Raw genomic sequence first — 57,671 nt, 5'->3', positions numbered from 1 at the left:
TGTGTCACCGACCCGCCTTCATCCGCGCCGAGCCCAGCAGTGTGCCCGTCTGCAGTGTGCCCGTCTGCAGTGTGCCTGTCAGCTGGGTGCCTGTCGGCCGGGTGCCCGCCTGCACTGTGCGCCTGTGCCCTGCCACGCTCGTCACTGCCTCTCGTTCGTCGTCATTGTCGCCGGTGTGCTCCGCCGCGGGCTCACGCGGGATTGTCCTGCCGCCAGATCCCGGCCAGCTCGGCGACTCCCGCATCCGAACCCGCCACCAGGATCACGTCGCCCGGCCCCGGACGCCATGCGACGTCGGTTGTCAGGAGTTCGCGCGCCTCGGCGGCCGTATCGACCTGACGCACCTCGTCTCCCCACGAGCCTTCCATGACTGCGCCCTGATGCAACGCGCGCACCGAGCGGGAATCGCCGACGCACAGCGTCTTGTCGACGGCCAACCGTACTGCCTGACGGCCGACGCGATCATGCTCGACGACACCGTCGTTCTCCGACATGTCGGCGGCGACGGTCAAATCCCCGAGGATTGCCCAGGTACGCACATCAGGGTCTGCGCCGCGGGTGGCCGCCGCGGTCGCGACCAGTTCGCGCAGCAACGTCTTGGCGGCGTCGACATCGGCCGGTACCGGCGCCACCAGCACCGTGGCCGTCATGGCCGGTCCTGTTCGAGCGGTTTGGTCGTGGCTTCGAGGGCCCGGGCATCGAGGGCATGGGCGGCCACCTCGCGATCGTCGAACGGGTGCTTGACGCCGTGGATCTCCTGCCCCGTCTCATGGCCCTTGCCGGCGATCAGCACCGTGTCGCCCGGCTGCGCCCAGCGGGCCGCTGCGGCGATCGCCTCTGCCCGATCACCGATCTCACGGACTTCGCCTGACTCGCTGGGGTCGACCGATCGCGCCCCGGCCAGCACCTCCGACCGGATCGCCGCCGGCTCCTCGGTGCGCGGATTGTCGTCGGTGATGATCGCGAGATCGGCTCCACGCGCAGCGATTTCGCCCATCATCGGACGCTTTCCGGTGTCCCGGTCGCCGCCCGCGCCGACGACCACCGCGACTCGGCCGCGGGTCTGCGCGCGCAGTGTCGCGATGACCGCGTCCAGCGCGGCGGGCTTGTGGGCGTAGTCGACGACGACGAGGAAGTCCTGCCCCCGATCGATCCGCTCGAGACGGCCGGGCACCGAGGTCCCGGCGATCGCCTCGACCGCGACACCGGCCGGCACACCCGCGCCCACCGCGATCGCCAGCGCCATCGACGCGTTGGCGATGTTGTAGCGGCCGGGCAGCGGGACGGTCAGTTCGTGCTGCGTACCGCCGGGTGCGGTCACCTCGGCATGCTGCACCCCGTCGGCGTCGACGGTCGACGGGCCGGCTTGCCACTGCGCGGGTACCGCGCCGGTGGACACGGTGACCAGGGCGGCCTGACGGTCGGCCGAGCGACGATCGCCGCGCGCGACCTCCACCATGCGCCGGCCCCAGTCGTCGTCGACGCAGATCACCGACCGGACCGCGCTCGTCGATGCCGCCGGCGCGAACAATTGCGCCTTGGCCTCGAAGTAGGCACGCATCGTGCGATGGAAGTCCAGATGGTCCTGCGACAGGTTGGTGAACGCGCCGATCGCGAAATGCGCACCGTCCACACGACCGAGCGCGAGGGCGTGACTGGACACCTCCATCACGACCGCGTCGACGCCCTTCTCCAGCATCATCGCCAGCAGCGCCTGCAGGGTGGGCGCCTCCGGCGTGGTCAGCGTGCTCGGCTGGGCCACCCCGTCGATGCGGGTCTGCACGGTGCCGATGAGCCCGACGGAATGCCCGGCGGCGAGCAGGGCGGCCTCGACCATGTAGGCCGTGGTGGTTTTGCCCGAGGTGCCGGTGATCCCGATCAGCTTCATCCGGCGTGACGGGTGTCCGTAGATCCGGGCACTGACCTGGCCGAGGACGTCACGCGGCTTCGGATGCACGAGGACCGCGACCGCCGCGTCGGGGGGCAGGACCCGTGACAACTCCGCCCGGCCGGCCGGATCGGTCAGGATCGCGGTCGCACCCGCCGCCACGGCCTGATCGGCGTACTGGGCACCATGGGTGCGGTCGCCGGGCAACGCGGCGAACAGGTCGCCGGGCATCACGTCCTGTCCGCGCAGGGTAGCGCCGGTGACCTCCACGTCGGTTGCCACCGAGCCGACCAGGTCGACACGGGCCCCGGTGGATGCCGACAACACGGACACGGGGGTCGGGGTCACGCTGGTCGGCCGAAGCATCACCGCGGCGACCTTCGAGCGCTTACGGCGAGTCGACGCCATCTGGTTGCTCCCGCCTCCTTGCTGCTCAACCCGGTCGGCCCGGGCCGGGCCGTCGGAGAACTCACTCACGATACCGTCAGCCGGCCGACCGTCGCGTACCGGCGAGACCCGTCGTCGCGCGAGCGCCGGCGACCCGGGTGACGCCTGTGGTCAGCGCGCCTCGAGGGTCAGCCGCGGTTGCGGTTTGGCCGACAGCGGCACCCGGTCGCGCTGCATGAGCCAGGAGGCGATGGTCCCGAACATCGGCGCGGCCGACTGGCCGCCCGAGCCGTCGGAACTGCGCCTCGGGTTGTCGAGCATGATCCCGATCACGTAGCGCGGATCGTCGGCCGGCGCGATTCCGGCGAAGGTGATGTTGTAGCGGGAGTTCGAATAGCAACCGCATTCCGGGTCGACCTGCTGAGCTGTGCCGGTCTTGCCCGACATCTGGTAGCCGGCGACCGCCCCGGAGGAGCCGGTCCCCTGCTGCACGCCCATCGGATCGTCCTGGAGCACCGAACGGAACATGTTGCGCACCGTCGTCGCGGTCTCGGGGCTGACCACGCGTACCCCGGCGGGCCGGGCCAGTTCATCGGCCGCCTGCCCATCGCGCTGCTCGGACATCATGATGCGGGGCGGGACCCGCACGCCGTCGTTGGCGATCGCCTGGTACATCGCGGTCATCTGGAGCAGCGACATCGACAGACCCTGCCCGATCGGGAGGTTCGCGAACGATCCACCCGACCATTGGCTCAGCGCGGGCACCTCGCCGGCGCTCTCGGCGGGGAGGCCGACGCCGGTGCGCTGGCCGAGCCCGAATCGATCGACCATGTCCGCGAAGCGTTCCTCGCCGACCTTCCGGGCGAGCATGAGTGTTCCGACGTTCGACGACTTCCCGAAGATGCCGGTCGTCGTGTAGGGCTCCACGCCGTGCGCCCATGCGTCTTTCACGGTGACACCGGCCATCTGGATGCTGCCCGGAACCCGGTGGACCTCGGTCGGGCTGGTCACCCCGTACTCGATGGCGGCGGCCGCGGTGATGATCTTGTTGACCGAGCCGGGCTCGAACGGCGAGGTGACCGCCCGGTTGCCGAGGTCGGCGTCCTTCTGCTCCTCGAGGGGTTCCGCCGCATTGAATGTGTTGTCGTTGGCCATGGCGACGACCTCGCCGGTGTGCGCGTCGAGCACCACCGCCGACGCGTTCCTGGCTCCCGACGCCGCCTTGGCGGCCGACACCTGACTCTGCACGAACCACTGCACGTCGGAGTCGATGGTCAGTCGTACCGCGGCGCCGTTGATCGCCGGATGGACGTTGCGGGTGCTGCCCGGGATGACAGCGCCGTCGGAGCCGCGGTCATAGGTCCTGGAGCCGTCGGTGCCCGCGAGCGTCGAATCCAGCGACGCCTCGAGGCCGATCAGTCCGTTGCCGTCGTAGTTGACGTCCCCGATGATGTTCGCGCCGAGGGAACCGCCCGGGTACAGGCGGATGGCCTGCGGGTCTGCGCCCACCTCCGGGAACTCCTCGGTGATCTTGCCGGCGACCTCGGGGCTGACCGAGCGCGCCAGGTAGACGAAGGTGTCGTCGCTGCGCAGCTTGTCGAGGAGATCCTGTTCCTCGATCGATCCGCCGAGCGCCGACGACACGCCTCGCGCGATCTCGCCCAGCCGTTCGTCGACGCCGGGCAGCGCGTCGTCTTTCTGATGTGCCTCCTCGATCGATGTGCGAACCGCCTTCGGCAGGAACGTCAGGGCCCGCGCCTCGTCGGTGTAGGCCAGCGGGCGGCCGTTGCGATCGAGGATCGCGCCCCGCTTGGCCGTCATGATCTCGGTGTACTCGCGCTGCTGTGCGGCCTCGGCGGAGATCGACGACGCCTCGATCGTGTGGACGACGACCATGCGGACCGCGACCGCCACCACGGCGAGGATCACGATGATGCCGGCGATCCGGCTCCGGCCCAGGAACGAGTCCGGCCGTCGGGGACCGCGGCCCGACGATGCCGAGTTGCGGCCACTCCCACCGCCTCGCCCGCCACCGGATCCACTCGCGTCGAAGCGTTGGAAGACGGCACGTGTCATGGTTGCCAATTGTCCGCCCCGTTACCGCGACTCCGCCGAATTTGAGCTCGGCGCGTTGCCGTTCGGCGGCAGGACATTCGGCGCGGGAGCAACCGCCGGCGGCGTCGGACGGGTCGACCCGGGGGCCGGATTCGCCTGTCCCTGTCCCCCGTTCGCCTGCGCCGGGCCGGGTGCGGCGTCGGGTGTCTGCGCATCGTCCGGTTCGGTGGTCTCGGCCGCCCCGCCGGTGTCGGTCGCCCGGCCGGAATCGTCTGCACCGTCGGAATCGTCGGAATCGGTTGCGGTGCCGGGCAACCCCTGAGAGTCGTCGACCTTCTCCGGGTCGATGGTCTCGACCGGATCCGGCTGTGTCGGCGGGTTGATCGATCGCAGCGCCCTGCCCTGTGCGGGTTCCGGTTCGCCGATGATCCTCGGCTTACCCGGGCCGTCCACGACCATCCGCGCCGGGTTCTGCGCCGGGATCATGCCGAGCTGAGAAGCCTTGTCCGACAATTCGGGTGCGGAGTTCCCAGACTCGTAGGTCCGCTTGAGCGAGTCGCGGCGATCCACGAGGGCCTGGTTCTCCTGTCGTTCCACGCCCAGCTTGTAGGAATCGGCAGCGGCTTTGGTCGAGAGCCACAGACTGAGTCCGAGACCCACCACCAGCAACGCGATTACCGGGACCACGAACGGGACGCCGGTGATCCGGGCACGAAGCGGGACAGACGGCCGCGGGCGGGTCGTCGATCGCGCCTCGGTGCGTTCGGCCACCCGGTTCACCCGTGCCTCGCGCTCGCGACGCTTCTCCCGTCGCGCGATGGCCCGTTGCGCCGCACGCGATCTGGTGGTCCGCGCCTTCGTCCCATCGGTCGAACGCTCACGCCCACTGGTGTCCGGTTGTTCGTCGTCGACGGCGATGTCGTGCGTGAGGGTCATGAGCGGTCCTTTTCCTCGACACGTTCGATCACACGGACCCGGACCGGGGCCGAGCGCGGGTTGCGGGCACGTTCGTCGTCGTCGGCGCGCTCGGCGCCCCGGGTGACGAGCCGGAAGTCCGGTGCCGAGCCGGGCAACTCCACCGGCAGGCCCTTCGGCGACGTCGAGGTGGTCCGGGCGACGAACTCCCGCTTCACGATCCGGTCCTCGAGCGATTGGTAGCTCATGACCGCAACGCGTCCCCCGACCCGCAGCACCGACAGCGCAGCGGGCAGGGCACGCGACAGCGCGTCCAGTTCGTGATTGACCTCGATCCGCAGGGCCTGGAACGTCCGCTTGGCGGGGTGTCCACCGGTGCGGCGGGTGGCCGCCGGGATCGTCGCGTAGAGCAGTTCGACCAGGCGCGCGCTGTCGCGGAACGGCTCGCGCTCACGTTCGCGCACGATCGCCGACGCGATGCGGCCGGCGAAACGCTCCTCACCGTATTCCGACAGGATGCGTGCCAGATCGCCGTGCGAGTAGGTGTTGAGAATGTCTGCGGCCGTGGTGGTGTCGCCCGCGTTCATCCGCATGTCGAGGGGCGCGTCGACGGCGTAGGCGAATCCGCGGTCGGGCCGGTCGAGCTGCATCGATGACACGCCGAGGTCGAACAGCGCACCGTCGATCAGATCGATGCCGAGATCGGCGAGGACAGCCGGGATCTCGTCGAAACGTGCCTGGCGCAGAATCAATCGATCACCGTGTCCGGCGAGCCGATTGCCGGCGATGTCGAGTGCGGAACGATCCCGGTCGATCCCGATGACCCGGACGCGGGGGTTGGCGGCCAGCAGCAGTTCGGTGTGGCCTCCGGCCCCCAGTGTCGCGTCGACGACGACCGGGTCGGCACCGCCGAGGGCCGGGGTGAGGAGTTCGATCATCCGATCGGCCAGGACGGGGAGATGGCCGTGTTCGCCGGAGCGGTCGGCCTGGCCGCCGTGGCCCTTCGGCTCGTCCTCGCGTGCGTCCACCGACCCTCTCCTCGGACTGTGCGGTTCGACGTGAATACAGGTAGGGCCGGCACGCCTCGGTTCGGCACCGAGCGCACCGGCGTGTCCGATGGGGCGGGGTCTCGACCCGATCACGCACCTGGCGTTGGGGAAGTACGCCAGGGTCGCACCGGGCCGAGGCCTCGACCCACCCGATTCGCTGTTCACTTGTCCGACTGCCCCATCGAGCTTGCTCAGAGCAAGGCGTCCAATGCGGCAGAGCCTGCGGCCGAGAAGTCCTCCTCGTGGGCGCTCTGGTAGTCGCGCCATGCCTGCGCGTCCCAGATCTCGAGGTGGTCGAACCCACCGATCACCACACAGTCCTTCGACAGGCCCGCATAGCTTCGATGCTCGGATGACAGGGTGATCCGGCCCTGCCCGTCGGGTCGCTGCTCATCGGTACTCGCGAAGAAGTACCGCTGGAACGCCCGCGCCTCGGGGTTGTTGCGCGACGCCGCCATCGTCTGCTCGGCGATCGCGTCGAACTCCTCGGCTCGATACACCGACAGGCTGCGGTCCTGGCCTCGTGTGACCATCACCCCTCCTGCCAATGCATCGCGAAACTTGGCGGGCAACGTCAGTCGCCCTTTGTCGTCGAGCCTGGGCGTGTAGGTGCCGACAAATCGCACGGACATGTCGCCACCTCCTGCCCCACCGAGTTCGACGTCCGGTCCGTCTCACCCAGTGCTGCCACAGTACCCCACTTTCCACCACTTTCCACCCCCAACACACCACTCGCGCCCCACACCAAAGCGAATGACCAGTTCAACGGCATGTTTTACGAAGGGGTGGACACGACGCGCCCGGCGTGTGGCCCGACCTCCCGGTGGGATCGATGAGGTCAAATGGTGTCAACGATGCTGGTGAGGCGACGGACTGACCACCTCTAGAGCACGGTGGGGCGAAGTGGGGAGACCAGGTGGGGCGCTGTGGGGAATCCGGGTGGGGCGCTGTGGGGAGACCGGGTGGGGAGTCCGGCGCGGGCCGCAGCGGGGACGCCGGACGGGCCCGAGAACGACGAAGGCCGCACACCGATGAGGTGTGCGGCCTGACGCCGAGATCGCGAACCGACAGGTCGAGCTGGAGCTACTCCTGCTCGAACCGGCGGTTGAAGCGATCTTCCATGCGTTCGGAGAACTTGCGTTTCTGCCCGCCGGCCTTCGCCTTCTTGGTTGCCGTCGTTCCGGACCCCTGGTCGCCACCCGAGGATCGGCCTTCGCCGCCCCAGAGAGCCATCAGACCCGCCCCGAACATGATCAGGAAGCCGATGAGGCTGATGATCGGGAACCCACCGACACGAACTTCGACGACGAGTCCGCCCACGAGCAGAACCAGGCCGATGACGAAGACCGCCACCGCCTGCAGACGACGCCGACCACTGGACGACCTTCCGAGGCGGCGACGCTTGACGCTCGACGCGAACTTCGGGTCTTCGGCATACAGAGCGCTTTCAATCTGTTCGAGCATGCGCTGCTCGTGCTCCGAGAGAGGCACCGACCCTCCTTATCCCAACTCCAACCGACCCCGCCGCGATCCGTCCTGGTACCGCGGTCGTCGTCGACGCCCATAGAGCCGCTTGTACGGCTTCAAACCTCATGATACGAGCAGAATCTTCCGGCGACCACCATTACCTCTGGTTGCGTCGGATCCACAGGTTCACGCAGACCGATCCGGGGCGACGTCCGAGTCGACCGACTTGCCCTGTTCGTAGGCGATGAGGACCTCTTCGACATCGTCGAGCAGGCCGATCACCCGCGAACGGGTCTGCGCGACGACGCGGTCGTCGACCATGCGCACCAGGCCGGACTCGATGTCGAGGCGGAGGTGGGACAGGGCCGCGAAGAAGTCGGCATACTCGGCGAGGGCCGGAATCACGATGGGCAGGCGGTTCCATGCGCTGCGCGAATGCCTCCGTCGCGCGGGCCGCGTCGAGGGCTCGTGGATCTCGAGGACCGCGCCCGCGGCCCGGAGGGCGGTGAGATAGTACTGGCGAAATCGTTCGGCCGAATCCGTCACACCGTCGGCGTTGTCGAACAGGATCTGGGCGCGATCGAACAGGTCGCGGCTGCGCCGGACGACGATCGGGTCGACGTCCGCCGTCGACCGGGGCGAACGGATCGAGCTCGGCATCGTCACCTCCCTGGTTCGTCGCCGGTGTGTCTGGTACTGCCTTGTTACAACGCCGGCCCGACAGCAAACGCTTCCCTCGTTCGCCGCCGGAGCCGACGCCGCGTGTCGTCGGGCGATCAGAACAGCTTGCGGATGCTGATTCATCGAACACCCGTTCGACATATTCAATATAGCTAGCGGGTAGGACACGTTCAAGACGGCCGCCGACCCGGATGCCGAGAGTTCGACGAGAGGACAGACGTTCGTTGACGATCCGCCTCGTTGATCTGACCGGCCAGGATGCCCACGTGTGGCTCGACCCGGCGCTGGACATCTATGTGACCGCGATGAACTATCCGCGCGGGACGGAGATCCATCGCGCGGCCCTCTGGCGCGACCACATCACCCGGCCCGGCTGGCGCGCCGTGGGTGCCGTCGCGACCACGGCCCCCACCGGGATCCGGTCGTCCGAGGTCGCCCGCCGCCGCCTCGGACGTCCCGTCGCCGACCCACACGACGAGATCCTCGTCGGCATCGCCTACGGCTACCGCGGCGCTCCGGACCAGTGGTGGAACCAGCAGCTGCGCGTCGGACTACGCCATGCCGGCCACAGCACCGACGTCGTCGACGAAATCACCCGCGACTACTTCGAGCTCACCGAGATCCACGTCCATCCCACCGCACAGGGCCAGGGAATCGGCCAGTGGCTGCTCGGTCGCCTCCTGGAGAACCGACCTGAGAGCACGGTGTTGCTGTCGACGCCGGAGATCCCCGCGGAGGACAACCGGGCCTGGTCGCTCTACCGGCGCCTGGGATTCACCGACGTGCTCCGCAACTTCACCTTCACCGGCGACCCGCGCCCGTTCGCCTTTCTCGGCAGGTCGCTGCCCCTGTTCCCGCGCGGAAACCTGCCCGACGACGCGCACCGTCCCCGATGACCGGCCTACGCCGCCTCCGACGGACGCCCGAATCGTCCGGCGGTCATCCGCTGCTCGACGCCGTCGTGGTCGGCGCCGGTCACAACGGATTGGTGGCGGCGGCATACCTCGCGCAGGCAGGCAGATCGGTGGTCGTGCTCGAACGGGACGTGATTCCCGGCGGCGCGGTCTCGACGGTCGAGCGGTTCCCCGGCTATCGGGTCGATCGCGGTTCCTCGGCGCATCTGATGATCCGGCATTCTCCCATCCCGGATGAACTGGATCTGGCCGGCCACGGTCTGCGCTATGTCGACTGCGATCCGTGGGCGTTCGCACCGGGCACCGCATCGTCACCGCCCATCGTCTTCCGAACCGACCTCGACGCGACGTGCGCGTCCATCGCGCAGTCGGTCGGCACCGCCGATGCCGATGCCTACCGGCGATTCGTCGAGGTGTGGCGGCCGCGGGCTCAGGCGGTGATGCGGTCGTTCTATTCCGCCGCCGGACCGGGACGGTTCGCGACCGCGTTCGCCGGACTCGGGGCCACGGCCACCACCGCCCGGTCCGGGCCGGTCGGGCGGCGCACCGGCAGCATGCTCTCGCTCACCCAGGAACTGATGTCCTCTGGTGACGCCCTGCTGGACCGATGGTTCACCGCCGAGCCGCTCAAGGCCGCGCTGGCCTGGTTCGGTGCGCAGTCCGGGCCGCCCATGAACGCACCCGGGACCGCACCGATGATCGGTTTCGCCGCGCTCCAGCACGACATCCCGCCCGGCCGGGCCATCGGCGGCAGCGGCGCCCTCACCGAGGCCCTGCTGCGCCGGATCGCCACGGACGGCGGCGAGGTGGCCACCGGCCGGCCCGCCGCGGCCATCTCGCGCTGCCGCGACCACTGGCGGGTCGACACCGCGGACGGGGACGGCCGGTGCGCCAGAACGGTCGTCGCCGCCTGCCATGTGCTGAGCACCCTGGATCTACTCGCCGCCGGAGGTTACGACCGCGAGGTCGTCGATCGGTGGCGATCACAGATCATCGTCGGGGACGGGATCGGGATGGCCGTTCGCCTGGGCACCGACGCGCTCCCCGACTACCCGGACCTCCCCACCGACCTCCCGCCCCACGGGGTGGGATCGGCACTGGGACTGCTGGTCACCGACCGCGCGCATCTGCGACGGGCGCAGGTCGCGGCGGGCGTCGGCACCCTGCCCGAGCGTCCCGCCGTGGTCGCCATGGCCTATTCGGCCGTCGACCCGACCATCGCCCCTCCGGGTGAGCACCTGATCAACCTCTGGGCGCAGTGGCATCCCCGGCATCTCGCCGACGGCACGCCATGGCAGCAGGCCGCACCGCAGGCCGCGGCAGCCGTGGTCGCCGAACTCGACCGCCACGCACCCGGGATCGTCGACCACATCCGACACACCCACATCCAGTCCCCGGAGGATCTCGAGCAGGAACTCGGCCTCATCGGCGGCAACATCATGCACGTCGAGATGAGCATCGACCAGATGTTCTTCTGGCGTCCGCATCCCGACCTGTCCGGCCACCGGGTCCCCGGCGCCGACGGCGTGTTCCTGGCCGGGGCGTCGACGCACCCCGGCGGAGGGGTGACCGGCGCCAGCGGGCGCATCGCCGCGCACCTGGCCCTGCACCGCCGCTGATCCCAGCCCGCGCTGATCGGCGAACCACCGCGACGATGTGGCCGGGTGCGTCGACCACGTGGCGAGGCGGTCGTCTGGCACGATGACACCGTGCGTTCGTCTCCCCGTTGGCCAGCGATCCTGCTGCTGTTGTCGCTTGTGGTCGCCACTCCCGCGCTCAGTGGCTGTCTCGAGCGTTCGACCACGGTCGGCGACCGGTTCTCCGGCACCGTCATCGTGGCGACCTCCCCGGACAACCCGCGCGGCGTGCCGCAGCTCGATGTACCGGAGTCGATGGCATCGCGGGTGACGATGTCGGAGTACTCCACGGTGCCCGATCCGGAGGAGGACGAACCCGAGGACGAATCCTCCGCCGAGGACGGTCAGGAGCCCGAACCGCCCTATCTGGGCACCCGCGCGGTCTTCACCGACCTGACCAGTGGGCAGTTCGGACAGCTCGGCGACATCGTCGCGGCGGCCTATGGCGACGCGGCGATGAGCATGGATCTCAGCGCGCAGCGCAGCGGTGACGTCGTCCGTTTCCGCGGCAACGCTGATCTCACCAACCTCACCGCCGGGCGCGACCTGGTGGAGCTGACCATCGTGTTCGGCGGTCCGGTCACCGCGACCAACGGCGAGCAGGTAGGCGAACGGACCGTCCGGTGGTCCCCGCAGGCCGGCGAACCCGCGGACTTCAGCGCGGACTCCACCTATCCCGACCCGGCGACGGCGGCCGTCAGCAGCTGGTCGTGGTTCCTCGCGTTGATCTGCCTGGTCGTCGTGCTGCTGGTGGCGCGGCTGGCGTTCGCGAACCGCGATCGCAGCCCCCGCCCCGGTCGCCCGCGCCGTCCGCAGGCTCGGACGGGCGACAAGGGCGGAGCGACACGCAAGAACCCGACAGCGCAGAACCCGACGGGGCAGAACCGCACAGGGGACACCTCGTCGCGGGCCACCGCAGGCGAACCGGCGGACTCCCGAACGCGTCCCTGACGTCAGGTCAGTGCGAGGCGGCGGGCATCGCCGATCGGGCGTCGACGCCGAGACGCTCGAGTACCTCACTTGTCGCCTTCGCGAAATTGAGGCTGCAGAAGTGCAGGCACGGGACGCCCTCGGCGATCAGCCGTTGAGCCATCTCCGTGGCGAAATCGATGCCGACGGCCCGCACCGCCTCCCGGTTCTCCTCCGCCCCGTCGCCGGCGGCAGCAGCGAACCGTTCCTGCACGTCGTCCGGGATCACCGAACCCGACAGCTCGGTCATGCGCCGCACGGTCGCCAGCGAGGTGATCGGCATGATCCCCGGGATCAGCGGCTTGGCCCCCTGTTCGGGGTCGGCGCGGTGGACGCGGTCACGCAGCCGCAGGAAGTCGTCGACGTCGAAGAACATCTGGGTGATCGAGTACTCGGCTCCGGCGCGGAGTTTGCCGACCAGTGTCCGGGTGTCGTGATCGAGGTCGATCGCCCGGTGATGGCCCTCCGGGAACGAGGCGACGCCCACGTGGAAGTCGCCCAGGTCGGCGATGAGTCGCACCAACTCCTCGGCGTACTCGACCCCCTCGGGATGTTTGGTCCATTCGCCGAGCGGGTCGCCGGGCGGGTCGCCGCGCAAGGCCAGGATGTTGGTGATGCCCTTGTCGGCGTAGGCGCCCACGAGGGCACGCAATTCGTCGACGCTGTGGTTCACGGCCGTGAGGTGTGCCACCGGCAGCAGCGTGGTCTGTGTGGCCAGATCGCCTGCGATACGCACGGTACGGTCGCGGGTGGTGCCGCCCGCACCGTAGGTCAGCGACACGAACGCCGGTCCGAGTCGCTCGAAGGTCCGAACCGCGCGCCACAGCCGCGCCTCTGCCTCCGCGTCCCGAGGCGGGAAGAACTCCACCGAGAACGGGACCGGACCGCGATGAGGTACCGAGAGTCGATCGACGATCGACGGTGCTGGGATGGCGGTTGAGGTCATCTGGTTAGTGTACGGATCGGCCCTCGAGCATCGGTCGGGCCGGTCGTCCGGCGGCGGGCCGTCGACACACCTCGGTCCCGCACTAGTGCCCCGCGACACTAGCCTGTCAGGGTGACCTCCGCACTCCCGATCCCGTCCGGGCTCGACGACGTCCCCGCGGCCGTCGAATCCACCCTCGGAGAATTCTTCGACCGCGCGGTGCCGGTCGCGGCCCGGATCGATCGGCGGGTCGGGACAGCCGGTGAGGTTCTCCGCGAGTTCGTCCTGTCCGGCGGCAAACGGGTCCGGCCGGTCTTCGCCTACGCCGGCTGGTTGGCCGGGCGGTCGTCCGCGGACTCGGTTGTCTCCCCGGACGACCCACATGCCCCCGATGACTCCGACGCCCTACGTGTCGCCGCCGCCCTCGAGCTCGTCCAGGCGTGCGCCCTGATCCACGACGACATCATCGACCGCTCCGACACCCGCCGCGGACGGGCGACCGTCCACCGCGAGTTCGAGCGTCGCCACCGCACCGACGGGTGGACCGGCGACGCCGCCCATCACGGTGAGGCCGCCGCGATCCTGATGGGCGATCTGGCGCTGTCGTGGGCCGACGACATGGTGCACGGCCACCACCCCGACGCCCCGTCCGCCCAGACACCACGGGCCCTGCCGGCTTCCGTCGGACGGGTCTGGTCGTCGATGCGCACCGAGGTGCTCGCGGGCCAATACCTCGACATCGTCAACGAGGCCGCCGGCGACGAGTCGATGGACTCCGCATATCGCGTGATGGAGTTCAAGACGGCCGCCTACACCGTTGCGCGCCCGCTCGAACTCGGCGCCACGCTGGCCGGCGCGCCGGACGCACTCATCGCCGACCTGCGTTCGGTCGGACACGATCTCGGTATCGCGTTCCAGATGCGCGACGACCTGTTGGGGGTGTTCGGTGATCCGGCCCAGACCGGCAAGCCGTCCGGCGACGACCTCGCCGCCGGCAAGCGCACCGCCCTGCTGGCCGTGGGCATCTCGAACGCCACCCGGCGAGACCCGGCTCTCGCCGCGACGTTGCGTGACCACCTCGGACGTCCCCTCTCCGACGACGAGATCAGTACGGCCCGCGGCATTCTCGTCGATGTCGGCGCCGTCGACGAGATCGAGCGTCAGATATCGTCGCTCCTGACCGCCGCACTCGACACCCTCGCCACCGCATCCCTGTCCGATGTGGTCCGGGCCGAACTCGTCGCATTCGCCGGCCGGATCGCGCACCGCACGACGTGACCGGGATGACCACACCCACCACACCGTCGGCCCATCCCGGCGCTCCGCCACAGCAGTCGCGGTGGCGCCGCATGCGTGCCACACCCGCCTCGGGCGATCTACTCCTCGGTGTCATCGGGGCCGTTGCCGTCTGCATCGGCAGCTTCGGCATCGGTGACATCGCCCGCAACAACACCGTCGCGCAGGATCTGGGCCTGTCGATGATCACCTACGGGCACGGGAAGACCTTGTTCGGCACGGTGTTCTGGTTCGGGGTCGCGGCCATGGTGATCGCCTGGGTTCGGCTCGGGCGCGGGATCGCCGACGGCACCGCGGTCCCGTCGGTGCGTGCCCTACGCGTCGGGGTGCTGGCGTGGGCCGCGCCGTTGCTGATCGCCGTCCCCGTCTACAGCCGGGATGTGTACGCCTACCTCGCCCAGGGCGCGGTGTTCCGTGAGGGATTCAACCCGTATGCCGACGGCCCCGCCCACTACCCCGGGCCGCTGCTGGACAGCATGGCCCAGGTCTGGGCCACAACGACCGCACCTTACGGCCCCTTCTTCGTCGGGGTGACGCGTGTCGTCACCGAGATCACCGGCGATCACGTGATCGTCGGCGTCTACGCCATGCGTCTCGCCCTCCTGCCCGGACTGCTACTGGCCCTGTGGGCGATTCCCCGTCTGGCCGTGCATTTCTCGGCATCACCCCAGGCAGGCCTGTGGCTCGCGGTCGCCAACCCGATGGTGCTCATCCACCTCGTCGCGGGCACCCATGTCGAGCTGCTGCTGATGGGCGTCCTGGTCGCCGGGGTCACGTTGGTCGTCACCGGACGTCACGTGACCGGCCTGGTGGTGTTGGGTCTCGCGGTGTCGATCAAGATCACCGCGGGCATCGCGATCCCGTTCGTCGTGTGGATCTGGTTGGCACACATCCGCGCCCGCCGACCGGTGCGACCCGCCGACGCCGGCCGTGTCTTCGCTGCCGTCGTCGGGGTGACCGTCGCGGTGTTCGCCGCGTGCACCGTCGCCGTCCGGCTCGGGTTGGGGTGGCTGACCGGTCTGGGCTGGGCCGACCGGATCATCAACTGGTTCTCCGTACCCACCCTCATGGGTCATCTGGTGACTCTCGTCGCCGCCCCGTTCACCGCGCTGAACCTGCAACCCGTGCTCACGGTCACGCGAGCGATCGGCGCGGTCGTGTTGGCGACCGTGCTCGTCGCGTTGTGGTGGTGGGGCCGCCGCGACGAACGCACCGCGATGGCCGCGATGGTGTGGGCGATGTTGGCGGTGCTGCTTCTCGAACCGTCGACCCTGCCCTGGTATTACACCTGGCTGCTGTGCCTCGCGGTGGCGTTCACCCTGCCGGATCGGGTCCGGGCCCTGGTCGTGTTCGTGTCCACGTTCATGCTGATCGTGTTCCAGCCCGACGACTCGATCGTCTTCTACAAGCTGCCGGAAACCCTACTGGCCGCGGCCCTGTCGGCGTTGGCCGCCGTGTCGTTGCTCCACCGCGACCCACTGCGGCTGGGCCGGGTGGTCGACTGGTTCACCGCTCCGGTCGACGACGCGGTGCCGCACAACGACTCTCGCGACGATCTCAAAAGGCCTGGGCCTGCGCACGGCGGATGACCTCGCGTGCCGAGTGCGTGTGCAACGCCTCCGCCGGATGGATACCGAGGTCGTCCTGGACGGTGAACAGCCATCGCATCGCCTCGTCGCGGGAGAACCCGCCGTCGAGCAGCACCTCGACGAGTCCGGTGAAATGCTTGACGATGCCCAGGTCGTCGAAGAAGACCGCGGGGATGGCCGGTTGACCGTTTCGGGACTCCGCCAAGAGTTGGTGATCCCGGATCAGGGTGCGCACCCGGTTGGGCGAGACTCGCAGCCGCCCGGCCACCTCGTCGACGGTGAGCGTGGCGATGTCGGACGGGAGACTGTCCTGCGACAGCGGTAGTGAACCCACGATCCGAAGCCTACCGGCTCGCCGACCGGTTCGGTCCCCGGTCACCGTGGCGGCGCCCGGTAGATTCGGCCCCGTGACACATCCCGCCGACCCCCTCCTGGGCTCCACCCTGGAGGCGCGCTATCGCGTCGACGCGCCCATCGCGCGCGGCGGGATGTCGGCGGTGTACGTCGGGGTCGACCTGCGTCTGGGCCGGTCGGTGGCGATCAAGGTGATGGACGAACGCTACAGCGGAGACCCGTTGTTCCTGCGCCGGTTCGAGTTCGAGGCACGTGCCGTCGCCGGACTGAAACACCCCGGGCTCGTCGCTGTCTACGACCAGGGGATCGACAACGGCGTCGTCTTCCTGGTGATGGAGCTGGTCGAAGGCGGCAGTCTGCGCGAACTCTTGCGGGAGCGGGGACCGATGCCCCCGCACGCCGTCACGGCCGTGGCCGACCCCGTCCTCGGCGGGCTCGGCACGGCGCATGCCGCGGGCCTCGTGCACCGCGACGTCAAGCCCGAGAACGTCCTCATCTCCGATCAGGGCGAGGTGAAGGTCGCCGACTTCGGCCTGGTCCGCGCGGTCGCCGAGGCCGGCGTCACCTCCGCCAGCGTCATCCTGGGGACCGCCGCGTACCTGTCGCCCGAGCAGGTCGACTCCGGGGACGCGGACGCCCGCAGCGACGTGTACTCGATGGGCGTGATGATGTTCGAACTACTCACCGGCCGAACACCGTTCCGCGGCGACACACCTCTCGCCCTCGCCTATCAACGGCTCAGCTACGACGTCCCCGCCCCGGGTGACGTCGTCGACGGCGTGCCCGAGGAGTTCGACGAGATCGTGTTGCGCGCCACCGAACGCAATCCCGCCGACCGGTACGCCGACGGATTCGACATGCAGCGCGCTCTGATCGCCGCCGCCGACGAACTCGAACTGCCGACCTTCACCGTGCCCGCGCCACACCGGTCCGCGGAGCGCGAGACCATGGCACGGGTGCGCGCCGGAGTGCCGCCCGCCGCCGCTCCCGCGGCGCCGCCCCCACCACGGCACACGAAGATGGAGTCCCGGCCCGGTCCCCCGTCGGCGCCGGAGCAGAGTCGGCCGGCCCGGACGCAGAGCACCCGCGCGGTTGGTGACCTGAACCTGCCGCCGGAGCAGGACGATCGGGGCGCCCTGCGCGCCGCGATCTGGATCGGGCTCGTCCTGGTCCTCGCGGTCGCCGTCGCGGCGGTCGGCTGGTGGGTCGGCCAGACCTACCTCATCTGATCAGATTCCGATGGGCAGTTTTCGATGGGCAGATTCCGAGTTGGGCTCAGCCGCGCAACATCTCGGCGACCAGGAAGGCGAGCTCCAGTGACTGCTGGGTGTTGAGCCGCGGGTCGCAGGCGGTCTCGTAGCGGCCGCCGAGGTCGAGATCGGAGATGTCCTGCGCACCACCGAGACACTCGGTGACGTCCTCGCCGGTGAGTTCGATGTGCACGCCGCCCGGATGAGTGCCCAGCGCATGGTGGACCTCGAAGAAGCCCTGCACCTCGTCGACGACGCGGTCGAAGTGACGGGTCTTGAAGCCGGTGGACGACTCGTGGGTGTTGCCGTGCATCGGATCGCACTGCCAGATCACCTTGTGTCCGGTCGCCTCCACCGCGGACACGATCGCCGGCAGGACGTCGCGCACCTTGCCGTTGCCCATCCGCGACACCAGCGTGAGCCGACCCGGCCGGTTGTGCGGATCGAGGCGTTGCACGTACTCGACGGCCTGCTCCGGCGTCGTCGTCGGTCCGATCTTCACGCCGATCGGGTTGCTGATGAGCTCCGCTAGTGCGATGTGGGCACCGTCGAGCTGACGGGTGCGCTCCCCGATCCACAGGAAGTGCGCCGACAGGTCGTAGAGCACCTTCTCGTCCGGGTTGTCCGGGTCGTCGGCCAGCCGCAGCATGGCGCGTTCGTAGTCGACGACGAGCGCCTCATGGGACGCGAAGATGGACGCGGAGTCGAGATTCGAGTCGGTCACCCCGCAGGCGTCCATGAACCGCAGACCACGGTCGATCTCCGAGGCGAGCGCCTCATACCGGGCCCCGGCCGGCGACGTGCGGACGAACTCGCGATTCCAGAGGTGCACGCGACGCAGATCCGCCTCCGAACCCGTCAGGGCGCGAACCAGATTCATCGCCGCGGCGGCGTTCGCGTAGGCGCGGACCAGCCGGGACGGGTCGTGCACACGGGCCGTCTCCTCGGCCAGGAATCCGTTGATCATGTCGCCGCGGTAGGACAGCAGACCCAGCGCGTCGGTGTTCGCCGATCGCGGCTTGGCGTACTGCCCGGCGATGCGGGCGACCTTCACCACCGGCATGCTGGCGCCGTAGGTGAGCACCACGGCCATCTGCAGCAGCGTCCGGATGTTGCCCTTGATGTGCGGCTCGGTGTTGTCGACGAAGGTCTCCGCGCAATCGCCGCCCTGGAGCAGGAACGCGCGCCCCTCGGCGACCTCGGCGAGTTGCGCAGACAGCGCCTGCACCTCGATCGGCATGCAGATCGGCGGCACGCTCTCGAGGACGGTGCGCATCTTGCGCGCCTCCTCGGCGGGCCAGCTCGGCTGTTGCAACGCCGGCCGGGAGATCGCGTCGTCGAAGCGGGTCTGCAGGTCACCGGGCAACGGCGGGAGTTCCGGAAGGTCCTCGATCGGAACGTCTACGGTCCAGTTGGTCACCACGAATACAGGGTAGTCGAGCGCGTCGGCCGACTCCCCGAGGGGCCGCTGCCCTGGGCCGACGACTATCGGCGCCGGGATTCCTCGATGACCTGCCAGCGGCGAAAGTTGTGCCGCGCGTCGGTGAGCGCGTCGTGCGCGTTTCGTGGTGACGGCGGCAACGCCGGACGGCCGGCGGCCTCCCAGTGCTGGCGCAGCTCCCGCGTGAACCGGGGTATCGCGCGCGGCAACGCCGTCATGGGCCCCCACAACTGGCACAGCACCACGTGGTCGTAGGCGCCGACCCACGCCCACAGTTCCACCTCGTCGTCGGCCTCGGTGAGGAATGCGAGCAGGTCATCGCGGATCTGCCGACGGCTGCGCCAGGACGGCGACGCCGGGGACGGCAACTTCGGCAGCACGTTGGCTCGCACCCAGTCGCCCGCTCGTGCAGGATCGAACTCGGTGGACACCGCGTAGTATTCGCGACCGTCCTCGGCGACGACACCGATGGAGATGAGCTCGATCGTCGTGCCGTCCTCGATAAACTCCGAGTCGTAGAAGAACCGCATACCCCACAGTATTCACACACCATGTGAGCGGAGAATCGTCGAGACCATGAGTGTTCTGCCCGAGACCGATCTGTCCGGGGTCGAGACCCGGCTACGACGATGGGTGCCGTCGACCCGCGCCCGCGTCGTGATCGCCGCGACCTTTGCCGTGTCGGTGATCCTGCAGATCGTCGGCGTCCCGTTCACGTCGAGCTTCGGCACCCGCACCCGGATCGACCTCGACGTCTACCGCCTCGGTGCGCAGATCTGGCAGCAGGGCCAGAGTCTGTACGCCGACGGGTCGATGCCGTTCACCAGCGACGGGATCTGGCTTCCGTTCACCTATCCCCCGTTCGCGGCCATCGGGTTCGTGCCGCTGGGTCTGCTCGGACTCGGCATAGCGGGGCTGCTGATGTCGGTGCTGACCGCCGCACTCGTCGTCGTGATCGTGCACATCGTCCTCGGGGTGTCGTCGGTGGGCGCACCGGCCAATCGGTGGTGGATCGCATTGCTGGTCGGTTCGGTTGCCCTGTGGTCGAATCCGTTGTGGATGACGTTGGGCTTCGGGCAGATCAACATCATCCTGATGACGCTGATCGTCGTCGACCTGTTCGTCGTGGGCCGGGGACGGGCCCGTGCGGCCGGTCCGGCGCGCGGGGTGCTCACCGGACTCGCGGGCGCGGTGAAACTGACGCCGATGGTGTTCGTCACCGTGTTCCTCACGGCTCGGCAATGGCGGTCGGCCCTGACCGCGGTGGGCACCTTCCTCGGCGCCGGTCTCCTCGCCTGGATCTGGCTGCCCGCCGACTCGCTGACCTACTGGACGCACACGCTCTTCCACACGACGCGGATCGGCGACCCGGCGGGACGGATCAACCAGAACCTGAATGCGATGTGGATTCGTCTGGTGCCCCACGAGGAGACGACCGAACAATTGCTGTGGGTGGCGAGTTCGCTGGTGGTCACCGCCCTCGCGTTCGCCGCGGTCCGGGCATGCCGTCCGGTGTCGGCGTTCGCGGCGCTGCGTGATCCGCAGGAGAACGCCTCCGCCGGCGTGGTGGCGGTGTTGGTCGCCTGCGTCGCCGCGGTGTGGGGACTGCTGGTGTCGCCGACATCGTGGGCGCACCACTGGGTCTGGGCGGTACCGACGATCCTGGCCGCCACGGTGATCGCGGTGCGCGCTGCCGACCGGAGGCTCCGATTCGCGTACGGCGGTGTGGCCCTTGCCGGTGTCGTCGTCTTCGCGCTCGGGCCGTTCCAGTTCCTGTCGGCGGCGGTGCGACAGTGGTCGGTCGTCGACCATATCGTCGGCAACGCCTACACGCTGTGGGGTCTGGGCCTGCTACTCGTCGTCGTGCTGCTGCCACCCCAATGGACCGGCGACGACTCGACGCAGGCCCGGCCGGCGCTCGCCGACGTCACCGCGAAATAGTCGGCGGCCTCGGCCTCGCACCTCAGGGAGCGGGGGCCGACTCCCGACTCAGGCGGCTGCGGGTGTCGACGGCTCCGCGGGCTTGTTCTTGAGCGACGCGGCATAGATGTCGACGTACTGCTGACCACCCAGCTGCATCAGTTCGTACATGATCTCGTCGGTGACGGCACGCTCGATGAACCGGTTGCCCTGCATGCCCTCGTACCGGGCGAAATCGAGCGGCTTACCGATCTTCACGACGATGCGCGCCGGACGCGGGATGACCGTTCCGGGCGGATTGAGCTTTTCGGTGTTGATCATCGCGACCGGGATCACCGGCACCCCGGTGTCGAGGGCGACCCGGGCCAGACCTGTCTTGCCCTTGTACAGGCGCCCATCGGGCGATCGCGTGCCCTCCGGATACATACCCATGAGGTGCCCGGCCTCGAGCTGCCGGCGCGCCGCCGTGAGGGCTCCTTCGGCGGCCTCCGCCCCCGACCGGTCGATCGGGATCTGGCCGACTGCCGAGAAGAACCACCGCTGGAATGCGCCCTTGGCGCCGGTGCCGGTGAAGTACTCGCTCTTGGCCAGGAAGTAGATGCGGCGGCGCACCATCAACGGTAGGTAGAAGCTGTCCATGACGGCCAGATGATTGCTGGCGAGGATGGCCGGCCCGCGGTCGGGAATGTTCTCCAGCCCCTCGATCCTGGGACGGCCGAGCACTCGCAGAATCGGCCCGAGCAACACGAATTTGAACGTGTAGTACCACATCGAAGACTCCGAACTTCGTCGATCGCCGCCGCCTCAGACACTACCTGCCGAGACTTGTCGCACCGGGCCGAATCCGACCGGCCCCGCAGAAACGATACACATCCTCATCTTCGGCCGCGCACCGCCGCGAGTTCCGCGTTGATCGCTTGGCGCGCAACTTCTGCCGCACCGATCACGCCCGCGCTCTCGCCGAGCTGCGTACCGCGGATACGGGCGAGTTGCCGGTGGCCGGCCCCGGTCACGAGCCGCGCGTAGTGCTCGCGCGCCTCGTCGAGGAACAACCCGGACGCCGCACCGACCCCGCCCGCCAGCACGATGAGGTCGGGATCGAAGATGTCGGCGATCATCGCGAGGCCCTGCCCGAGCGAGGCGGCGAACTGTGCGAATGCGGCCAATGCGACGGCGTCGCCGTCGGCGGCGGCGCCGGCCACGCGCCGGCCGGTCAGCGCGCCGGGGTCCATGGCGACGTCGGCGGCGAGTTGACTGCGGCCCCAGTCGCCGTCGGCCAGCAGTTCGAGCACTGTGTCGACCAGTGCTGTTCCGCTGCAATACCTTTCCCAGCAGCCGAGCTTCCCGCACGAACACTGGCGGCCATCGGGCACCACGGTGAGGTGACCGAGTTCCGGCGCCACCCCGAAGCTGCCGCGGTAGATCTCGCCGTCCAGTAACAGGCCGGCACCGATCCCGGTCCCGATCGCCAGGACGAGTGAGTTGCGGCCGCGGGAGGCGGCACCGAAACGCTGCTCGGCGACGGCGGCGGCGTTGGCGTCGTGCTCGGCGAAGACCGGGATGCCGATGCGGGCGGACATGTCCTCGGCGACGGTGGCCTCACGCCACGGCAGGTGCGGGGCGAACCGGATCATCCGCCGGTCCGGTGTGAGGAACCCGGCGATGGCCAGTCCGACGGCTTTCGCCGCCCACCGCGAGGTCAGTTCGCCGACCAATCGGTCCAGACAGTGCTCGAGCGCCTGCGCGGTCGGTGGGGTCGCGGCCCGCAGTGTGTCGAGCATCGACCCACGATCGTCGACCACCGACGCACGTACGCTCGTGCCGCCGATGTCAATACCGATGGTCAAGTCCCCCATCAGCTCTCGCTCTCTCCGTGCGGGCGGCGGGCACCGTCGCGCCCGCCCAGGTCGATGCGAACCGAGATCGGCTGGTATGCCGGATCTTCGTTTCCGGCCATCGGCGGGGTTGAGCGCAGGGCACTCGCGATCGCCTCGAGCACCGCGATCAACGCGGCGATGAGCCGCGCGAGGAGATCACCGAGTTCGCTGAGCAACGAGGTGATCTCGCCGGACAGGTCGGCCAGGTTGGCGGCGTCGGCCGACGCCGAATCCGCGCGGGGACCGGTCGCCGCGGGGCGGCGTGGCCCGGTGCCCCCGAACACGGCGGCGAGCTGATCGATCTGGCCGGCCAGACCGAGCAGGAAGTCCCGCAACGGGTCACCGGAGGAACCGCGGGAGTGGCCTGCGGCGTCGTCGCCGCCACGTCCGGTCGTGTCGTCCGAGGTCATCTGGGCAGTTCTCCTGTCCGGCTCGGCAGTAGTGTACGTGACGTCGGGTGGGCCCAAGCCCCGGGCGACGAGTCGGCGTCAGCGCCCTCGCGGCCACACGGCGGGGTCCGGGACGAAGGTGATCGCGATCTCGGTGCCGTCCCAGGCCGCATCGACGACCACACAGCGTCGCAGCACCGACGGTAGCCGGACCGGATGCCGGAACCCGCCGACCGTCACCAGCAGATCGTCGCCCGAGCGACCCAATTGCAGGCTCGCCGGGTCGGGAAGCCTTTGTCGCCAGCGGAGTTCGAACATCCGGTTGGCGCCCGCCGGCTTCGGCGCATCGTCGAGCTCGGCCACCTTCGCGGCGCCGCACCCGCACCGGCGGCCGTTCGGTGTCGACAACCCGACGCCGAGCTTGCGCAGTCGCGCCGCCCGGTCGATCGGTCCGTCCACCCGCGGCACGTCGAGGCAGTCGATCGCGGCACCCTCGTCCACCACCGACCGTAAACGCGCGATGCGGTCGTCACAACCGTCGCCGATACCGCGGTTGAGGATGACCGACCGCAGCGCCAGTCCCATGACGTCGACGGTGGCGAGGTAGTCGGGCAGCAGTCGCTCGCCGCGGTCATCTGCACCGACCACCAGGTGGACGGCGACGCTGTGGGCGTCGGTCGTCAGCTCGGTGATGTCGACGCAATCCCGGTCGATGGCATCCACCGCTGCCGTGAGCTGGGCGAGAACCGGACGTTCGGCGGCTGCGGCAAGGCGGCGGTGCCTGGGCCACAGGCGATTCAGGGTTTGACTCAGCACCGCCGCGGATCGCAGGAACGCGAACGGGTCACCGATCCCGGATGCGTCGACGACGATCCGACGCCACGTACCGCTGACGGCCTCGTCCCGGATTCTGCGCAGGACGAGGAAATCCTCGACTCCCGGCAACGCGGTCAGTTCCGCGGCCGAGATCTCCGACAGCACGCCGACTCCCGGCAGGCTCACGCGCGATCTCGTGAGGGTCTCGGAGAGGACGGCCGTGAAATCCGACCATGCGCGCTCCACCAGCGCCAGTCGATCCAGTGACAGCACGTGCAGCCGCGACGAGGCCGCCACCGGTTCGTCGGACGTGCGGAAGACGCCGAAGATCGACGCCGACGGGGAGAACCGGTCGACGGTGATCAGGAGGGTGTCGTGCTCGGGGACCAGCGTGGTGCCCGCGCCGGCGCCGGTGGCCGACGAGGTGTGCGCCCGGCCGCGGGACCTGCCCAGGGCGCCGGAGGCCGCGGTCACCGAGACGCCGGCCCCACCCGGCCCGATCACCACATGGATGGGCGTGAGATCGATCAGCCTTCGACCCTCTTCTTCAAATCGTTCAGTGCGGCTTCGGTGATCGCCTTCTCGGCACGCCGCTTGAGCTGCCCGATCATGGGTACCAGCAGATCGACCATCAGTTCGTAGGTGACCTTGGTCGAGCCCGGAACCTGCTGCGACAGAACATATCGCCCACGCTGGTCGCGTTGCAGGTCACTGCTGACGAGGGCCCACGACACCTCCCGGCCGTCGGCGGCCCAGTCATATCGCAGCACGTAGGTGTCCTGCAGGACACCGGCGTCGAGGACGAAACGCACGACGTGTGGGCGGCCGTCGTCACCGGTCTCGGTGACCTCGACCTCCCGCGCCGCCGACACCCAGTCCGGGTAGTGGTCGAAATCGGCGATCACCGCCATGATGTCGGCGGCATCGGCACTGATCACGATGGAGCGCTCGGTGCGGTCGGCCATCAGCGCGCCACCCTCTCGTCGGCGTTCCCGGCGTCCGCGGCCGGATCGGTGACCGCCGGTCCGCCCACCCCGCGTCCGGCCTCGAGCCGATCCTTCACCTCGAACGACATCACCTTGCCGGCGGCCCGGCGATCCCGGTTCGCGTCCGCCAGGGCGGTGCCCCGCGCACGCGGGTCGTCGGGGAGGGAGTCATGCGGCTCGGCGTGCAGGAAGTAATGCAGCACGAAACCGTCCAGGACCGGCTCACACCAGATCTCCATGCTGCCCACGAGCGGTCCGCCGACCTTCCAGCGCACGCCCGCCGCACCGCGATCCTCGGTCACCGTGAGACGCAGATCGGGCCACCACCGTCGCCAGTTCCCCCGGTCGCCGACCATCTCGGTCGCCAACGACGGAGCCGCCGCGACGAAGGTCTCGTCGGCCACCTGAATGCTCGTCACGATCACTAGCTTCACATACTCCGGGCGGCCCGGAACAGCAGACCTCGCGGGACGCGCGTACGGTTTGCGCGGCGACGGGACTACCATCGCTGCAGAGAACCGAAGGTGAGAGGTGGCCCGATGAGTCAGTTCAGCGTGCCGGCGGAGTTCTCCATCGCGGAGAGCGAGGACTGCACCGACATCGTCTTCCGGATCGCCGAGCGCGAGCCGGACAAGGTGATGTTCCGGCGCAAGGCGGCTCAGGAGTGGCTACCGGTGACGGCGTCGGACGCCGCGGCCCAGATCACCGCGATCGCCAAGGGGCTGATCGCCGCGGGCGTCGCACCCGGCGACCGTGTCGCCCTCCTGTCCCGCACGCGCCTCGAGTGGAATCTCATCGATTTCGCGATCTGGGCGGCGGGCGCGATCACGGTACCGATCTACGATTCGTCGTCCGGGCCGCAGATCGAGTGGATCATGCGTGACTCCGGCGCCACCACCATCGTCGTCGAGGACGACGGTCATCGTGAGATCGTCGACGGCATCGACGGTCTCGGCCCGGTCAGCGTGCTCCAGATCGACGTGACTGACGGTGAGGGGGCGATCGCGCACCTGACGAAGACGGGCGCGGAGATCCACGACGACGAGGTCGTCAAGCGCCGCGCCGCCGTCCGCTCCGCCGACGCCGCGACCCTCATCTACACCTCGGGCACCACCGGACGTCCCAAGGGCTGCGAGCTCACCCACGCCAACCTGCTGTCCGAGGTACGCGGTGTCCTGGCGAGCTCGATGAGCTCACTGCTGGGGCCGGACAAGCGGCTGCTGATGTTCCTTCCGCTCGCGCACGTGCTCGCCCGCGCCATCACCCTCGTCGCCATCGAGGCCGGTGTGGAGGTGGGCCATCACGCCGACACCCGCACCCTCGTCGGCGAGTTCGCGTCGTTCCGACCGTCCGTGATCCTGTCGGTGCCGCGCGTGTTCGAGAAGGTCTACAACACCGCCCGGCAGTCGGCTCACGACGACGGCAAGGGAAAGATCTTCGACGCCGCCGCGAATGTCGCCATCGACTACTCGGCCGCCGAGGAACGCGGTTCGGTGGGCCTGGTGCTCAAGGTGAAGCACGCGCTGTTCGATCGTCTCGTCTACGGGAAGCTGCGGGCCGCGCTCGGCGGGCAGTGTGAGGCTGCCATCTCCGGTGGCGCCCCGCTCGGGTCGCGGCTCGGGCATTTCTTCCGCGGCATCGGCGTCCCGGTGTTCGAGGGCTACGGGCTGACCGAGACCACCGCCGCGTTCAGCGTCAACACCCCCGGCGCGGTCAAGGTCGGTTCGGTCGGTAAACCGTTGCCGGGCAACAGTGTCCGGATCGCCGACGACGGCGAGGTGATGTTGTCCGGCGGCGTGGTGTTCGGTGAGTACTGGCAGAACCCCGACGCGACCGCGGCCGCCGTCGAGGACGGCTGGTTCCACACCGGCGATCTCGGCACGCTGGATTCCGACGGCTTCCTCACCATCACCGGACGCAAGAAGGAACTGATCGTCACCGCCGGCGGCAAGAACGTGTCACCGGCCGGACTCGAGGACGTGATCCGCGCGAACGCGCTCGTCTCGCAGGCCGTGGTCATCGGGGACGCGAAACCGTTCATCGCAGCACTGGTCACCATCGATCCCGAGGCGTTCCCCGCGTGGAAGGAGCGCAACGGCAAACCGGCCGATGCGACGGTCGGCGATCTCGCCGACGACGCGGACCTGCGCGCCGAGGTCGCCTCCGCGGTCGAGTCGGCCAACCAGACGGTGTCGCATGCGGAGGCGATCAAGAAGTTCCGCATCCTCGCCGACGACTTCACCGAGGAAACCGGGGAGATGACGCCGACGCTGAAGGTCAAGCGCAATGTCGTGGTGGACAAGTTCTCCGGCGACATCGACGCGATCTACGCGAAATAGCGTTTCGCCCAACGGCGTCGACGTTTCGGTCGGCGGTCGGGTGTCTCAGAGGAGCTGCCGCAGACGCGCGGCGATGGCACGCCACTGCCAGGTCTCGAGGACGTGCTCACGGCCTCGCGCACCCATCTCGGCAGCCGCTGCCGGGTCGCGCAGGATCGCGGTGATCGCCAGTGCGACGGCGTCGATGTCGGTTCCGTCGACGACGGTCCCGGTGACCCCCTCCACCACCGTCTCCGGAGCCCCGCCGGATTGTCCGGCGACGACGGGCACACCGGTCGCCGACGCCTCCAGATAGACGATGCCGAGCCCTTCGACGTCGAGGCCGCCACCGCGTGTGCGTGCCGGCATCGCGAACACGTCGGCCACGTTGTGGTAGCCGGGCAGGTCGGTCGACGGCACCGAGCCCGTGAACACGACATGGTCCGCGACGGCATTCTCGTGCGCGAGTTTCCGCAGCGAATCGGCGTACGGACCGCCGCCGACGATCACCAGACACACGTCCCCGACCTCGCGGCGGATCAGTGGCAGCGCCCGGATCAGTACGTCCTGACCCTTGCGCGGCACCAGTCGCGACAGACACAGGACGGTTGGCCGATCCCTCAGTCCGAGCTGCTCGCGTAGCCGTTGGCGTGCTCGCGGATCGGGGGCGAACCGATCGGTGTCGACGCCCGGCGGCAGATACTCCAGCGCGGCATCTGCACCGAACGCCGCCGCGAAACGGCCACGGGTGTAACGACTCACGAACGTCACCGCGTCCGCGTGACCGCCGATGTAGGTCAGTACCTGCCGGGCAACCGGCAGCATCGACCAGCCGACCTCGTGGCCGTGGGTGCTCGCGACGACACGTCGTGCCCCCGCGCGGCGCATGGCCGGCGCGAGGGTCGCCAGCGGGGCGGCCGCACCGAACCACACCGTTGAGATGTCATGGCTCCGAATGATCTTCGCGGCACGTCGGGCCACCGCCGGCGTCGGCAGCATGAGCGTCGTCGGATGACGCACCACCGTATACGGCTGCGCGGCATCGAACTCCTCGTGCCCACGCCATCGCGGCGCATACACCACGATGTCGTCGGGCGGCAGCAGGTCGACGAGGTTCTGCAGATACGACTGGATTCCACCTGGTCGAGGCGGAAAGTCGTTGGTGATCAACAGGGTCCGATTCATCGGCGCACCTGGGTGGACAGCCATCGTTGCCAATCGGCGACGAAGTCGGTGCGCGACACCCCGAGTGCGTCGGAGATCGCCTGGTCACTCCGACGAGGATCGGCATCGGCCGCGACACCGGTGTAGAGGGTGCGCAACTCGTCCTCGCCGAAACGGTCGGCGACGAACGCCGCCACCGACCAGGCGGACTGATAGGCTACGACGGCTTCTTCGGAATCGACCGCGAAGTCGCGGTCGGCCGGGAGGTCGGCGGGCAGGTCACCGGCCCGGATCTGCGCGGCGAGATCCGGCGCCGCGTCATCGAACCTGCCGTAGGTGCCCTTGCGCCCCACGTACTCCGACACTCCCTCGGTGATCCACAGCGGCGCTCCCGCCGCCGTGACGACCCGAGTGGCGACGTGCGTCAACTCGTGACGCAACACCACCCCCAGCGCGGCGTCGGAGAGTTGGTCGGCACCCGGGGTGAGGATCACCCGCTGCCCCACCGCGACGTCATCGTCGGTGTCGACGCGGCTGTGGACGGTGGCGGCGGCCGCCCCGGTCACATCGGTGCCGGCGCTGCGCGCCAGTGCCCGGAACTCCGCCGGTCGATCGGTGGCGACGACGGCCGCCCGGCGCGGCCAGTCCTCGCCCCAGAACTCGTCGACGGCGACCACCGCTCCAGGCAGCAGGCCACGGACCCGGTCGACCGTCTCCGCGGTGCCGGGATACGACGCGATCACCGACGTTCCGCCGTCGGTGGCGACGTCGGTGGCCGCGAGGCCCGGCAGGTCCCAGAGTTGTGCCGGGGCGGCGGTGCCCCCGATGGCGGTCGCGTCCCCGACCACCTTCCAGTCGTCGCCGTAGCGCGCCATCACCAGTTGCATGTTCAGGGTCACGTCGGGTTCGTCGAGGCCGGGCGTAGCCGCACCGCCGAGCGCATATCGCAGATCCACCGGCGCCACCCAGGAGTCCGAGCTGCCCTGGGCGTCGAGGCGTTGCTGTAGGCCTGCAGGGACGAGCACCTCCGCCTCGGTACTGGGGACGACCTCGTACCGGAATTCCTTCAGCCGCAACGCGGTTCCGCGCGGTGGGATCGTCGGCACCGGGGCCGGGGACGACGGGGACGACGTCGGAGATCTGGGCTCGTCGGTCGAACGCGGCGGGGATGACTCGGCGGAGATCGACCCGCCGGGCACGGACTCTGAGGCCATGGACTCCGGGGCCACCGGGTGACCGCCCAGGTTGGTTGCGATCACCTGCAGGTGCCTGCGGAACTCGGGCGCGGCCGCGGCGTCGACGACGGTGTCGACCCGGTTCGGGTCGCCGCTGCGCAGTGCATCGCCGAGAACGTCGAGGGCGGCCTGGACCCCGGCGGTCCGCTGTTGCTCGTACACGTTGGCCGACGTCGTCGTGCTCGGCGCGCTGCTCGACGGGGAGACCGGTGGTGCTGTGGTGCCGCAGCCCGCGATCAGCGCGACCGCCAGGCCGACGAGGCCGGTGGCAGAGGCACATCGTGCGAGGGACACGTCAGTGCCGATCACCGGACGGCGTCCACGGAGGTCTGCGCTCAGTACCGGCGAGCGGAGTTGAACGGTCCCGCCTCGTCGACGGGCACGACCTTCACGGGCACACCGAACGTCGAGGCGTGGATGACGTAGCCGTCGCCGACGTACATGCCGACGTGATGGGCGTCCGGGTAGTAGATGATCAGATCGCCCGGCCGCAGGTTCTGCCGGTCGACCGACTGACCGGCACCGCCCTGAGCCTGACTCGACCGTGGCAGCGTCTTGCCGGCCTGCTGGTACGCCCAGACCATGAGGCCCGAACAGTCGAACGAGCTCGGGCCCGTCGCGCCCCACACGTACGGGTCACCGATCCGGGTCAATGCCGCCTGCACGGCGACCAGCGCGGTCGACGTCCCCTTCGGCACGACGCGGGGGTCGAAATCGAACTTCGGCCCCTGCAGGGCGGCGAGTTGCCGACCGGTCATCGATTCGTAGACGGCCCGGATCTGCACGGCCTGCAACTGCAGGTTCGCCTGCTTCGCCTGCAGTTCGCCACGGGTCTTCTCGGCCGCGGCAACGGCAGCGGTCGCCTCGGCTGCCGTCTCGTCGGCCTCGGTCTTGGCCGCCTGCGTGTTGCGCCGCGCGTCCTTGAGGCCCTGGAGGTCGGCCGCCGACTGGCGGGAGATCAGTTCGAGGCCGGACATCTGGTCGAGCAGGGACTGCGGCGAGTCGCTCACCAGCACGGCGTAGAGGCGGTTGACGCGGGCACCCTTGTAGCTGGCCCGCACCACCGAGTCGACGCGCGTCTGGTACTGCGCCAGGCGCTCCTGCGTGGACGCCAGGGAGCGCTCCGCCGCGGTCGAGGCCTTCCGCGCGTCGGCGACGATCCGACGCTGCTTGTCGTACTCGATCTGGGCGTTGTGCATCGCCTCGGCCGACTTCTCGGCGTCGTCACTGAGCTTCTTGTATTCGGCGAGGAGCTGATCGGGTGTGCGTACCGGCGCTGCGGCGGCTTCTGGGGCGCCGATGGCCGGGCCCAGCTGCCCCAGTGACACCACCGAGGCGAGGAGCAGCGCCACCAGCATCGCCGGCGCCGATCGCCGACGTGTCACCGATCGATTTCGTGTCACCGATCGTCCGGAAACCACGCCTGTCACCAGTCCTCCACCACTTCCCCGTGATCACCCGCGGTCGACGTCCGAACGGAACATCGTGCCCTGCAGGTGATTCGGGTGGGCGGATCACGCGCTCACGTGATCCGCCCACCCATCAAGCTCACATCTGTCGCCTTCGGCGCTCAGTAGCGCCGGATGCCGGTCAGATCCCAGCTGTTGACGTTGTCCTTCTGCACCGGGGTTCCGTAGGTCGACGAGTGGACGAACTTGCCGTTGCCCGCGTAGATGCCGGCGTGGCCGCCACCGTTGAAGATCAGGACGTCGCCGGGCTTGGCCGCCGCGATCGAGGCGACGGGAGTGCCGCCGCCGAGCTGGCCGTAGCTGTCGCGCGGGATGGTCTTGCCGGCCTTCTTGTAGGACCAGTAGACGAGACCGGAGCAGTCGAAGGCGTTCGGGCCGGCTGCGCCGTAGGAGTACGGCGAACCGATCTTGCTCTCGGCGTTGCTCACGGCCTTCTGGGCCACGGTGGGCTGCACGCCGAGGAATCCGCCGCCACCCTTGGGCTTGAACTCCTGCGGGATCTGGTCGTCGTTCAGACCGGGAACGGTGAAGGTGCCGATGTTCGGGATCTCGACGCTCGCTCCGGGCGACTTGGCCACCGGCGCAGCCTGCGGCGCAGCCGGCTTCGGCTCCTGGAATTGCTGGGGGACCTGCTGGCTGTCGACCCCGGGAAGTTCAAAAGTGCCGATGTTCGGCACGTGCACAGGTGCGGCGAGTGCCGGGCCTGCGGCTACGGCCAGCGAGCCGACGGTGATCGATCCTGCAACCACCGCGCGCTTGGCCACCTTGCTGCCACGGTTGGGCTGCTCCAAACGATGTTTCGCCACGAAGCGACTTCTCCTTGTTCTCCCTTCGACCGCCGACCGGGTTAGCTGTCGGATTCGGGCCGGAAGACTGGCCCTACACACGAGTCGATGACACCCTTGGCGTCGTCGGGCACGCGCGATTCACCCCAATTCGGATCACTCCGAAAACTGATGGTTCCCCGGTTCGCCCAGAGGGCGATTGAGCGGTGACCGATCCAGACCACTCCTGTTGGAGCGGGACGCTCTGAAAAGGTCTCGGAAAGGTTACGAAATCGAACGCGGGTCTGTCCACCGACCCGTGAGTACGGACTCGGAGCCCCGTGGTCACCCCGCTCGCAGGATGCGCAGATTGCGCGACGAAAATCCGTCCTGAGCAGTGACTTTGCCAGCTCTTGCAGATACTGCAGAGGCTGTGGTGGCCATTGCAGCGGTGACGAATACATCGATCGCGGCGTCGATCTCGGCGTCCGCCGAAGGGCCCGATTCCGTAACCTTTCCTCCACCTTCGCCCGCCGGGTTTCCGCTGCTGGGAGCGTCGAAGAGCACCTGCATCATGCATCCGTCGCAGGAAGTGGGACGACCCGGGCAGGTCTGGCAGTCGACGTACATTGTGTGATCTCCATCTCATTTGCCGGACATGGGTATGTCGAGGGCGGCCGGACGGCCTCTCCGCGCCCGTTCGCCACCTGAGACGGACAGTAGGGGTGGCCACCGACAGTTACGGTCGGCGACGACGTCAACCCACCTTTCCCGCCTGTCACACCAGAATCTGTCGTTACATCGAACTAATGTTCGGTCCGTGGCGCGCGCAACGACGACGGGTGGTGGACAGCTCACCTTTTTCGATCTCGAACGTGAGTCCGCCGATCGCCGGTCCGCCGACGACGAGGACCGTTTCGACCGGTCGCTGTTCGACACGACCATGGTCGTCGTGGACCTCGAGACCACGGGTGGGAGCAGTGCGACAGATCGGATCACCGAGATCGGCGCGGTCAAGATCCGCGGCGGCGAGGTCATCGGGGAGTTCGCCACCCTCGTCGACCCCGGTTGCCGAATCCCCCCGAAGATCGTCACGCTGACCGGCATCACCGAGGCTATGGTGTCCGATGCCCCCGAGATCGGCGCGGTCCTCCCCTCGTTCGTCGAGTTCGCGCGGGGTGCGATCCTGGTGGCGCACAACGCCCGCTTCGACATGGGGTTCCTGCGGAGCAACGCGAACCGGCTGGGCATCGACTGGCCGTTCCACACCAGTCTCTGCACGGTCACATTGGCGCGTCGGATCCTCACCCGCGACGAAGCGCCGTCAGTGCGCCTGTCCGCGCTCGCCGATCTGTTCGACGTGTCCGTGCGGCCCACACACCGTGCGCTCGACGACGCCCGCGCGACGGTCGAGGTACTGCATCGCCTGCTCGAGCGTGTCGGCAACCAGGGGGTGGGCACCTACCGCGAACTGACCGCCTATCTCCCCCGCAGTGATCCGCGACTGCGAGCCAAGCGCTCGCTGGCACAGGGGGTTCCGTCGCGGCCGGGTGTCTACCTGTTCCGCGGCCCCTCCGACGAGGTGTTGTACGTGGGTACTGCGGTCGACCTGCGTCGCCGGGTGCTGTCCTACTTCACCGGCAGCGACCCACGCCGCCGGATGGGTGAGATGGTCTCGGTCGCCACCCGCATCGATCACGTCGAGTGCGCCCACGGTCTCGAGGCCGGAATCCGCGAGCTCCGCCTGCTGGCGGCGCACGCACCCGCCTACAACCGCCGCTCGACCCAGCCACACCGCGGCTGGTGGGTGGTGTTGACCGGCGAACGGTTCCCCCGACTGAAGGTGTCGCGCACCCCCACCGACGATTGCGTCGGGCCCATCGGCAACCGCAGCACGGCCGCCACCATCGCCGATCTCATCGGCGGTGCCGCCGGCCTCCGGAGTTGCACAGGCCGATCGGGCTCGGCGTCACACCATTGGTGTCGCTCGGAGGCTGCGGGCGGACCTCGCATCGGCGGGTGCGCCGCCGCCTCGGACCGGCCGTTGACCCTGCCGGATTATCTGCCCCGGGTCGCCGCCGTCCGCGACCTGATGACCGGAGAGTCCGACGAGATACTCGGCATCCTCACCGACCGGCTCGCACAGCTGTCCGACGCCCAGATGTTCGAGAGCGCCGCGCGCCACCGTGATCGGCTGTCGGCGACGATCGACGTGCTCGCCCGCTGCCAGCGTCTGTCGGCGTTGTGCCGGATCGCCGAATTGGTGGTGGCCCGCCCGGACGATCAACGGGGATGGGAGCTCGCGGTGATCCGGCACGGCCGGCTCGCCGGCGCGGGGGTCGCGCGACGCGGCGTCGCACCCATGCCGGTGGTGCAGACCCTCATCGCCGCCGCGGAGACGGTGACCCCGGGGTCCGGGCCCCTCTTCGGCGCGCCGGCCGAGGAACCGGCGCTGCTCTACCGGTGGATCACCGAACCAGGCGCACGCATCGTCGCGGCCAGCGAACCGTTCGTGCTGCCTGGTGCCTGTGCCCAACGATGGTCGGCATGGTCACGCACGGCACACGACGCCCGGGAGACACGTCGGCGAGCCGGATGACGACGTCGGTGCGCACTACTGTGTCAACCATGATCACCGCCATCGTCCTGATCCACGCCGATGTCCACCAGATCCCGGAGACCGCGCAGGCGGTCGCGGACATCCCCGGCGTGTCCGAGGTGTACTCCTGCGCCGGAGATGTCGACCTGATCGCCAAGATCAAAGTGCGCGACCACGATCAGATCGCCGACGTGGTCACCGGCAAGATCAACCGTTTACCCGGGGTGACACACAGCGCCACCCACATCGCGTTCCGCAGCTACTCACGATCCGACGTGGAAGGCGGGTTCTCCATCGGCGAGGAGTGACACTCCCGCCGCACCGGATCGCCCGGGAGTCAGCGGGACGCGGCGAGTTCGGTGCTGAGTGCCGCCCAACGGTCGAGCAGACGGGCGACGTCGCCGTTGTCGATCACCGCTGCGGCGCGCGTCATCGCGTCGCCCATGGAGTCGCGCAACTGGGCGCCGGACATCGCCTCGCGCTGTTCGAAGGCGACGATCGCGCCGGCCGCGTTGAGCAGCACCGCGTCCCGCACCGGGCCGCGGGTGCCGGCGAACAGATCACGGGCGATACCGGCGTTCACCATCGCGTCACCGCCCTGCAGTGCCGCCAGTTCGACGCGCGCGATCCCGAGATCGGCCGGGTCGAGGCTGAGTTCGGTCACCGAGCCGGCGACGACCTGCCACACCGTCGAGGTCGTCGTCGTGGTCAGTTCGTCGAGGCCGTCGTCGCCCCGCACCACCAGCACCGAGTTGCCACGATCCGCGAATGTCCTCGCCAGGACCGGCGCGAGGTCGACGAAGGCGCATCCGATCAGCCCGCTCTGCGGACGGGCCGGGTTGGTGAGCGGACCCAGCACGTTGAACACCGTGGGGATACCGATCTCCTTGCGCGGGGGCCCGGTGAACCGGAAGGCGGGGTGGAACACCGGCGCGAAGCAGAACCCGATGTTGACCTCGTCGACGCACCTCGCTACGTCCGCGGGCCCGAGGGAGATCCCGACGCCGAGGGCCTCGAGGACGTCGGCTCCCCCGCTCTTCGACGACGCCGCCCGGTTTCCGTGCTTGACCACCGGCACACCGGCCGCCGCGATCACCATCGACGTCATCGTGGAGATGTTCACCGTGTGCGACCGATCGCCTCCGGTGCCGACGACATCGACCGCCGGACGTGTCACGTCGACCAGCGTGGCGTGCTCGAGCATCGCCGACGCCAGGCCGCGCAGCTCGGTCGGCGCCGCACCCTTCATCTTCACGCCCACGCCGAACGCGGCGATCTGGGCGCCCGTCGCGGCATCACTCATGATCTCGTTCATCGCCCACGACGCCTCGTCGATGGTCAGGTCGACGCCGTCGGTGACGCGCCCGAGGATCTGCGGCCAGGTGTACGCGGAAGAGTCGGTGCTGCTCACAGAGGAAACAGTAGTGGTCGCGGCCCTAACCCTGCGCCACCGGTCGCTGCAGCACCTGCCAACGCAGGACGACCCCGCGGTGCCGCGAGCCGAGACTGGCCATCCGCGAACGTTCCTGCGACAGGTGCACGGCGTCGAGCATCTGCACACGCGCCAGGTGCACGACGACCAGGCCCGATTCCCCGTCGCCGGTGGGCTCCGCGTTCGTATCGGTCGTGCGCTGGTCGACGACGACGGAGGTGTAGCCGTCCAGAGCGGCGGTCGCGACGGCGTCGTCGAGCCGTGACGCGGGCAGACGCAACACGTGGCGGAGTACGACCTCGTCCTCGGGACGCCAGGACGAGCGATCCAGCACCACCGAACTCGCCGCGGCATCGTCGTCGGATTCGGCGACGACCACCAGCTCGGCGGCGTCGGTGTCGAGCGCGTCCTGATGGCGACGCCCGATCACGCGCTCACGCAACCGCTCCCAGCGCCCCGGGGTCAGCGGCCGCCCGTTGAGGTCACGGCGGAGGCCCGGCCGACCGGCCGGACCCGGGTTCGATTCGCCTGTCACATCCCCAGGAAACCATGGCCGACGAGACACGCCGAAAACACCGGTGAGCGGCGACGACCAGCGACAAGAGAAAAAGTTCCGGTGAATATCGGACCCAAGTGGTCAGGGCTTACTACGAACCGTCATACTTCACTTTGTGACTAGCGCTGTAGGTACCTCAGGAACAGCCATCACCTCGCGCGTGCACTCGCTGAACCGGCCCAACATGGTCAGCGTCGGTACGATCGTGTGGCTGTCCAGTGAGCTCATGTTCTTCGCTGGACTGTTCGCGATGTATTTCGTCGCGCGCGCCAACTCGTCGGTCGGGTGGCCGCCGGAGCCCACGGAGCTGAACCTCACGCTGGCGATCCCGGTCACGACGGTGTTGATCCTGTCCTCGGTGACCTGCCAGATGGGTGTGTTCGCCGCCGAGCGTGGCGACGTCTTCGGGCTGCGCCGCTGGTATGTCCTCACCTTCCTGATGGGCGCCTTCTTCGTCGCCGGCCAGGCGTACGAGTACATCCACCTCGTCGACCACGGCACCACGCTGAGTTCGAGCGCCTACGGTTCGGTCTTCTACATGGCCACCGGTTTCCACGGTCTGCACGTGATCGGCGGCCTCGTCGCCTTCATCTTCCTGCTGATCCGCACCAAACTCTCCAAGTTCACGCCGGCCCAGGCCACCGCCGCGATCGTCGTGTCCTATTACTGGCACTTCGTCGACATCGTCTGGATCGGCCTCTTCGTCACGATCTACTTCATCAGGTAGGGCACCCGCCGACCTGGCAAGACAACAGCACATCAGTCCGTCCGCTTAGTAGAGAGTCACAGATGAGTTCATCTCCACCGCGACCGTCGGATAGCGACGACGTGGACGCCGCCTCCGGCACGGGTTCGCCGGCCACATCGGCGCGCAAGGCGAAGTCACGGCGCAAACTGCGCCGCCGTGCGAGCGGCACGCTGCTGCTGCTCGTCGGTCTCGTGTCCGCCGGCGTCCTCGCCTCGATCCTCACGCCGAAGCCCCAGGTCGCCATCGCCGACGAGTCGAACGCCGCATTGATCGCCGACGGCAAGAAGCTGTACGAGACCTCGTGCATCACCTGCCACGGCGCCAACCTGCAAGGTGTGGACGACCGTGGCCCGGCGCTGCTCGGTGTCGGTGACGCCTCCGTCTATTTCCAGGTCTCCACCGGCCGGATGCCCGCCGCACGCGGCGAGGCGCAGGCCATCCGCAAGCCGGCCAAGTTCACCAAGGCCCAGATCGACCAGCTCGGCGCGTACATCCAGTCCGAGGGTGGCGGCCCGCAGGTGATCTACGAGCGCAACCCGGATGGCTCGGTGAAGATGGAGGACGGCCTGCCCGTCCTCGCCCAGGAGTCTCTGCGCGGCGACAACCTCGGGCGCGGCAGTGAGTTGTTCCGACTGAACTGCGCGTCCTGCCACAACTTCACCGGTCGCGGTGGCGCACTGTCGTCCGGCAAGTTCGCTCCGCCTCTCGACGGAGTCAACGAGCAGCAGATCTACACCGCGATGCTGACCGGCCCGCAGAACATGCCGAAGTTCTCGAACCGTCAGCTGACGCTCGAGGAGAAGCAGGACATCATCGGCTTCATCAAGTACGTCACCGAGACGAACCCGCAGGGCGGCCTCTCCCTCGGCGGTTTCGGCCCGGTCAGTGAGGGCATGGTGATGTGGGCTGTCGGCGTGACAGCGATCGTCGCCGGCGCCATGTGGATGGGATCACGGACATGAGTGCAAACGACGGTAAGGACACTCCGTCGCAGGACGAACTCGACCAGATGAGCAACGACGAGCTGGTCAAACTCGGCACCAACCTCGACGGGGTGGAGATCATCCACCGCGCCGAGCGGTTCCCCGAGCCCGGTACCGGCGTCGAGAAGCGCGCCGAGCGCCAGGTGGCGATCTGGTTCACCGTCGCAGGTCTGTCCGCGGTCGCCTGCTTCATCATCTTCATCTGGAACCACTGGGAGTTCGCGCTCCCCGGTTCGGACGACTACTGGCGGTACACGCTCAACACCCCGCTGTTGGGCGCGACGTTCGGTCTCTCGGTGCTGTCCATCGGCATCGGCATGGTGCTCTTCACCAAGAAGTTCATCCCGTCCGAGATCTCGGTGCAGGATCGCCACGACGGTGGTTCGGGCGAGGTCGACCGCAAGACCGTCGCGGCCGAGTTCAGCGACTCGCTCACCACGTCGACCCTGCCCCGCCGCAAGATGATCCTTGGTTCGGCGGCGTTCGGTCTGGGCGCCTTCGCATTCACCGGCTTGGTCGCCGGCCTCGGCGGACTCATCAAGAATCCGTGGGCCGAAGGGGATGACTCACCGCTGTGGCACACCGGGTGGTCGCCGATCTACAACCCGGCCGACGACCCGAATGAGACCATCTTCCTGCGACGCGACACCGGCAACCCACACCAGGTCGCCCTGGTACGGCCGGAGGACCTCGACGCGGGCGCGATGGAGACGGTGTTCCCGTGGCGTGTCTCCGACGGCTACGGCGAGACCGAGGAATCACGACACAAACTCATCGAGGGGCTCCGCTACGTGAGCAACCCGGTGATGTTGATCCGTTTGCGTCCTGAGGATGCCGCCCGCGCCATCAAGCGCAGGGGCCAAGAGAGCTTCAACTACGGCGACTACTTCGCCTACACCAAGGTGTGCAGCCACCTCGGGTGCCCGACATCCTTGTTCGAGCAGCGCACGAACCGCATCCTCTGCCCGTGCCACCAGTCGCAGTTCGACGCTCTCGAGTTCGGCAAGCCGATCTTCGGCCCCGCCGCACGGGCACTGGCACAGTTGCCCATCACGGTGAACAATCAGGGATACATGGTCGCCGCAGGCGACTTCATCGAACCCGTCGGACCGGCATTTTGGGAGCGTAAGTCATGACCATCGCCGACCGTGTCGCGGCGCAGGCCAACGAGGTCGACTCGCGATATCACGCCGCCCCGGGTATCCGGCGGCAGATCAACAAGGTGTTTCCCACCCACTGGTCGTTCCTGCTGGGTGAGATCGCGCTGTACAGCTTCATCATCCTGCTGGTCTCGGGTGTGTACCTGACCCTGTTCTTCGATCCGTCGATGAGCGAGGTCATCTACGACGGCGCCTACCAGCCGCTCAATGGCGTGATGATGACCAAGGCATACGCCACCACTCTGGACATCTCCTTCGAGGTTCGTGGTGGCCTGTTCGTGCGGCAGATCCACCACTGGGCGGCGCTGCTGTTCGCCGCGTCGATCGTCGTCCACATGGCGCGCATCTTCTTCACCGGCGCGTTCCGACGCCCGCGTGAGGCCAACTGGATCATCGGCTGTGTCCTGCTGATCCTGGCGATGTTCGAGGGCTTCTTCGGATACTCGCTTCCCGACGACCTGCTGTCGGGCACCGGCGTCCGCGCCGCGATGAGCGGTATCGTGCTCGGTATCCCGTTGATCGGCACCTGGATTCACTGGGCACTGTTCGGCGGGCAGTTCCCCGGCGACATCATCATTCCGCGCCTGTACATGATGCACATCCTGCTGTTCCCGGGCATCATCCTGGCGTTGATCGGCGCCCACCTCGCGCTGGTCTGGTACCAGAAGCACACTCAGTTCCCCGGCCCCGGTCGCACCGAGAAGAACGTCGTCGGCGTGCGCATCCTGCCGGTCTTCGCAGTGAAGTCGGGCGCATTCTTCGCGATCACCACCGGTGTGTTGGCCATCATGGCGGGCGTCTTCCAGATCAACCCGGTGTGGGTCCTCGGCCCGTACAACCCAGCGCATGTCTCGGCCGGCGTCCAGCCTGACATCTACATGATGTGGACAGACGGCCTCGTGAGGCTGATGCCTGCGTGGGAGCTCTACCTCGGGAATTACACGATCCCCGCCATCTTCTGGTGTGTCGTCATCATCACACTCATGTTCACCGTGATGTTCGCGTATCCGTGGATCGAGAAACGAATAACCGGCGACGACGCTCACCACAACCTGTTGCAGCGTCCCCGCGACGTCCCGGTCCGCACCGGCGTCGGTGCCATGGTCCTGTCGTTCTGGATCATCCTCACGTTGATGTGCATGAACGACATCATCGCGTTGAAGTTCGACGTGAGCCTGAACGCCACGACCTGGATGGGCCGGATCGGCCTGATCGTGGTGCCACCACTGGCGTACTTCATCGCATACCGGTGGGCCCTGTCGCTGCAGCGCAGTGACCGTGCGGTTCTCGCCCACGGCATCGAGACGGGCATCATCAAGCGCCTGCCGCAGGGTGAGTACATCGAGGTGCACCAGCCTCTCGGCCCGGTCGATGACCACGGTCACCCGATCCCACTCCCCTACGAGGGTGCGGCGATACCGAAACGGATGAACAAGCTCGGCTCGGCCGGCGCTCCCGGAACGGGCTCGATCCTTCTCGAGGATCCGCCGGAGCAGCAGGCACGCAACATCGAGCGCGAGCATGAGGCGGAGCGGGCCGAGCAGAAGGCTCTCCGCGAGCTGCAGGAAAAGGGTGGCAATCCGCTCGACTGACCTGCTAGCACGTCCCGAAGGCCACCGTCGCACCACGCGACGGTGGCCTTCGGCGTTCCTCGGGACACTCGGGCCCTCGAGGGAACACCGGCCCGCAGGCGCGGCCTGATTAGGATCGAAGAGTGATCCGACCGTCCCGTCCCACTCGAACCGCCGCCCGATCCCTATGGGACTCCACGGGATTGCGTGAGATCACCCGCGGCCTCGGCACTCTCGACGCGGAGATCTTCGAGACCATCGCACAGTCCCAGTCCCCTGCCCTGGACGCCGTGATGCCGGGTTTGACCCGGGCAGCCGACCATTCCAAGCTCTGGCTGGCGATCGCCGGTGGGATGGCGCTCAGCGCGCGGCCGACGGCGCAACGGGCGGCGTTCCGCGGGGTCGCCACCGTCGCGGTCACCAGTGTCGTGACCAATCAGGTCGCCAAACGGGTGCGCAACCGTCCACGTCCGGCCACCGCGTCGGTACCTCTGCAGCGGCGCGGCCATCGCACCCCCACGTCCAACTCCCTGCCGTCCGGCCACTCGGCCAGCGCAGCAGCGTTCGCGATGGGTGTGGGGATCGAGCATGCCCCGACGGGGCTGGTGTTGGGCGGGCTGGCGGGGCTGGTCGGGTTGTCCCGCATCGCCACCGGAGCCCACTACCCCGGCGACGTCCTGGCCGGGTTCGGGATCGGCGCTACCGTCGCCGTCGTGGGCGGTCGGTTGATCCCCCCGATCACCCAGCACAGCATTGCGATCCCCCCACCGTCGCGGGTCTCGGCGCCGAGTTGTCCGCGTGGAGCCGGCGTCGTGGTGATCGCCAACCCCGCTTCCGGTTCCGGGGACACCGGCCGGATGCTCGACGAGATACGTTCGCTGCTGCCCGAGGCCGAGATCGTCGAACTCGACCGCGACGAGGACATTCCCACCGTGATGCGTGAGGCCGCGACCCGCGCTCAGGTGCTGGCCGTGGTGGGTGGTGACGGTACGGTCGCCTGCGCTGCTCCGGTTGCCCTCGACGCCGGGCTACCGCTGGCCGTGTTTCCCGGCGGCACCTACAACCACTTCGCCCGCGATCTCGGCATCAGGTCGGCCGCCGACACCGCGCGGGCAATCGTCGACGGAGCGCTGATCCGGGTCGACATCACCCGACTCAACGATGCGACGGTGGTGCTGAACACCGCGAGCATCGGCGCCTATCCACACTTCGTGCGGACGCGGACCAAGCTGCAGCACAAGCTGAGTCGTCCCTTCGCGACCGCGGTGGCACTGACCTCGACGATGCGCCGCACCCGCCCGGTGCGCATCCGGGTCGACGGCGAGGTTCTCGAGACGTCGCTGTTCCTGATCGGCAACTCGCTGTACCGGCCGTCCGGGTTCGCCCCATCGCGGCGCCTGCGACTCGATGACGGTCTGCTCGACGTCCGCATCCTCGAGGTCGGCCATCGCTTCGCGACGCTGCGTCTCATCGGGTCGCTGCTCAGCGGACGCCTCGAACGTTCACCGCTCTATCGCGAACTACAGGTCCCCGAGTTCTCGTTCTCCGCCGTCGACCGCCCGGTCGTCGTCGCGCACGACGGCGAGGTCGGTGAGAGCTACGACGAGGCGACGTTCCGCGTCGCTTACCGGGCGCTCCCCGTGTACGCGCCCGGCTCGGGCTCCTGAGACCGGTTCCTGAGACCACCGAGACCACAACGGCCGCCCCCGATCTCGCATCGGGGGCGGCCGTTGTGTCCAGTTCTGTGGAGCTAGTGCTTCTCCGGTCCCACGTGATATTCGAAGACCAGCCCGGCGGCGGTACCGATGATCACAACCGACGCGAAGATCGCGAACCAGAAGTTGCCGGTCGCGAAACCGATTCCGAACATCGCGGCACCCGCCGCGATGAGGATCGGCCACCACGAGTGCGGGCTGAAGAAGCCCAGTTCGCCCGCGCCGTCCTCGACTTCGGCGTCCTCATAGTCCTCGGGACGGATCTCGACGCGACGCGCGACGAAGCGGAAGTAGGTGCCGGCGATCAGGGTCAGACCGCCGCTGAAGAACATGCCGACCACGCCGACCCATTCGATGCCCTTGCTGGCGAACGCCGTACAGATCGTGTAGATGATGGCCGCGACGAAGAAGAACGCCGTGAGCAGCTCGAAGATCCGTGCCTCGATTTTCATCCGTCAGTCTCCCACCGTGCAGCCTTGCAAGGACGTGTTGGAGGCGTCACCCAGATCGGTCGGGGTGTCACCGGAAGTGGCGCGTCGGGTTTCGAACGGCACCGTGGTCACCGATTCCGGCACCTCGCAGATCGCCTCCAACGCTTGCGCATTGGTCGCCTCCGGGTTGTCCTCGCGGTACCGGATGTAGGAGTCGAACTTGTCCGGCGTCACGGCGCGCACCTCGAAGTTCATCATCGAGTGGAACGTGCCGCACATTTCCGCACAACGACCGACGAATGCGCCCTCGCGGTCGATGCTGGAGATCTGGAACACCGGATCGCTGTGGTTCTGCTCCGGGAACGGCATCACGTCGCGCTTGAAGAGGAACTCCGGCACCCAGAACGAGTGGATGACGTCGGTGGCGGCGATCTGGAACTCGATGCGCTTGCCGGTCGGGAGCACCAGAACCGGGATCTCGCTGGACGAGCCGACGGTCTCGATCTGGTTGAAGTTGAGGTAGTTGCGGATGTCGTCGTCGCGGCCACCGGCGGGCAGCGGCAGTTCCTCGCCGTGCTCGGAGGCCTCGCGCTGCGCCTGGACGTCGAACGGGCTGCCGACACCCTCGAACCCGTCGTACTGGGTACCGTCGCTCAGGACGGCCTCGCGGTAGCCGAACTTCCAGTTCCACTGGAAGGCGGTGACGTCGACGACCACCTGGGGGTCGTCGGTCTTGCTCTCCACGTCGTTCTGGACCACGACGGTGAAGTAGAACAGCACCGCGATGATCACGAACGGGATCGCCGTGTACGAGAGCTCCAGCGGGACGTTGTACGCGGTCTGCCGGGGGAACTCGTCCTTACCCTCCTTGTGGCGGTGGAAGGTGATGGTCCAGAAGATGAGGGCCCACACCAGGATGCCCATCAGCAACGCGGCGATGACCGACCAGGTCCACAAATCGCCCATCTTCTGCGCCTCGGGCGTCACACCCGACGGCCAACCGAAGTTCATCACCGTGCGGGCGTCACAGCCCGACAGGAGAAGTGCACCGATGCCGAGTGCGACGAGAGCACCGACCTGCTTGATCGTCCGCGATGCGGAACGGGCCTTGTCCGCCCGCGGCCGTCCACCGTGTGCCAATTTCACGCCTTCCCGCTCGCTCGGTCCGACACGCCGTGTCGCCCGAGTTGCCATGTCACATGACTCGCACAGGGCTTTCTTCGCCCGCGCCGAGTCAAGTCACACTCAGCGCCAAGGCAATTCTTGCACCTAGTACTACGCAGCGTAGACCAACCGGTGCAACGTTTCGTGATTGGGGTTTACCTGCGCGCCTGGACACCCCGGACACCCGACCCGCGCCGGGACACCGACACCTTGTGGCCCGTGTTCGTCAGGCATACTCGACCCGTCAGAAGCGCATGGTGACGTCGATGAAGTGAGGCCTGTCTGGTGTGTGGTTTGCTCGGTCTGCTGACCTCGGACGGTTCGGCATCGGAGTCGGTCGGCCTGGTGGCCGAAGCCTCGCACTGTATGCGTCATCGCGGGCCCGACGAGCCGGGCACCTGGCACGACGACGACCTGGTGTTCGGGTTCAACCGGCTGTCGATCATCGACATCGAGCACTCGCATCAACCGTTGCGCTGGGGGCCACCCGAAGAGCCCGACCGCTACGCCCTGGTGTTCAACGGTGAGATCTACAACTATCTGGAGATCCGCGAGGAACTGCGCCGCGACCACGACGCTCAGTTCCACACCGAGGGTGACGGCGAGGCCATCGTCGTCGCGTTCCACCATTGGGGCCCCGACGCGGTGCGCCGTCTGCGCGGCATGTTCGCGTTCGCCATCTGGGACACCGTGCGGCAGTCGCTGTTCATCGCCCGCGACCCGTTCGGCATCAAACCGCTGTTCATCGCAACCGGCCCCGGCGGTACCGCATTCGGCAGCGAGAAGAAGAGCCTGCTTGAGCTGACCGGCCGACTCGGGCTCGGCGACGACCTCGACTCGCGGGCCATCCAGCACTACACGGTTCTGCAGTACGTACCCGAGCCGGAGACCCTCCATGCGGCGATTCGCCGACTGGAGTCCGGTTCGCACGCGACGATCGAGCCCGGCCGCGCACCGCAGATCCAGCGGTACTTCACCCCGCGGTTCACGGTGCGTCCGTTCGGCTCCGGCGGCGCTCAGGCACGCTACGACGAGATCGCCGACGTGCTGTCCGATTCGGTCGCCAAGCACATGCGCGCCGACGTGACCGTCGGATCGTTCCTGTCCGGCGGCATCGACTCGACTGCGATCGCCGCGCTGGCCATCAGACACAATCCGGACCTGATCACCTTCACGACCGGCTTCGAACGTGAGGGCTACTCCGAGGTGGACGTCGCCGTCGAGTCCGCCGAGGCCATCGGCGCCCGACACATCGTCAAGGTCGTCAGCCCGAGCGAGTTCATCGACGCCATCCCCGAGATCGTGTGGTACCTCGACGACCCGGTCGCCGACCCCGCCCTGGTCCCCCTCTACTTCGTCGCCCGCGAGGCCCGCAAGCACGTGAAGGTGGTGCTGTCCGGGGAGGGTGCCGACGAACTGTTCGGCGGTTACACGATCTACAAGGAACCGCTGTCGTTGAGTGCGTTCGTCCGGCTGCCGGCCGCTCTGCGCCGCATCGCCGGCCGGGTCTCCGACCGCATCCCCGAGGGCACACGCGGCAAGAGCCTGCTGCACCGCGGGTCGCTCACCTTGGAGGAGCGGTACTACGGCAACGCCCGCAGCTTCGACGACGCCCGGCTGCGGGCCGTCCTGCGGGACTATCGACCGGAGTGGACCCACACCGACGTGACCCGCCCGATCTATGCGATGTCGCAGGGACTCGACCCGGTCGCCCGGATGCAGCACGTCGACCTGTTCACCTGGCTGCGCGGCGACATCCTGGTCAAGGCCGACAAGATGACCATGGCCAACTCCCTGGAGTTGCGGGTGCCGTTCCTCGACCCCGAGGTGTTCCGGGTCGCCGAAGGTCTGCCGTTCGACGAGAAGATCGCCCACGGCACGACGAAATACGCGCTGCGACAGGCGCTGGAGCAGATCGTCCCGGCGCATGTGCTGCACCGTAAGAAGCTCGGCTTCCCGGTGCCGATCCGCCACTGGCTGGCCGGCACCGAGATGTTCGACTGGGCCCACGAGACCATCGCGCACTCCCAGACCGACCACATCCTGAACAAGGAGGCCGTGGTCGAGATGCTCAACGAGCACCGCGAGGGCGTCGTCGACAACAGCCGCCGCCTGTGGACCCTGCTGATGTTCATGGTGTGGCATGGCATCTTCGTCGAGAAATCCATCGTTCCCGACATCACCGACCACAGCTACCCCGTGCGGCTGTAACGCGAGATCCCCACCCAACGCCATCAGCACGGCAGTCGAGAGAACCCCGAATTTCGTCGAGAGCATCCAGCCCGGCTCGAGAAGTTGATGCTGTCGGCAGAATTCTGGATGCTCTCGGCGAAATTCGGGGTTCTCTCGACGTGAAGCGGGCTCGGTCGACCCTTTCGCGCCTTCGCGCCTTTCGCCCTTTCGCGCCGACAGAACCCAAAAAATCGCCGACAGAACCCAGATTTTCGTCGAGAGCACCGCCTCGGGAGTGAAGCTGGGTTCTGTCGGCGATTTTTTGGGTTCTGTCGGCTACCGTGCTGGGCGCGGTGACGGCCCGGGGCCTGCTGCGACCTAGCCCGGGGCGCGCTGCGACCTAGAGTGCGGCGGCGATCTCCGACGACGCCGCCTCGCCATAGGCGTCGGCGAGGCGCTTGAGGGCGAGGTCGCGATCCCATGTCCAGTCCTGGGTGGACACCGTCTCCAGGACGAGGACCGCCACCATCGAACCGACCTGGGCTGCGCGTTCGAATCCGAGACCCTTGCTCAGGGCGGTGAGGAATCCCGCGCGGAATCCGTCGCCGACGCCGGTCGGGTCCACCTTCTCGGTCTCCGGGACCACGGCGACGTGTGTGCGGGTGCCGTCCTTTTCGACGATCTCGACGCCGCCCTTGCCGAGCGTCGTCACCCGTACCCCGACCATGTCGGCGATGCGGTCCTCCGACAGGCCGGTCTTCTGCCGGAGGAGGCCCCACTCGTACTCGTTGGTGAACAGGTAGGCGGCGCCGTCGATGAGGGCGCGGGCCTGCTCGCCGTCGAGGCGGGCGAGTTGCTGGGACGGATCCGCGGCGAACGGGATACCGAGCCGGCGGCATTCGTCGGTGTGGCGGATCATCGCGTCGGGATCGTCGGCGCCGATCAACACCAGCTCGGGTGTCGTGGTCGCGGCGAACACCTCGGACAGCGCGATCTCGCGGGCCTCGCTCATCGCGCCCGGATAGAAGCTCGCGAGCTGGGCCATCGTCTGGTCCGTGGTGCACATGAACCGGGCCGTGTGCTGGGTGTCGGAGACCCGGACAGCCCGGCAGTCGACGCCGTGCGCTTCGAGCCACTGCCGGTACTCACCGAAGTCGGCGCCGACGGCGCCCACCAACATGGGGTTGCCGCCGAGGAGACCCATGGCATAGCAGATGTTGCCGCCGACACCACCGCGACGAACCACCAGGTCCTCGACGAGGAAGCTCAACGAGATGTGTTCGAGCTGGTCGCCGAGGAGTTGTTCGGAGAACTTCCCCGGAAAGGTCATCAGATGATCGGTCGCGATGGAGCCGCAGACAACGGTTGCCACGTGTGGGACGCCCTTCATTCCGGAAGATCTGGACAGCAGTCCACGCTACCCAGGCCTACAGACGAGAGCGACCGCACCCCCGGATCACCGGGAATGCGGTCGGCTGTCTCTGGAAGAGTCGCTCAGTTGAACGAGTCGCCGCAGGCGCAGCTACCCGTCGCGTTGGGGTTGTCGATGGTGAAGCCCTGCTTCTCGATGGTGTCGACGAAGTCGATGGTTGCGCCGCCTACGTAGGGCGCGCTCATCCGGTCCACCGCGAGGGTGACGCCGCCGAAGTCATCGGTGAGGTCGCCGTCGAGGCTGCGGTCGTCGAAGAACAGCTGGTAGCGCAGTCCCGCGCATCCGCCCGGCTGAACGGCGATCCGCAACGACAGGTCATCCCTGCCCTCCTGGTCGAGCAGGCCTTTCGCCTTGGCGGCAGCCGCGTCGGTCAGAAGGACACCGGTCGCGGTGGTGGTTCCGGATTCGTTCTGAACGGTCATCGATGCTCCTGTATGTCTCGGGGCGGGAGTCCTGCGCACGGCCGGAGTCGTCTCCGACCCGTCGTTGAGGCCACGTGCTCACGTCAACGGTACCCCGTCCGACTCTATTCCTGCCGAATCGGAGTGTCCGGGGTGACCTCGGTCGCCCGCCGCCGCGCCGCGATGACCGCGTCGGCGGTGAACACGATGAGTGCGAGCCAGACGATGCCGAACCCTATCCACCGCTCGCCGGGCATCGGCTCGTCCAGGATCACGACACCGATGACCAGTTGCATCGTCGGCGTGATGAACTGGGCGATTCCGAGGACGACGAGCGGAACCCGACGCGCCCCGGCGGCGAAGAGCATCAGCGGCGCGGCGGTGACGACGCCGGCCATCGCGAGCAGGGCGGCGTGCCCGGGTCCCGACGTCCCGAACGTCAGGCCCGTCGTGAGGGCCACGACGACGAGCTGACCGACCGCGAGCGGGGCCAGCCACAGCGATTCGAGGGTCAACCCGCTGGTCACGTCGACGCTGGGTCCGATGCGCTTCTTCACCAGCCCGTAGAACCCGAACGAGAACGCGACGCCGAGCGCGAGCCACGGGAACGCGCCGTACCCGACGACGATGACCAGCGTCGCGAGGACCGCCAGTCCGACGGCGAGCCACTGCATCGGACGCAGGTGTTCGCGCAGCACGAGCACACCGAGCATGACGGTGACGATCGGGTTGATGAAGTAACCCAGACTCATCTGGATCACATGTCCGGAGAGCGTCGCCACCACGAACAGCTGCCAGTTGAGGTAGATGAGCACCCCGGCGACGGCCGTCCATCCGAGGAGCTGCGGGCGCCGCAGGATCGCCCGCAGCCGGGCCCAGCCTCCCGCCAGCGGGATGAGCACGGCGTAGAAGGCCAGCGAGAGCAGAATCCGCCAGGCGACCACCTCCCACGGTCCGGTCGGTTCGAGCAGCACGAAGTAGAGAGGCAGAAAGCCCCAGAGCGCGTAGGCGCCGACGGCGTAGAGCGAGCCGGTGACACGACTGCCGAGCGAGCGCCCCTCGGACGTTGCGGGAACGGCGACGGAATCGCCACTCACCGACGGTCACACACGAGCACTGCCTGCCGACCCTTGCCCGTCCCACCCTGCGGCCACCTGTTCGGCCAGTGTGGCCAGCTGGTTGTCCGCGTCGTTCATCGCCACCTCGACGGATCCGGCGACGTCGACGATCGCGTATGCGCCGGCGATCCCGGCCGCCGCGATCTCGTCCGCGGAGAGCGCGACCTGACCGGCGAACACCACTGTCGGAATGCCGGCTGCGCGTGCCGCGTCGTTGAGGGCGGCCACCACCTTGCCGCGCAGGGTCTGCGAGTCGAACTTCCCCTCGCCGGTGATCACGAGGTCCGCTGCCGCGACGTCGGCGGCACGATCGGTCGCGTCGGCGACGACGGTGGCGCCGGAGACCCGCCGCCCGCCGAGTGCCAGCAGCGCGGCGCCGAGGCCGCCCGCGGCACCCGCCCCGTCCTCGGCCGAGATGTCACGTCCTGCCGTCTCCGCGAGGACCTGCGCCCACTCGGTCAGGCGCTGTTCGAGCCGCTCGACGGTGGCCGGATCGGCGCCCTTCTGCGGTCCGAACACCGACGCCGCACCCCATCGACCGAGCAGCGGGTTCTCCACGTCCGACGCCGCGACGAGGCCGACCCCGGCGAGCATGCGCGCCGCGTCGCGAGGCCCGCCGAGCGCGTCGATCATCCCGCGTCCGCCGTCGGTGGTCGCCGAGCCACCGAGGCCGACCACGATTGTCGCGGCCCCGGCCTCGAGCGCCTCGATGACCAGATGTCCGACGCCGGTGGTGTCGGCGCTCAGGGCGGTGCGCGGGGTCGGACCTCCGCCGAGCTGATGTAGCCCGCATGCCTGCGCGCATTCGATGTAGGCGACGGGCGAAGGTCCGCGATCGTCGAGCAACCACGACGCGGTCACCGCCGCGCCGAGCGGACCGGACACGGTCGCTGTTCGTAGCGTCCCGAACCGGGAGGCCAGCACGTCCACGAATCCCGGTCCGCCGTCGGATTGCGGGGCGCACCGGACGTCGTCCGCCGGTCGTGACGCCGACCATCCACGGGCGATCGCCTGTCCGGCCGCCACCGCCGACAGGGTGTCGCCGAACGAGTCGGGCGCGATCAGAACGCGCATGTCGTCGCCGCGATCGACCGCTCACCGGTGGCTGAACCCATGCGCTGGAGTATAGGGAGGTCCGCGAACCGCGGCAGCGCGGATCACCTGGTGGCGCGTCTGTGAAATGGGTGGCCGGTGTCCGATCGAACGCCGGAGACCCGCCGTTCCATTGCACAGACTTACCACTAACCTGGAGGGGTGAAGTTGCCATGGAAGTCCGACGACGAAGCCTCCGCCACGAGCACCGACGACGCGGTGTCACAGACCACCGACGCCGATCCGGCGGGCACCGACGTCACCGACTCCAAGGGCAGCGCCTATACGCCGGGCAAAGGTCGCGCGACGCCGTCGCGGCGCCAGGCGGAAGGCCGTCGTCGCGGCCCGGTGGCCCCGCCGCCGACGAACCGTTCGGAGGCCCGCGCCCGCAAGAAGGCGTTGAAGTCGACCATGTCGAAGGACGAGAAGCGCAAGCTCGCCGACGACCGACGCGTCCAGCGCAACGAACAGCGCGAGAAGATGATGGCCGGCGACGAGCGCTACCTGATGCCGCGCGACAAGGGCCCCGTGCGTCGGTTCGCCCGCGATCTCGTCGACTCGCGACGCAACTTCGCCGGGCTGTTCATGCCGTTCGCGATCGCGTTGATCGTCGTGATGTTCGTGCCGCAGCTCGCCGTCTACGCGAACATGGTTCTGCTGGTGTTCGTCGTGTTCATGGTGATCGATGCCGTCCTCCTCGGCCGCCTGGTGAACCGACGCGTCCGGGAACGTTTCCCCGACGTCGATCCGTCGCAGACCGGCTTCCGCCTCGGCTGGTATTCGTTCACCCGCGCCATGCAGTTGCGCATGATGCGTGCACCGAAGCCGCAGGTGTCGCCGGGCGACGAGGTCTGATCGGTGACGACTCGGGGGACGCCGGAATCCGGCGGTGTCGACGGCGACACCAGGCTTGCGCGGCCACCGATGCGCACCCTGGTGCTCGGTGGGGTGCGGTCGGGTAAGTCGGGATACGGCGAATCGCTTCTCGGCGACCACGACCGGGTCCGCTACCTCGCCACCGGACCGACCACCACCTCGGACGCCGAATGGTTGGCGCGCGTGGCGCAGCACCGCCGACGACGCGACGACCGCTACTCCACCGTCGAGACCACCGACGTCTCCGACGAACTGCGATCCGACGCGCACACTCCCACGTTGCTCGACGACCTCGGCAACTGGCTTGCCGCGCAACTCGACCGACGCGGCGGGTGGGGCGACGAACCCGTCGACATCACCGACCTGACCGGCGACCTGTGCGCCGCCATCAGCTCGTTCGACGGCGACCTGGTCATCATCAGCTCGGAGGTCGGACTCGCGGTGGTCCCCCCGACCCCCGCCGGCCGCCGGTTCCAGGACGAGCTCGGCGCGCTGAACGCGGCGGTCGCGGCGGTCTGCGATCGCGTGGTCCTGGTGATCGCGGGTCGCGTCGTCGAGTTGCCGGCCTCGCCCACGGCAGCTCCCCTCTCGCCCACCGCAGCTCCCCTCTCGCCGACAGAACCCCAGATCGCGCCCACAGCACCCACAATTGCGCCGACGGAACCCCGGATCTCGCCGACAGAACCCGAAATCCCGCCGACAGAACCCGAAACCCCACCCACCGCAACCGAAGTCGCGGCGACGACGTCGACGGTCGCGCCATCCACCGATCCCGGCACACCGACCGTCGACCCCACCGATGCGGAGAACTTCCCCGCGATCGAGATGCCCGACATGGCCACCGCCGGCGCGGCACGGGCGCGGCACCTGACCTTGACCAAACCGGCCGGGTCGCTGGGCCGGCTCGAGGAGATCGGGATCTGGCTGTCGTCGTGTCAGGGGATCTGCCCACCCCGACCCATCACCGCACCCACGGTCGCCGTGTTCGCCGGCGATCACGGCGTCGCCCGCTCAGGGGTGTCGGCGTTCCCGCCCGAGGTGACCGCGCAGATGGTGGCCAATTTCGTCGCGGGCGGCGCCGCCGTCAACGTGCTCGCCCGCCGCGCCGGGGCCACGGTTCACGTCTTCGACATGTCGGTCGACGCCGACACCCCACCCGAGGTGTCGCGGTTCAAGGTGCGCCGCAGCAGCGGTGACCTCACCACGACCGATGCCCTGTCGCTGGCGGAGGCGCGCGAGGCGCTCGCCGCCGGGCGCGCGGTCGCCGATCAACTCGTCGACTCCGGCGCCGACCTCCTCATCGGCGGCGAGATGGGCATCGGGAACACCACCCCGGCCACCGTGTTGATCGGTGCGCTGGCCCGACGCGAGCCGGTGGAGATCGTCGGACGTGGCACCGGCATCGACGACGCCGGCTGGATTCGCAAGACCGCGGCGATCCGCGACGGGATGCGTCGCGCCCGTCGCCACGTCCACGATCCGCTGTCGATGCTGGCGGCGGTTGCCGGTGCGGACCTCACCGCGCTCGCCGGATTCTTGGCCCAGGCGGCCGTCCGACGGACCCCGGTCATCCTCGACGGCATGGTCGTCACCGCCGCCGCGATGGTCGCGGCCGAACTCGCGCCCGGCGCGTCGCGGTGGTGGCTGGCCGGGCACCGCTCCGTCGAGCCGGCGCACACGATCGCCCTCGATCACCTCGACCTCGTTCCGGTGCTCGACATGTCTATGCGGCTCGGCGAGGGCAGCGGCGCCCTGGCCGCGCTGCCGCTGGTGGCGAGTTCCGTCGACATCCTCACCTCGATGGCGACCTTCGACGAGGCCGGGGTCAGTGACCGTGACGCCGCAGACGACGACGTGTCGTCGCCGGCGCTCGCGACCGGGCCGTCCTGAGCACCCGCCGATGCGGACTCCGGTGCAGGCCACCCATGTCGCACTGAGCTGGCTCACCGTCCTACCCCTCCCCCAGCCGACAGTCGAGATGAACCGCTCGACCGGGGCATCGGTGATGTCCGCAGTGCCGGTGGTCGGCGCCGTCCTCGGCGCGCTGGCCGTTGCGGTGGCCACTCTGCTCTCGCTCACCGACCTGCCCGCCACGCTGATCGGCGTCCTGATCGTCGCGACGCTTGCCGTGGCGACGCGCGGCATGCACCTCGACGGCCTCGCCGACACCGCGGACGGACTCGGGTGCTACGGCCCGCCCGAGCGGGTTGCCGAGGTGATGAAGAGCGGATCGTCGGGTCCGTTCGGGGTGGCGACGCTCGTCGTCGTGATGGCGGTCCAGGCCGTCGGTTTCGGTGCGCTCACCGAGCAACACCGTTGGTATGACATCGGTTTCGCGGTCGCCGTGGGACGGCTGGTGGCCGTCGTGGGTGCCCGCCGCGGACTCGCCGCCGCTCACACGGAGGGCTTCGGCGCTCTCGTCGCGGACAGTCAGCGGATCTCCATCGCGGTGTGGACTGCGGTCGCGGTGCTCGCCGCAGCCGCGACCGGTTGGGACACAGACGGTTTCACGACCGGGACAGCGGTGCAGGCCATCACGGTCGTCGCGGTCGTGCTGGTCGGCGGCTGGCTGTTCACCCGCCACTGCGCCCGCCGGGTCGGCGGCATGAACGGCGACATCCTCGGCGCCGGAATCGAACTGGGCGTCGCGATCGCGGTCGTCGGGCTACTGGTCTGAGACCGCGGCGTCCCGGGTCACCGGCGGTAGAGCTCGGTCATCCATCCGTGGGTGTCGGCGAAGGTGCCGCGCTGGATGCCGGTCAACGTGTCCCGCAACGCCTGGGTGACCGCACCGGCGGTGCCGTCGCCGATCAGGTAGTCCTCGGTCTCGCCCTTGACGCGGCCGACGGGCGTGATCACCGCGGCGGTCCCGCATGCGAACACCTCGGTGATGTCGCCGGACGCCACCCCTTTGCGGAGTTCCTCGGTGCTGATCCGGCGCTCGTCGACGGCGAATCCCGCGTCGGTCGCCAACTGCAGCAATGAGTCCCGGGTGATGCCGGGCAACAGTGAGCCGGTCAGCTCGGGCGTCACCAGTCGGGCGTCGGCACCGGAGCCGAAGACGAAGAACAGGTTCATGCCGCCCATCTCCTCGATGTAGCGACGTTCCACCGCATCGAGCCAGACCACCTGGTCACATCCGTTCTCGGTGGCCTGTCGCTGCGCGAGGAAGGCGGCCGCGTAATTGCCGCCGCACTTGGCGAATCCGGTGCCACCGGGGGCCGCCCGCACGTATTCGTTGGACAGCCAGACGCTGACCGGCTTGATACCACCGGTGAAGTAGGAACCCGCGGGCGAGGCGATGACGGAGTAGATGTACTGGCTCGACGGCGCGTTGACACCGAGTCCGGCCTGCGACGCGAACATGAACGGCCGCAGATACAGCGCTTCCTCACCGCCGGCCGCAGGGACCCACTCGTTGTCCGCGTCGAGCAACACCCGCAGCGAGGCGATGAAGTCCTCGACGGGCAGCGGCGGCATCGCGAGACGTTCGGCGGACCGCTGCAGGCGCAGACCGTTGGCGTCGGGGCGGAACGCCGCGATCGATCCGTCCGGCTGCCGGTAGGCCTTGAGTCCCTCGAAGACCTCCTGCCCGTAGTGCAGCACCATCGCCGACGGGTCGAGGGCGATCGGCCCGTAGGGGCGCACCTGCGCGTTGTGCCAGCCCCGGTCCGCGTCGTAGTCGACCATCACCATGTTGTCGGTGAAGTACTTGCCGAAACCGGGCGCGGCGAGGATCTCCGCACGACGATTCTCCGACACCGGGTGGGGATGCTCGGTACGCGTGAACTGCAAGGTCATTGGCCAATCGTACCGCCGGGCGGCAAACCGATTTCCGCGGCGTCGGCGGCGGGTCGCACCTCAGACGTGCGACGGCACGAACGGCGGGGTGACGACCTCGCACGGCAGGTCCCGGCCGCGGATGTCGACCACCACCTGATCGCCCTTGCCGACCCCGGAGTCGGTGGCGAGCAGCGCCAACGCGATCCCCTGTTTGAGGGTCGGCGAGAACGTTCCGGACGTGCACACACCGATCTCGGCCCCGTCCGCGCCGGCACGCACGACGCAGTCGGCCCGCGGCACGCCACGCCCGGTCGCCTTGAGGCCGTAGAGGCGACGCGACGGTCCGGCCGCCTTCTCGGCCTGGAGTGCCTCCCGACCGGCGAACTCCGGCTTCTTCCAGCCGACCGCCCAGCTCGCGCGGGCCTGCACCGGACTGATCTGCGGGCTCAATTCGTGGCCGTGCAGGGCGTAGCCCATCTCCGTGCGCAGGGTGTCGCGGGCACCGAGGCCCGCCGGCTGACCACCGAGGTCGCTGACGGCGCCCAACAGGACGTCGAACACCGCACCCGCGTCGGCCCAGCGCGGCAGGATCTCGTAGCCCCGTTCGCCGGTGTAGCCGGACCGGCAGACGCGCACGGGGACGGCCCCGGCCTGTGTCGACATCTCGGCGTCGGCGAACGCCATGTACTCCATGTCCGTCGGCAGCCCGACCGCCGCCAGCGCATCGGTGGCCTTCGGTCCCTGCACGGCGAGCACCCCGAAGTCGCGGTGCTGGTCGGTGACCGTGACACCGTCCGGCGCCCCCTCGGCGAGTTGGGCGACGACGGCGGCGGTGTTCGCGGCGTTGGGCACCAGGAACACCTCGTCGTCGCTCACCAGGTACGCGATCATGTCGTCGACCACGCCTCCGGATTCGTTGCAGCACAACGTGTATTGCGCCTTGCCCGGTGCGATCTTGGCCAGGTCGTTGGTGAGGACACGGTTGACGTATCCGGCCGCCCCCGGCCCCGCGACAACCGCCTTGCCCAGGTGACTCACGTCGAAGATGCCCACCGTCTCACGCACCGCGGTGTGTTCCGCGACGGTCCCGGCGTAGGACACCGGCATGTCCCACCCGCCGAAAGCGGCGAAGGTGGCACCCAGCGCCTCGTGGCGGTCGGCGATCGGTCCGGCGAGGAGTTCGGTCATGTCCTCAACCTTAGGACCCACCCGCCCGGACCGAACCGCGACGCCGCAATCGGTCACCATGGTTAGAGTTGGCACCGTGAGCAAGAACGACACCATCGACCGCGTACGCGGCCCGGAACTGGAAGTGGCCACCTCCCTCGGCAAGTCGGACGAGGCCCTCGTGATCGGACTGATCAAGCCCGGCGAGGACTCGGAGGCCGAGCCGACCCTCGTGATCGGCGACGGGGTCCTCGACGACGCGGCGGCCGACGCGATCACGGCAGCCGTCCGCCGGCTCGGCGCCACCGGCTCGCACGGCGAGGTCACCCGGCTGCCCGCCCCCGAAGGACTCCCCGTCGATGTCGTCGTCGCGGTCGGGCTGGGCAACGCCGACGACGTCGACGATGCGGAGAAGCTCCGTCAGGCAGCCGGTGTCGTCGCCCGCGAACTCGACGGAATCGACACCGTCGTCACCACCCTGTCCACGGTGGACCTGCAGGCGACCGCCGAGGGATTCTTCATGGGCGCCTACCGATTCGACACGTTCCGGTCCGACAAGACGCAGCCCAAGAAGGCGCCGCCGAGCCGTATCACGCTGATCGCCGACGACAAGAACAAGGCCACGAAGGCCGATCTCGAGCACGCCGCGGCGGTGGCCGACGCCGTCGCGATCGCCCGCGACTTCGTCAACACGCCGCCCAGCCACCTCTATCCGGAGGAGTTCGCCGAGCGTGCCCGCCGCCTGGGCAGCGCGGTCGGACTCAAGGTGGAGATCCTCGACGACACGGCCCTCGAGAAGGCCGGGTATGGCGGCATCATCGGCGTCGGCAAGGGGTCGTCGCGGCTACCGCGGCTGGTCCGGCTGATCCACACCGGCAAGAAGAACGCCAAGAAGGTCGCGCTCGTCGGCAAGGGCATCACCTTCGACACCGGCGGGATCTCGATCAAGCCCGCCGCCAACATGGAGAACATGACCTCCGACATGGGTGGGGCCGCCGCGGTCATCGCGGCCACCATCCTGGCGGCCCGACTCGATCTGGACGTGTCGGTGACGGCCACGGTGCCGATGGCGGAGAACATGCCGTCGTCGACCGCGCAACGGCCGGGCGACGTGCTGACCCAGTACGGCGGCGTCACGGTCGAGGTGCTCAACACCGACGCCGAGGGTCGGCTGATCCTCGCCGACGCGATCGTCCGTGCATGCGAGGACGACCCCGATTACCTCATCGACACCGCCACGCTCACGGGCGCGCAGATGGTCGCGCTGGGTGCGCGTACACCCGGGGTGATGGGGACCGAGGAGTTCCGCGACCGCGTCGCCGCGCTGTCCGGTGAGGTCGGCGAGAACGCGTGGGCGATGCCGCTGCCGACCGAGTTGCGCGCCGACCTCAAGTCGCGGGTCGCCGACCTGGCGAACGTGACCAATCACCGCAACGGCGGCATGCTGGCCGCCGGCATCTTCCTGAAGGAGTTCGTGCCCGAGTCCGTCGCGTGGGCGCACATCGACATCGCCGGC

At 68.6% G+C, this 57,671-nt stretch carries 54 protein-coding genes and 1 riboswitch (2 of these 55 cut by a window edge); of the genes, 20 read left to right on the top strand and 34 right to left on the bottom strand.

Going from position 1 to position 57,671, the window contains the following annotated elements; all coding sequences use genetic code 11:
- The 9 genes from mraY to VZC37_RS19005 form a co-directional block, all read right to left on the bottom strand.
- Nucleotides 1–8, bottom strand: partial view of a phospho-N-acetylmuramoyl-pentapeptide-transferase gene (gene mraY, locus VZC37_RS19045; RefSeq protein WP_330434665.1) — the start only. The gene continues 1,087 nt to the left of window position 1, outside the view; the window shows 8 of its 1,095 coding nt (coding positions 1–8); it begins with the start codon at nt 6–8; its stop codon lies off the left edge, out of view.
- A 183-nt stretch (nt 9–191) separates the two neighbouring features.
- Nucleotides 192–650: a UDP-N-acetylmuramoyl-tripeptide--D-alanyl-D-alanine ligase gene (locus tag VZC37_RS19040; RefSeq protein WP_330434663.1), complete on the bottom strand. Its 459-nt coding sequence runs from the start codon at nt 648–650 to the stop codon at nt 192–194.
- Entirely contained in the window at nt 647–2,296 is a 1,650-nt protein-coding gene (locus tag VZC37_RS19035; RefSeq protein WP_330434962.1) for a UDP-N-acetylmuramoyl-L-alanyl-D-glutamate--2,6-diaminopimelate ligase, read from the bottom strand. Before VZC37_RS19035 ends, VZC37_RS19040 begins: the two co-directional genes overlap by 4 nt.
- Before the next feature lie 150 nt (nt 2,297–2,446).
- Nucleotides 2,447–4,351 (bottom strand): peptidoglycan D,D-transpeptidase FtsI family protein, encoded by a 1,905-nt coding sequence (locus tag VZC37_RS19030; RefSeq protein ID WP_330434662.1) that lies wholly within the window; start codon nt 4,349–4,351, stop codon nt 2,447–2,449.
- Between the two features lie 21 nt (nt 4,352–4,372).
- Nucleotides 4,373–5,266, bottom strand: coding sequence for a cell division protein FtsL (gene ftsL / locus VZC37_RS19025; protein WP_330434661.1), 894 nt, complete (start codon nt 5,264–5,266; stop codon nt 4,373–4,375).
- Entirely contained in the window at nt 5,263–6,273 is a 1,011-nt protein-coding gene (rsmH, locus tag VZC37_RS19020) for a 16S rRNA (cytosine(1402)-N(4))-methyltransferase RsmH (RefSeq protein WP_330434659.1), read from the bottom strand. Before rsmH ends, ftsL begins: the two co-directional genes overlap by 4 nt.
- Nucleotides 6,274–6,485: 212 nt before the next feature.
- Nucleotides 6,486–6,926: a division/cell wall cluster transcriptional repressor MraZ gene (mraZ, locus tag VZC37_RS19015; protein WP_330434656.1), complete on the bottom strand. Its 441-nt coding sequence runs from the start codon at nt 6,924–6,926 to the stop codon at nt 6,486–6,488.
- 451 nt (nt 6,927–7,377) lie between these two features.
- The gene (locus tag VZC37_RS19010; RefSeq protein WP_330434654.1) at nt 7,378–7,785 is read right to left on the bottom strand and encodes an SCO2097 family morphological protein; all 408 of its coding nucleotides are present in this window, start codon (nt 7,783–7,785) and stop codon (nt 7,378–7,380) included.
- Between the two features lie 162 nt (nt 7,786–7,947).
- Nucleotides 7,948–8,421 (bottom strand): SAV_6107 family HEPN domain-containing protein, encoded by a 474-nt coding sequence (locus VZC37_RS19005; RefSeq protein ID WP_330434653.1) that lies wholly within the window; start codon nt 8,419–8,421, stop codon nt 7,948–7,950.
- Nucleotides 8,422–8,666: 245 nt separating this feature from the next.
- Between VZC37_RS19005 and VZC37_RS19000 the strand changes: the two genes are divergently transcribed.
- The 3 genes from VZC37_RS19000 to VZC37_RS18990 all read left to right on the top strand — a co-directional run bounded on the left by VZC37_RS19000 (nt 8,667) and on the right by VZC37_RS18990 (nt 11,944).
- Nucleotides 8,667–9,338, top strand: a complete 672-nt coding sequence (locus VZC37_RS19000) for a GNAT family N-acetyltransferase (RefSeq protein ID WP_330434651.1) — start codon at nt 8,667–8,669, stop codon at nt 9,336–9,338.
- Nucleotides 9,335–10,975 carry a phytoene desaturase family protein gene (locus VZC37_RS18995; protein WP_330434649.1) on the top strand — a complete coding sequence of 547 codons (1,641 nt, stop codon included), beginning with the start codon at nt 9,335–9,337 and terminating at the stop codon, nt 10,973–10,975. Before VZC37_RS19000 ends, VZC37_RS18995 begins: the two co-directional genes overlap by 4 nt.
- 90 nt (nt 10,976–11,065) lie before the next feature.
- Nucleotides 11,066–11,944 (top strand): LppM family (lipo)protein, encoded by an 879-nt coding sequence (locus tag VZC37_RS18990; RefSeq protein ID WP_330434647.1) that lies wholly within the window; start codon nt 11,066–11,068, stop codon nt 11,942–11,944.
- Between the two features lie 7 nt (nt 11,945–11,951).
- Here VZC37_RS18990 and metF read toward each other — a convergent pair whose 3' ends face one another.
- Nucleotides 11,952–12,908 (bottom strand): methylenetetrahydrofolate reductase [NAD(P)H], encoded by a 957-nt coding sequence (gene metF, locus VZC37_RS18985; RefSeq protein ID WP_330434645.1) that lies wholly within the window; start codon nt 12,906–12,908, stop codon nt 11,952–11,954.
- A 111-nt stretch (nt 12,909–13,019) separates the two neighbouring features.
- Here metF and VZC37_RS18980 point away from each other — a divergent pair, with 111 nt between their 5' ends.
- Nucleotides 13,020–14,165, top strand: a complete 1,146-nt coding sequence (locus tag VZC37_RS18980; RefSeq protein ID WP_330434643.1) for a polyprenyl synthetase family protein — start codon at nt 13,020–13,022, stop codon at nt 14,163–14,165.
- A gap of 71 nt (nt 14,166–14,236) precedes the next feature.
- Entirely contained in the window at nt 14,237–15,772 is a 1,536-nt protein-coding gene (locus VZC37_RS18975) for an alpha-(1->6)-mannopyranosyltransferase A (protein WP_330434960.1), read from the top strand.
- Here the strand turns inward: VZC37_RS18975 and VZC37_RS18970 are convergent.
- Complete coding sequence (locus VZC37_RS18970) at nt 15,741–16,106, bottom strand: Rv2175c family DNA-binding protein (protein ID WP_330434640.1); 366 nt, start codon at nt 16,104–16,106, stop codon at nt 15,741–15,743. The two genes, VZC37_RS18975 and VZC37_RS18970, sit on opposite strands and share 32 nt — an antisense overlap.
- Nucleotides 16,107–16,179: 73 nt before the next feature.
- Between VZC37_RS18970 and VZC37_RS18965 the strand changes: the two genes are divergently transcribed.
- Nucleotides 16,180–17,355 (top strand): protein kinase domain-containing protein, encoded by a 1,176-nt coding sequence (locus VZC37_RS18965; protein ID WP_330434638.1) that lies wholly within the window; start codon nt 16,180–16,182, stop codon nt 17,353–17,355.
- 46 nt (nt 17,356–17,401) lie between these two features.
- Here VZC37_RS18965 and VZC37_RS18960 read toward each other — a convergent pair whose 3' ends face one another.
- The gene (locus VZC37_RS18960) at nt 17,402–18,796 is read right to left on the bottom strand and encodes a class II 3-deoxy-7-phosphoheptulonate synthase (RefSeq protein WP_330434958.1); all 1,395 of its coding nucleotides are present in this window, start codon (nt 18,794–18,796) and stop codon (nt 17,402–17,404) included.
- Between the two features lie 65 nt (nt 18,797–18,861).
- Entirely contained in the window at nt 18,862–19,347 is a 486-nt protein-coding gene (locus VZC37_RS18955) for a polyadenylate-specific 3'-exoribonuclease AS (protein ID WP_330434636.1), read from the bottom strand.
- Nucleotides 19,348–19,393: 46 nt separating this feature from the next.
- Between VZC37_RS18955 and VZC37_RS18950 the strand changes: the two genes are divergently transcribed.
- The gene (locus tag VZC37_RS18950; RefSeq protein WP_330434634.1) at nt 19,394–20,758 is read left to right on the top strand and encodes a glycosyltransferase 87 family protein; all 1,365 of its coding nucleotides are present in this window, start codon (nt 19,394–19,396) and stop codon (nt 20,756–20,758) included.
- Nucleotides 20,759–20,806: 48 nt separating this feature from the next.
- On the opposite strand, the gene VZC37_RS18945 is transcribed toward VZC37_RS18950, so the two are convergent.
- The 6 genes from VZC37_RS18945 to VZC37_RS18920 all read right to left on the bottom strand — a co-directional run bounded on the left by VZC37_RS18945 (nt 20,807) and on the right by VZC37_RS18920 (nt 25,239).
- Nucleotides 20,807–21,508, bottom strand: a complete 702-nt coding sequence (locus VZC37_RS18945; protein WP_330434632.1) for a lysophospholipid acyltransferase family protein — start codon at nt 21,506–21,508, stop codon at nt 20,807–20,809.
- Between the two features lie 104 nt (nt 21,509–21,612).
- Entirely contained in the window at nt 21,613–22,593 is a 981-nt protein-coding gene (locus VZC37_RS18940; RefSeq protein WP_330434630.1) for an ROK family protein, read from the bottom strand.
- Nucleotides 22,593–23,024, bottom strand: coding sequence for a hypothetical protein (locus VZC37_RS18935; protein ID WP_330434627.1), 432 nt, complete (start codon nt 23,022–23,024; stop codon nt 22,593–22,595). Before VZC37_RS18935 ends, VZC37_RS18940 begins: the two co-directional genes overlap by 1 nt.
- Nucleotides 23,025–23,102: 78 nt before the next feature.
- A complete protein-coding gene (locus tag VZC37_RS18930; protein WP_330434625.1) occupies nt 23,103–24,326 on the bottom strand; it encodes an ArsA family ATPase in 1,224 nt (407 codons plus the stop codon).
- A 20-nt stretch (nt 24,327–24,346) separates the two neighbouring features.
- Nucleotides 24,347–24,784, bottom strand: a complete 438-nt coding sequence (locus VZC37_RS18925; protein WP_330434623.1) for an SRPBCC family protein — start codon at nt 24,782–24,784, stop codon at nt 24,347–24,349.
- Nucleotides 24,784–25,239 (bottom strand): hypothetical protein, encoded by a 456-nt coding sequence (locus VZC37_RS18920; protein ID WP_330434622.1) that lies wholly within the window; start codon nt 25,237–25,239, stop codon nt 24,784–24,786. Before VZC37_RS18920 ends, VZC37_RS18925 begins: the two co-directional genes overlap by 1 nt.
- Before the next feature lie 105 nt (nt 25,240–25,344).
- Here VZC37_RS18920 and VZC37_RS18915 point away from each other — a divergent pair, with 105 nt between their 5' ends.
- Nucleotides 25,345–27,144, top strand: a complete 1,800-nt coding sequence (locus tag VZC37_RS18915) for an AMP-dependent synthetase/ligase (protein WP_330434620.1) — start codon at nt 25,345–25,347, stop codon at nt 27,142–27,144.
- A 45-nt stretch (nt 27,145–27,189) separates the two neighbouring features.
- Here the strand turns inward: VZC37_RS18915 and VZC37_RS18910 are convergent, their stop codons facing one another.
- From VZC37_RS18910 to VZC37_RS18890, 5 genes are all read right to left on the bottom strand, one after another.
- Nucleotides 27,190–28,308, bottom strand: a complete 1,119-nt coding sequence (locus tag VZC37_RS18910) for a glycosyltransferase family 4 protein (protein ID WP_330434618.1) — start codon at nt 28,306–28,308, stop codon at nt 27,190–27,192.
- Nucleotides 28,305–29,831 carry a hypothetical protein gene (locus VZC37_RS18905; RefSeq protein ID WP_330434616.1) on the bottom strand — a complete coding sequence of 509 codons (1,527 nt, stop codon included), beginning with the start codon at nt 29,829–29,831 and terminating at the stop codon, nt 28,305–28,307. Before VZC37_RS18905 ends, VZC37_RS18910 begins: the two co-directional genes overlap by 4 nt.
- A 26-nt stretch (nt 29,832–29,857) precedes the next feature.
- Nucleotides 29,858–30,880, bottom strand: coding sequence for a C40 family peptidase (locus VZC37_RS18900; RefSeq protein ID WP_330434956.1), 1,023 nt, complete (start codon nt 30,878–30,880; stop codon nt 29,858–29,860).
- A gap of 212 nt (nt 30,881–31,092) precedes the next feature.
- The gene (locus tag VZC37_RS18895) at nt 31,093–31,797 is read right to left on the bottom strand and encodes a C40 family peptidase (protein ID WP_330434614.1); all 705 of its coding nucleotides are present in this window, start codon (nt 31,795–31,797) and stop codon (nt 31,093–31,095) included.
- A gap of 14 nt (nt 31,798–31,811) precedes the next feature.
- A riboswitch (cyclic di-AMP (ydaO/yuaA leader) is annotated at nt 31,812–31,992 on the bottom strand.
- A gap of 108 nt (nt 31,993–32,100) precedes the next feature.
- Entirely contained in the window at nt 32,101–32,331 is a 231-nt protein-coding gene (locus VZC37_RS18890) for a hypothetical protein (RefSeq protein ID WP_330434613.1), read from the bottom strand.
- A 244-nt stretch (nt 32,332–32,575) separates the two neighbouring features.
- Between VZC37_RS18890 and VZC37_RS18885 the strand changes: the two genes are divergently transcribed.
- Complete coding sequence (locus VZC37_RS18885; RefSeq protein ID WP_330434611.1) at nt 32,576–34,354, top strand: DEDD exonuclease domain-containing protein; 1,779 nt, start codon at nt 32,576–32,578, stop codon at nt 34,352–34,354.
- A gap of 29 nt (nt 34,355–34,383) precedes the next feature.
- Nucleotides 34,384–34,662: an Lrp/AsnC family transcriptional regulator gene (locus VZC37_RS18880; RefSeq protein ID WP_160901131.1), complete on the top strand. Its 279-nt coding sequence runs from the start codon at nt 34,384–34,386 to the stop codon at nt 34,660–34,662.
- Between the two features lie 29 nt (nt 34,663–34,691).
- Here VZC37_RS18880 and trpD read toward each other — a convergent pair whose 3' ends face one another.
- Nucleotides 34,692–35,765, bottom strand: coding sequence for an anthranilate phosphoribosyltransferase (gene trpD / locus VZC37_RS18875; RefSeq protein ID WP_330434607.1), 1,074 nt, complete (start codon nt 35,763–35,765; stop codon nt 34,692–34,694).
- Nucleotides 35,766–35,790: 25 nt separating this feature from the next.
- Nucleotides 35,791–36,321, bottom strand: coding sequence for a hypothetical protein (locus VZC37_RS18870; RefSeq protein WP_330434605.1), 531 nt, complete (start codon nt 36,319–36,321; stop codon nt 35,791–35,793).
- A 136-nt stretch (nt 36,322–36,457) separates the two neighbouring features.
- Between VZC37_RS18870 and ctaE the strand changes: the two genes are divergently transcribed.
- The 5 genes from ctaE (at nt 36,458) to VZC37_RS18845 (ending at nt 42,471) form a co-directional block, all read left to right on the top strand.
- Nucleotides 36,458–37,069, top strand: a complete 612-nt coding sequence (gene ctaE / locus VZC37_RS18865; RefSeq protein WP_330434603.1) for an aa3-type cytochrome oxidase subunit III — start codon at nt 36,458–36,460, stop codon at nt 37,067–37,069.
- 62 nt (nt 37,070–37,131) lie between these two features.
- Nucleotides 37,132–38,052 (top strand): cytochrome bc1 complex diheme cytochrome c subunit, encoded by a 921-nt coding sequence (gene qcrC / locus VZC37_RS18860; RefSeq protein ID WP_330434601.1) that lies wholly within the window; start codon nt 37,132–37,134, stop codon nt 38,050–38,052.
- The gene (gene qcrA, locus VZC37_RS18855; protein ID WP_330434598.1) at nt 38,049–39,209 is read left to right on the top strand and encodes a cytochrome bc1 complex Rieske iron-sulfur subunit; all 1,161 of its coding nucleotides are present in this window, start codon (nt 38,049–38,051) and stop codon (nt 39,207–39,209) included. Before qcrC ends, qcrA begins: the two co-directional genes overlap by 4 nt.
- On the top strand, nt 39,206–40,825 hold the full coding sequence (gene qcrB / locus VZC37_RS18850; RefSeq protein WP_330434596.1) for a cytochrome bc1 complex cytochrome b subunit: 1,620 nt from the start codon (nt 39,206–39,208) through the stop codon (nt 40,823–40,825). Before qcrA ends, qcrB begins: the two co-directional genes overlap by 4 nt.
- 122 nt (nt 40,826–40,947) lie before the next feature.
- Entirely contained in the window at nt 40,948–42,471 is a 1,524-nt protein-coding gene (locus VZC37_RS18845) for a bifunctional phosphatase PAP2/diacylglycerol kinase family protein (protein WP_330434594.1), read from the top strand.
- A gap of 83 nt (nt 42,472–42,554) precedes the next feature.
- Here VZC37_RS18845 and VZC37_RS18840 read toward each other — a convergent pair whose 3' ends face one another.
- Nucleotides 42,555–42,971 (bottom strand): cytochrome c oxidase subunit 4, encoded by a 417-nt coding sequence (locus tag VZC37_RS18840; RefSeq protein ID WP_330434592.1) that lies wholly within the window; start codon nt 42,969–42,971, stop codon nt 42,555–42,557.
- Between the two features lie 3 nt (nt 42,972–42,974).
- Complete coding sequence (gene ctaC / locus VZC37_RS18835; RefSeq protein ID WP_330434954.1) at nt 42,975–44,036, bottom strand: aa3-type cytochrome oxidase subunit II; 1,062 nt, start codon at nt 44,034–44,036, stop codon at nt 42,975–42,977.
- Between the two features lie 363 nt (nt 44,037–44,399).
- On the opposite strand from ctaC, the gene asnB reads away from it, so the two are divergent.
- A complete protein-coding gene (gene asnB / locus VZC37_RS18830; RefSeq protein ID WP_330434589.1) occupies nt 44,400–46,325 on the top strand; it encodes an asparagine synthase (glutamine-hydrolyzing) in 1,926 nt (641 codons plus the stop codon).
- A gap of 361 nt (nt 46,326–46,686) precedes the next feature.
- Here the strand turns inward: asnB and VZC37_RS18825 are convergent, their stop codons facing one another.
- From VZC37_RS18825 to VZC37_RS18810, 4 genes are all read right to left on the bottom strand, one after another.
- The gene (locus VZC37_RS18825; RefSeq protein ID WP_431309448.1) at nt 46,687–47,676 is read right to left on the bottom strand and encodes a carbohydrate kinase family protein; all 990 of its coding nucleotides are present in this window, start codon (nt 47,674–47,676) and stop codon (nt 46,687–46,689) included.
- A gap of 104 nt (nt 47,677–47,780) precedes the next feature.
- A complete protein-coding gene (locus VZC37_RS18820; protein WP_330434584.1) occupies nt 47,781–48,140 on the bottom strand; it encodes a HesB/IscA family protein in 360 nt (119 codons plus the stop codon).
- A 104-nt stretch (nt 48,141–48,244) separates the two neighbouring features.
- Complete coding sequence (gene rarD / locus VZC37_RS18815; protein WP_330434582.1) at nt 48,245–49,216, bottom strand: EamA family transporter RarD; 972 nt, start codon at nt 49,214–49,216, stop codon at nt 48,245–48,247.
- A gap of 6 nt (nt 49,217–49,222) precedes the next feature.
- Nucleotides 49,223–50,311 (bottom strand): glycerate kinase family protein, encoded by a 1,089-nt coding sequence (locus VZC37_RS18810; protein ID WP_330434580.1) that lies wholly within the window; start codon nt 50,309–50,311, stop codon nt 49,223–49,225.
- 180 nt (nt 50,312–50,491) lie between these two features.
- On the opposite strand from VZC37_RS18810, the gene VZC37_RS18805 reads away from it, so the two are divergent.
- The 3 genes from VZC37_RS18805 to VZC37_RS18795 all read left to right on the top strand — a co-directional run bounded on the left by VZC37_RS18805 (nt 50,492) and on the right by VZC37_RS18795 (nt 53,882).
- A complete protein-coding gene (locus tag VZC37_RS18805) occupies nt 50,492–51,184 on the top strand; it encodes a DUF3043 domain-containing protein (protein WP_330434578.1) in 693 nt (230 codons plus the stop codon).
- A 69-nt stretch (nt 51,185–51,253) separates the two neighbouring features.
- Nucleotides 51,254–53,095, top strand: coding sequence for a nicotinate-nucleotide--dimethylbenzimidazole phosphoribosyltransferase (gene cobT / locus VZC37_RS18800; protein ID WP_330434953.1), 1,842 nt, complete (start codon nt 51,254–51,256; stop codon nt 53,093–53,095).
- Nucleotides 53,096–53,105: 10 nt separating this feature from the next.
- A complete protein-coding gene (locus VZC37_RS18795; RefSeq protein WP_330434576.1) occupies nt 53,106–53,882 on the top strand; it encodes an adenosylcobinamide-GDP ribazoletransferase in 777 nt (258 codons plus the stop codon).
- A 17-nt stretch (nt 53,883–53,899) separates the two neighbouring features.
- Here the strand turns inward: VZC37_RS18795 and VZC37_RS18790 are convergent, their stop codons facing one another.
- Nucleotides 53,900–55,006 (bottom strand): branched-chain amino acid aminotransferase, encoded by a 1,107-nt coding sequence (locus VZC37_RS18790; RefSeq protein WP_330434574.1) that lies wholly within the window; start codon nt 55,004–55,006, stop codon nt 53,900–53,902.
- Nucleotides 55,007–55,066: 60 nt separating this feature from the next.
- The gene (gene gcvT, locus VZC37_RS18785; protein WP_330434572.1) at nt 55,067–56,176 is read right to left on the bottom strand and encodes a glycine cleavage system aminomethyltransferase GcvT; all 1,110 of its coding nucleotides are present in this window, start codon (nt 56,174–56,176) and stop codon (nt 55,067–55,069) included.
- A 76-nt stretch (nt 56,177–56,252) separates the two neighbouring features.
- Here gcvT and VZC37_RS18780 point away from each other — a divergent pair, with 76 nt between their 5' ends.
- Nucleotides 56,253–57,671: the 5' portion of a leucyl aminopeptidase gene (locus tag VZC37_RS18780; protein WP_330434570.1), read on the top strand. The gene runs 108 nt beyond the window's last position; only the first 1,419 of its 1,527 coding nucleotides appear in the window; it begins with the start codon at nt 56,253–56,255; the stop codon falls past the right edge of the window.

It is taken from the genome of Gordonia sesuvii (genome assembly GCF_036350415.1).
GTDB lineage: Bacteria > Actinomycetota > Actinomycetes > Mycobacteriales > Mycobacteriaceae > Gordonia > Gordonia sesuvii.
This window is presented reverse-complemented; position numbering and strand designations above follow the sequence as displayed.

Coding starts and splice junctions, on each gene's coding strand:
- VZC37_RS19040 (WP_330434663.1), bottom strand. CDS start 650: ATGACGGCCACGGTGCTGGTGGCGCCGGTACCGGCCGATGTCGACGCC.
- VZC37_RS19035 (WP_330434962.1), bottom strand. CDS start 2,296: ATGGCGTCGACTCGCCGTAAGCGCTCGAAGGTCGCCGCGGTGATGCTT.
- VZC37_RS19030 (WP_330434662.1), bottom strand. CDS start 4,351: ATGACACGTGCCGTCTTCCAACGCTTCGACGCGAGTGGATCCGGTGGC.
- ftsL (WP_330434661.1), bottom strand. CDS start 5,266: ATGACCCTCACGCACGACATCGCCGTCGACGACGAACAACCGGACACC.
- mraZ (WP_330434656.1), bottom strand. CDS start 6,926: ATGTCCGTGCGATTTGTCGGCACCTACACGCCCAGGCTCGACGACAAA.
- VZC37_RS19005 (WP_330434653.1), bottom strand. CDS start 8,421: ATGCCGAGCTCGATCCGTTCGCCCCGGTCGACGGCGGACGTCGACCCG.
- VZC37_RS18995 (WP_330434649.1), top strand. CDS start 9,335: ATGACCGGCCTACGCCGCCTCCGACGGACGCCCGAATCGTCCGGCGGT.
- metF (WP_330434645.1), bottom strand. CDS start 12,908: ATGACCTCAACCGCCATCCCAGCACCGTCGATCGTCGATCGACTCTCG.
- VZC37_RS18975 (WP_330434960.1), top strand. CDS start 14,237: ATGCGTGCCACACCCGCCTCGGGCGATCTACTCCTCGGTGTCATCGGG.
- VZC37_RS18955 (WP_330434636.1), bottom strand. CDS start 19,347: ATGCGGTTCTTCTACGACTCGGAGTTTATCGAGGACGGCACGACGATC.
- VZC37_RS18950 (WP_330434634.1), top strand. CDS start 19,394: ATGAGTGTTCTGCCCGAGACCGATCTGTCCGGGGTCGAGACCCGGCTA.
- VZC37_RS18945 (WP_330434632.1), bottom strand. CDS start 21,508: ATGTGGTACTACACGTTCAAATTCGTGTTGCTCGGGCCGATTCTGCGA.
- VZC37_RS18940 (WP_330434630.1), bottom strand. CDS start 22,593: ATGGGGGACTTGACCATCGGTATTGACATCGGCGGCACGAGCGTACGT.
- VZC37_RS18935 (WP_330434627.1), bottom strand. CDS start 23,024: ATGACCTCGGACGACACGACCGGACGTGGCGGCGACGACGCCGCAGGC.
- VZC37_RS18925 (WP_330434623.1), bottom strand. CDS start 24,784: ATGGCCGACCGCACCGAGCGCTCCATCGTGATCAGTGCCGATGCCGCC.
- VZC37_RS18915 (WP_330434620.1), top strand. CDS start 25,345: ATGAGTCAGTTCAGCGTGCCGGCGGAGTTCTCCATCGCGGAGAGCGAG.
- VZC37_RS18910 (WP_330434618.1), bottom strand. CDS start 28,308: ATGAATCGGACCCTGTTGATCACCAACGACTTTCCGCCTCGACCAGGT.
- VZC37_RS18900 (WP_330434956.1), bottom strand. CDS start 30,880: ATGCTGGTGGCGCTGCTCCTCGCCTCGGTGGTGTCACTGGGGCAGCTG.
- VZC37_RS18890 (WP_330434613.1), bottom strand. CDS start 32,331: ATGATGCAGGTGCTCTTCGACGCTCCCAGCAGCGGAAACCCGGCGGGC.
- VZC37_RS18880 (WP_160901131.1), top strand. CDS start 34,384: ATGATCACCGCCATCGTCCTGATCCACGCCGATGTCCACCAGATCCCG.
- qcrC (WP_330434601.1), top strand. CDS start 37,132: ATGAGTTCATCTCCACCGCGACCGTCGGATAGCGACGACGTGGACGCC.
- qcrA (WP_330434598.1), top strand. CDS start 38,049: ATGAGTGCAAACGACGGTAAGGACACTCCGTCGCAGGACGAACTCGAC.
- qcrB (WP_330434596.1), top strand. CDS start 39,206: ATGACCATCGCCGACCGTGTCGCGGCGCAGGCCAACGAGGTCGACTCG.
- VZC37_RS18840 (WP_330434592.1), bottom strand. CDS start 42,971: ATGAAAATCGAGGCACGGATCTTCGAGCTGCTCACGGCGTTCTTCTTC.
- VZC37_RS18825 (WP_431309448.1), bottom strand. CDS start 47,676: ATGAAGGGCGTCCCACACGTGGCAACCGTTGTCTGCGGCTCCATCGCG.
- VZC37_RS18820 (WP_330434584.1), bottom strand. CDS start 48,140: ATGACCGTTCAGAACGAATCCGGAACCACCACCGCGACCGGTGTCCTT.
- VZC37_RS18810 (WP_330434580.1), bottom strand. CDS start 50,311: ATGCGCGTTCTGATCGCGCCCGACTCGTTCGGCGACACCCTGTCGGCG.
- cobT (WP_330434953.1), top strand. CDS start 51,254: ATGCGCACCCTGGTGCTCGGTGGGGTGCGGTCGGGTAAGTCGGGATAC.
- VZC37_RS18795 (WP_330434576.1), top strand. CDS start 53,106: ATGCGGACTCCGGTGCAGGCCACCCATGTCGCACTGAGCTGGCTCACC.
- VZC37_RS18790 (WP_330434574.1), bottom strand. CDS start 55,006: ATGACCTTGCAGTTCACGCGTACCGAGCATCCCCACCCGGTGTCGGAG.
- gcvT (WP_330434572.1), bottom strand. CDS start 56,176: ATGACCGAACTCCTCGCCGGACCGATCGCCGACCGCCACGAGGCGCTG.